Genomic DNA, 57,671 nt, shown 5'->3' with positions numbered 1-57,671 from the left:
GCGGCGGACATATACACACGCGCTGGTATCGCGCTGTCGGCGTATCCCGAGTTCGACAAGAACTTCATCGATCATTTTGCCAAGGCTTTCGATGCGGCGCCGATCGCCAGGCAGATCGCCGATACCTTTCCAATGCCTGTCTCACTCAATTCGTCGGTCTGGCTGAAAGCGACCAGTACAGCGCTGACCGGTATCTTCACCGGCAAGGAAAGTGTAGAGGACGGCCTCAAGAAGCTGCAGACAGTGATGCAGGAGGCCCTCGACGCCGAGGCGTCATTGTGACGGATACGGTCGCGCCCAGGTTGAGATCGGTGGCAAATGGAGCCAAGTCTTCGTGCTTCGCGCTGTCTGAACGACAGCGCGAAGCATTGACGGGCTATCTTTTCATTCTCCCGCTTTTCCTGGGCGCAGCCGTCCTTTTTTTCTATCCGATTTTGCGCAGCTTCGAACTGTCCTTCATGCAGACCGGCGTCTTCAAAGGAGAAACCTTCGTCGGCCTTAAGCACTACCGCCATCTGATGGACGATCCGAAGATGTGGCAGGCGATGGTCAATTCAATGATCTACGCTCTCGTCGGATTGCTTGAGGTTCCGCTGGCGATTTTTTTCGCCTCGCTGCTGAACACGCCTGGACTGCGATTCCTGAGCTTCTACCGTGTGCTGTTCTTTCTTCCGGTTGTCACCATGCCGACAGCCGTTGGTATGGTCTGGCAACTTCTCTACAATGTCGATTACGGACCGATAAATCAGGGCCTGGCGCTGGCGGGCTTTCCACCGGTTTCATGGCTTACGCAGCCGGTGATCGTCATCGTCGCGGTAGCCGCAGTCGGCATCTGGTCCGGTCTCGGCCAGAGCATCATACTCATCCTTTCGGGCTTGCAGACGGTGCCGCCGGATCTGCATGAGGCGGCCGAGATGGATGGTGCGGGGCCGCTGCAACGCTTCTTCCGCATCACCCTGCCGATGATTTCTCCGACCATCTTCCTGGTGGCGGTTCTGAACGTCATCAAATCGCTGCAGGTCTTCGACCTGATCTATATCATGGTGGGACCGAAGAATCCGGTGTTCGACCAGGCGCAGACCATCGTTACCTATTTCTTCGAGGTCGGTTTCGTCGAACATGACCGCGGATATGCCGCCGCAATTGTCATCAGCCTTCTCGCGATGATCATGATGGTGACGGGCCTTCAATTCTACCTTCAGAAGAAGTGGGTGCACTATGGCTAGGGTGCGGTCCTCAGAGAGCGTTCGGGCACACCTTGCCGTTCATGCGGTGCTCATCATCAGCGCACTGGCCATGGTCTTTCCCTTTTTCTGGCAGGTGATGACGACGTTCAAGACGCAAACGGAGGCATTGCAGGTGCCGCCGCAGCTCTTGCCCGCCACGTTCGGCTTCGACGCCTACAGGCAGGTGCTGCAGCGCATTCCCTTCGTCGATATGTTTAACAATTCGGTGCTGTCGGTAGTGACGCGCACGGTGGCGCAACTCATCTTCTGCTCAATGGCAGGTTACGCTTTTGCGCGGCTGCGTTTCCCGTTTCGCGGCACGCTTTTCGTGATGCTGCTGGCGATCATGATGGTGCCGCGCGAAATTTATCTGATACCGCAGACCGAAATCATGAAATCGGTCGGCCTGCTCGACACCGTGACCGCCATGATCGCGCCCGGCCTGTTCAGCGCATTCGGCACTTTCCTGATGCGGCAGTTCTTCCTGACGCTTCCTGAATCGCTTGCTGAGGCAGCGCGGCTGGACGGAGCGAACCGGTTCCAGGTCTTCTACCTGATCATGCTGCCATTGGCGAAACCCGGTCTCATTGCCCTTGCTATCTTTACCGCCCTGTGGACGTGGAACGAATTGCTCTGGCCACTGGTAATCATCTCCACCTCGTCCAACCTTAATCTGTCGGCGGGCATTTCGACGCTGAGCGGCGAATATGTAACCGATTATCCGATGCTGATGGCTGGCTCCCTGATGGCTGAATTGCCTATGATTGTTTTGTTCCTGGTCCTCCAGAAGCGGTTCATCGAGGGCATCGCCACTACCGGCATGAAATAGGAGAGCGTGATGCAGCCGCGCAGGCCAAATATCCTGATCTTCATGACGGATCAGCAGAATGCCAGCACGATTGCAGACGGCTCGGGGTGCCGGGCGCGGACGCCGCATCTGGATCGGTTTCGCGACAGGGCAGTCACTTTTTCAAAGGCCTTTGCGCCTTCACCGCATTGCTGTCCATCACGCGCCAGTTTTTTCACGGGAACCTTGCCGTCCGAGCACGGCGTCTGGAACAACGTTAACGTCGCCAACGCTCTGTCACGCGGTCCGCGTCCCGGAATACCGTTCTGGTCGAGAGCGCTTGCGGAAGCTGGCTACGACATGGGTTTCGCCGGTAAGTGGCACGTCAGCAATTCGACAGGCCCTTCGGCCTTCGGATGGAGCGAGTTGACCACTCCATCTGTTCCGGGTGCAGGCCTCGATCTCGACGCCCAACGCGCTGAAGCGCGCCGGCGCGAGTTGACGAGACTGGCAGAACGCCCCGACAGCGAGGCCACGGTGCGGGTCCGAGGCGAAATCCAGCGCCCCGGTTGGCCGCGATATCTCCACTACGGAATCGACGAGGACCCGTTCGGTGATCGCGACGTGGTTGAGCGTGGGGTCGATTTCATTCGCTCCCGGCTCTCGGAGCAGCCGTGGTGCCTCTACGTCGGAACACTTGGGCCTCACGACCCCTATATGCCGCCGCGTCGCTTTCTTGACCTCTACGATCGCGAGAAAATTTTCCTGCCTGCCAATTTCGATGATCCGATGGCAGACAAGCCAGCGCTTTACCGGCGTACACGTGCCCGTTTCGATCAGCTCTCGCGGGAAGAGCAACGCGATGCGCTGCTCCACTATATGGCCTTCTGCAGCTATGAAGACGAACTGTTCGGAAAGCTCCTTGCCGCATTGGATGACACCGGCCAGACGGAAGATACTATCGTCGTCTTTCTTTCGGACCACGGGGATTATGCGGGCGAGCACGGCTTGTGGGGCAAGGGTCTGCCGTGTTTTCAATCGGCTTATGCGATACCCCTGGTGATTGGCGGCCGGTCCCTGGATGCAACGCTTGCAGGGACCAACTGCGATTGTCCGATCACCCTTGCCGATCTGGGGCCGACTCTGTGCGATCTCGCCGGCAGCGTGAAGGCAGAGCGAATGACCGGTCGATCCTTTGGCCCCTGGCTGGCCGGCCTAGCTCGCTGCCCCGAACCCCAACCTGTCTTTTTTCAGTCAAATGGTAATGAGGTCTACGGGATTCAGCGCATTGTCGTAAGTGGCGCGTGGAAACTCGTCTACAACGCATTCGATTACGATGAACTCTACAATCTTGCCGACGATCCGGGCGAAACGCGCAACCTGATCGCATCGGCTCCCATCCGCAAGGTCGGGGCAGGGCCGCTCGATCATGTTCCGTCAGAGTTTCGCGACATTGTGCGGGATCTTTACCGGCAGATCTGGGATTTTGCGATTGCCCATCAGGACGACATCTTCGATCCCTACATCCTGACCGCGATGGGTACGTTCGGGCCGCAACCCGCAGCACGGTTTGCAATCGCCGGGGAGTCCTGACTTGCCATCCAAGGTGAAGACGGATTGCTGCGCACCCTCTCGGGCGGGACCTGTAATCAGATCCAAGTTGGGGGGTGGCACTTCTGCAGGCCAACTGCGTCACGACGACGTCGCCCTTGCCGGCGGCCTGTTTCTGATGGGAGATTCCTTCGGCGAAGGTTATGCCGCAGATGGCGAAGGTCCGGTCCATGAGGTGGTGATCGATCCGTTTCGCATCGACGCGACTTGCGTGACTGTGACGCAATTCGCCGCTTTCGTCGAGGCGACCGGTTATCGTACCGATGCCGAACGGTACGGCATTTCCGCAGTTTTCGTACATGCGGCTGCCGCGGATCGCGCCGACATCCTCGGGTTCTATGGCGCCGCATGGTGGCTGGCTATTCGGGGAGCCGACTGGCGCCATCCTTGCGGTCCGCACTCCGATGCTGCCGATATGCCTGATCATCCGGTCGTTCAGGTCAGCCACAACGACGCACTGGCTTACTGCATATGGGCCGGGCGTGATCTCCCGACTGAAGCGGAATGGGAATATGCCGCACGTGGCGGCTTGGCTTCGCAGCGCTATCCCTGGGGTGATGAGTTGGTTCCGGGCGGTGTCCACCAGACCAATATTTGGCAAGGCTGCTTTCCGGAGCAGAACACGGCTGAGGACGGTTACCTCGCAACGGCCCCTGCCAAATCCTACGCGCCCAATGACTATGGGCTCTACCAAATGGTCGGCAATGTATGGGAATGGTGTGCCGACTGGTTCGACGCAGGCTATTATTCACGCGCACGCCGCAACAATCCTTGCGGACCGAACGCAGGGGTCGCCCGCGTTATGCGCGGTGGCTCGTATCTTTGCCACGCCTCCTATTGCAATCGATACCGCGTAGCGGCCCGCAGCTCCAACACTCCTGATTCCGCCAGCGGCAATCTGGGCTTTCGAACCGTCGCGCGATCTACACCTGCCACCCAGAAAGAAAATTGACCCATGGGGCTGCAATTGCAAATCGCACTTCTGAGGGAAGGCGTCTGGCATTGGTTGGGTGTCGTGAAGAGTGAGCGATACCGTCCCGAGAGACACTATATGCGAGGACCGGGCCCCGCGACGCTGCGTGGGACGGCGAATGAAGAAGCCGATCCTAAGCACAATACCGAAAAGCGGATTTGATGCGGGCACCGGCTGCCCGATGAGCGGCGGCGGCCCACCTGACGAGAGGGAAGCATGATGGGTAACATCGTTCTCAGCAAAGTGAAGAAGTCGTTCGGCCCGGTGACGGTCATTCCCCAAGTAGACCTCGACATTGCCGACGGCGAGTTCGTCGTCTTCGTCGGTCCGTCCGGCTGCGGCAAGTCAACGCTGCTCAGGCTGATCGCGGGGCTGGAGGACACGACATCGGGCTCGATCATGATCGACGGCCGCGACGTCACGGACGAGGCGCCCGCCAAACGCAAGCTCGCAATGGTGTTCCAGTCCTACGCGCTCTATCCGCACATGACGGTCGCGAAGAATATCGCCTTTCCGCTGAGGATGGCTGGCGAGAGCGCCGACGTCATCGACAAGAAGGTCAAGGACGCGGCGCGCGTGCTTAACCTGACCAACTACCTTGAGCGGCGGCCCGGCCAGCTGTCGGGTGGTCAGCGCCAGCGCGTCGCCATCGGTCGCGCCATCGTGCGCCAACCCACCGCCTTCCTGTTCGACGAACCTCTGTCCAACCTCGACGCGGCGTTGCGCGGCACCATGCGGCTAGAGATTTCCGAACTGCACCAGCAACTCAAGACCACCATGATCTACGTCACCCATGACCAGGTGGAAGCCATGACCATGGCTGACAAGATAGTCGTGCTGAACGCCGGCAACATCGAACAGGTTGGCTCGCCGATGGAACTCTACCAGACGCCGAAGAACCTGTTCGTCGCCGGATTCATCGGCTCGCCGAAGATGAATTTCATCGAGGGTGCCGCAGCGGCCAAGCAGGGTGCCAAGACTGTTGGCATCCGCCCCGAGCATATCGCCATCTCGACCACGGCCGGCGACTGGAGGGGCAAGGTCGGCGTCGCCGAACATCTCGGCTCCGACACCTTTATCCACGTCCAGACCGAGGAGCACGGCACTATCAACGTGCGTGCCGGTGGCGACGTTGTCGTCCGCAACGGTGATAGCGTCTACCTGACGCCCGACGTCAAGCGGCTGCACCGCTTCGGGTCGGACGGAAATTTCATGAGACCCCATGCTGGTTTTCATCTGGCCGATTGATCGTCGGGCCATGAGCAGTCCCTCCACCATTGCGTCGATCAATCGTCCTCCGGGTTCGATCGCTTGACAGATTGTATGTTATCATTAAGAACCATGCGCCAAGGAGGAGATCATGACGACGACACCGATCCTTCAGTTTGGAACAAGCCGATTCCTGCAGGCGCATGTCGACCTTTTTGTTTCTGAAGCGCTTGCACGCGGCGAGGCTTTGGGCACGATCACGCTTGTGCAATCGAGCGGCGACCCTGCTCGGCGCAGCCGCCTGGAGGCGCTGGCAGCGCCCGGTGGCTTTCCGGTGCGCATCGAAGGCCTTGAAGACGGTCGCGCATCAGCGCGCGAGGTCCGCGTGAACTCGGTGGTTCGCGCACTGGCGACGGAGACGGACTGGCCCGAGGTCGCACGCATAGCGGCAGAAGAGGCCGAGATTATCGTGTCGAACACCGGTGACTCCGGCTGGGCGGCGCGTCCCGAAGACGACGCTTTGGATTTCAGGCAGGGAATGTCCTATCCAGCCAAGCTGCGGCAACTCCTTCTGGCTCGGTTCCGGGCCGGTGGCCGTTGCATCGTTGTCATGCCCACCGAACTTGTGGCCCGCAATGGCGATCGTCTGCGCTCAAGGGTTCTTGAGCTCGCAGGAGATGGCGAGTTTGCGGAATGGATCGGCAGCCACGTCGTCTTCGCCAATTCACTTGTCGACCGAATTGTTTCTCAGCCTCTCGAACCGGCCGGCGCGGTTGCCGAGCCCTATGCGTTGTGGGCAATCGAGGAGAAGGAAGGACTGATCTTGCCCTGCCGGCACCCAGCGGTCGAAATCGTTGCCGACCTTGGCCGCATCGAGCGACTGAAGCTCCATATTCTCAACCTCGGCCATAGCTACATGGTTGCGAACTGGCTGAGGCGACATGGGCTGGATGACGCGCTAGTCCGCGACGAGATGGCCGATCCCGCGACCCGCGCCGATCTGGAAGATCTTTATGCTCGGGAAGTGCTTCCCGTTTTTGCTGCAGCGGGACAAGGCGACGAGGCGCGTCACTATGTCGAGACTACGCTCGATCGTTTCGCGAATCCCTTTCTGGCTCATCGGTTGTCTGACATTGCGCAGAACCATGCGGAAAAGGTTCAGCGCAGAATCGCGGCTTTCCTCGATTGGAGCGAGCAACTTGGCGTCGGCGCAATGCAACGCCACCTGCGTGACGTCGTAACGCAGACGGAGATGGCAGCGACATGAAGCGCAATCACGCGGGCCGCACCGAAGTCGCGGTGACGGCGCCCTGTTATCCGGCTCTGCTCATGCGAGCGCGTGAATCCGCAATGACGACAATAGCGTTTGCTTCGACGTAGCCAGGTGATCGCGCGCGGCGGCCAGCGCGCCGGCTTCGTCGCGTCGTGTCAGCGCATCGATGAGCCTGAGGTGTTCGGCGACCGCCGCTTCATTGCGTTCGCGCTCGTCCTTTTTGTCCCACTGATAATGGTAGTGAAAGATCAACGCGATCACCTTTTGGAATTCGGCCACGAAACGGTTGGAAACCACGCTGCCGATCGCGGTATGGAAACGCTCGTCCAGCAGCGAAAAATCGTGGAAGCGCGTGTCGATTTGTCTGGCAAGGTTGCGATGTTCGGCTTCGAGAGCCGAGAGTTCGGACCAGATCGCATTTTCCGCCGGCATCGTGACCAGATGCGACACCGCATTCAGTTCAAGCATAATCCGAAAATCAGACAGTTCGATTGCGAAGTCGCGGGTAAAGCCGACCAGCTCCCAGCCGCCTTTCGGACGCCTGCGCACGAGGCCAAACCGACTGAGCGACGCCAGGAATTCCTGCAGGCTGTAAGCGGGGACTCCAAAGTTTCGCGCCAACTCAGTGACGTTTAGCTGCGTGCCGGGTGCGATGTCGAAACGCAGGATCCAATCGAGGAACTGACGCTCAAGTTCCTCAGCGGACACCGGTGCTGATTCAACCGCAACGCGGTCTTTATCGGACGGACGCCGCAGCAACGTTTTGTCGCGACCCTGCCAGGCGATAATCTTTCGGTCCGCAAGGCGCTCTAGAGCCGTGCGCACAATGGTGCGGCTGACATCGAGATGAGCGGCCAACGGGTGTTCGGCCGGTAGGCGCTCTCCGGGCTCAAGCGTCGCGCAATAATCCAGCATTCGATTGAACGCGTCGCGAAAGCGGTCGTCCGTGCGGGCCAATTCTGCTTGCTCCTGTTACGACGCAAGCAATAGCACGCCGGTCGAATTGTCGACAATCATTAAAAACAATTGACAGGTGAGAACATCCCGCGCATTTCTGCATTTAATAATATTAGACCGTATCGGGAGGAGCGGTTATGGCGGCAGCCGACAGCACCTTTTTGTCCATCAAGGGTCCTGGCTCGATCAATGGGGAAGCCTTTCACAAGCTGTCGGCGCTCGCGACTTTGGCATTGCTTGTCGGCGCCTTCGCCTTCGGCAACTCCGCCTTTCTCTCGGTCAACAATGGACTGACGCTCCTTCTCCAGACCTCCGTCATCGGCCTGCTCGGCATCGGAATGACGATGGTCATCATCACTGGCGGCATCGATCTCAGCGTCGGCTCGGTGTTGGCGCTTTCAGGCACGGTAGCGGGACTGCTCGTCAAGGCCGGCGTCCCGGTGCCGGTCGCGATGACCGTGGCCGTCGGCGTTGGCGCTGTTTGCGGCCTGATCAACGGACTGGTTATCACGAGGATGCGTATTACGCCCTTCGTGGCTACGCTCGGCATGATGATGATCGCCCGCGGCACCGCGCTGCAGTTGACCGGTGCGGCGCCCATTTCGCAATTGGGCGAAGCTTTCGGATGGCTCGGAAACGGCGCGCTCTTCCGCATGGTCGAGAAGATGCCCAACGGCCTTTCCAAGGTGGTATTCCCCGGAATTCCCTATCCCGCGATCCTGCTCCTTATCGTAGCGGTCGGGGCTGCGTACCTTCTGCGCCGGCGCAGGCTCGGCCGTCACATCTACGCCGTTGGCTCCAACGAGGAGGCGGCGCGGCTGTCCGGCGTCAATGTCGAGCGCACCAAGATCGCCGCTTATGTGATGTCCGGGGCGCTGGCTGGTCTTGCAGGCAATGTCTTGATGTCGCGCCTCGTTACCGCCCAGCCCAACGAAGGCGTGATGTACGAGCTTGACGCGATTGCTTCGGCGGTAATTGGCGGCGCCTCGCTCATGGGTGGCGTCGGCGGCGTTTCGGGCACCATGATCGGCGCCTTCATCATCGGTGTGCTGCGCAATGGTCTGAACATGGCCGGCGTGTCGGCCTTCATCCAGCAGATCATCATCGGTTTCGTAGTCATCCTGGCCGTCTTCATCGACCAGCTTCGAAGCCGCCGGTGAGTTACTAAAAGACAATCTTTTTCTTTAAACGGAGGAACTCATGCATTCGAAATTCAAGACACTGCTGGCGATAGGCGTCGTCATGGCGCTACCCGCGACCGCCATGGCTGGAGAGATAGCAGTCATCGTCAAGACGACAAACTCGAACTTCTGGCAGAACGTCAACAAAGGGGCGACAGCCGCCATCAAGGACACGGGCCACACGCTGAGCTTTGACGGCCCGGCAGCGGAGTCTGCCGTTGCCGATGAGGTCAACCTGGTGGATAACGCTGTCAATCGCGGTGTTGCCGGCATCGTGCTTGCGCCCTCTGATCCAGAGGCCTTGATACCGGCGGTCAAGCGCGCCAGCGAAGCGGGTATTCCGGTTGCAATCATCGATTCCTCGCTCGGCGAAGGCGGAAAAGGCACCTATCAGACCTTCCTCGCGACCGACAATTGTACTGCCGGAAAGCTTGCGGCCGACAAGATGATCGAATTGGCTGGAAGCGAGGGCAAGGTCGCAGTCATGTCTTATGTGGCCGGTGTCGGCTCCGAGATTGGCCGTGTCGGCTGCTTTGTCGAGCAGATCAAGGCGAAGTCGAAGATCGAGATTGTTGGTCCCTATTACTCGCAATCGCAGATGGCCACCGCGCTCAACCAGACGACCGACGTGCTGGCCGCCAATCCGGATCTGAAGGGCATATTCGGTGCGAACGAGCCGACCGCCGTCGGCATGGGCCGGGCGCTCAAGCAAGCCGGTAAGGCAGGCCAGGTCGTTGCGATCGGCTTCGACGGCAACGAAGACCTGCAAGCCTTCGTCAAGGACGGAACATTGAGCGGCACTCTCGTCCAGGGCTCGTTCCAGATGGGTGAACTCGGGGTCAAGGCTGTGGCAGACCTGATCGCCGGTAAAACCGTTGCGCCCCAGATCGATACCGGCGTGGTGCTCGTGACCAAAGACAATATCGAGGCACCTGAAGCCAAGAACGTTCTTTACTGATCTTCCCAAGCGCGCGGCGACCCAAAGTCGCCGCGTTTCTTTCCGACAGCCGGGGCCTTGACTACGCTATGACGCCACTTGTGGAGATGATTGATATAGAGCGGCACTTCGGCGGTGTTCACGCAGTCGACGGTGTATCGATTGACCTCTATCCGGGCGAGGTTGTCGGGGTGCTCGGACACAACGGGGCTGGCAAATCATGTCTGATGCGCATCCTGTCGGGCGCAATGGAGCCAAGCGCGGGCAAGATTCGCATCCGCGGCGAGGACGCCAGGCTCGATTCGCCGCACCAGGCGCGCGAACTCGGCATTGAAACTATCTACCAGACGCTGGCGCTGGCTGATCACCTCGACGCGCCGGCAAATCTTTTTCTCGGGCGCGAGCTCAGGACCCGGTGGGGCAATCTCGACGACAGGCGAATGCTCGAAGAGGCGCGAAAGGTTCTGTCGCGGCTGAACCCGAATTTTCGCAATCTCGGCGATCCGGTGTCGCGATTGTCTGGCGGGCAGCGCCAGGTAATTGCGATTGCGCGGGCCATCTATTTCGATGTGAAAGTGCTGATCATGGACGAACCGACAGCAGCGCTCGGTCCGGCGGAAACGGCGATGGTCGGTGAACTCATCAAACAACTCAGGCAGGAAGGCATCGGGATCTTTCTGGTCAGCCACGATCTTCACGATGTATTCGATCTGTGCGACCGGGTGGTCATTATGAACCGGGGACACAAGGTCGGGTCGCATCGCATTGAGGAGGTGACCAAGGATGACGTGCTCAGCCTGATCATCAAGGGCGCATTGCCGGACGATTGGAGACCGCGCAACGCCGGAGCCGTGCAATGACTGTAAAAGCATCCTTCACAGCCCTGAGCAGGAACTCGATGCTTGCCGGGACCTGTGTTGAACCGGGTCGCTTCGAATTGCGTGAACAGCCTGTTCCCCAATCCGCCCCAGAGGGCTGGGCGCTGGTCGATATATGCGCGGTCGGCCTCTGCGGCACCGACTACCATATTTTCGAGGGTAAGCACCCTTATCTGGAATATCCCCGAATTATCGGGCACGAACTCGCCGGAAGGCTGGTGGCCGCTGCTGGCGATCTCGAAGCCGGCGAACTTGTCGTTGTCAATCCTTACATCTCCTGTGGATTCTGCCGCGCCTGTCTGCGGGGTAAACCGAACTGTTGCACCCGTATCCAGGTGCTCGGCGTGCACCGGGATGGTGGGCTCTGCTCCCGCATCGCGGTCCCGCTCGGCAATCTTTATGCCGCCGAAGGGCTGACCGAAATTCAGGCGGCCATGGTCGAGTTCCTCGCCATTGGCGCACATGCCGTGGCACGTTCGGAGATTTCGGCTAAAGACCGGGTTTTGGTCACAGGCGCCGGTCCCATAGGGCTCGGGACGGCGCTGTTCGCACGGCTCGCAGGAGCCGACGTCCATCTGCTTGATCTCAGCGTCAGGAGATTGAGCATCGCGCAGTCGAAGTTCGGATTCGACAGGACCCATTCCGACGCAGGGGTGATCCTGCAAGGAGATCTGGCCGACGGCTTCGACCTTGTTTTCGATGCCACCGGCAATGCAAAGGCGATCGAGGCCGGCTTTCCGTTGCTCGCTCACGGTTCAACCTATGTGCTGGTCAGCGTGGTGAAGGACCGGATCAGCTTCGAGGATGCCGAGTTCCACAAGCGTGAAACCCGGATCGTGGGCAGCAGGAACGCACTCAAGGCTGACTTCGAGCACGTCATGGCTGCGATCCGGGCGAGACAGATCGATACGGATGCGCTCCTATCGGCCGAATTGGCGCTTGCAGATCTGCCAACGCGATTCGCTGAACTGGCGTCGGACCGCGAGCAACTTGTGAAGGCCATCGTGAGGCCATGACCCCGGCGCGAATGCTTCGGCTCCATCCAGACGATGATGTCGGGATCGCATTGACCGACATTGCTCGCGGCGAGCAAGGCGCCATCGAACAGATTCCGCGCGGCCATAAAATCGCCCTGCATGACATTCCGTCAGGCGCATTCGTGCGCAAATACGGGCAGATCATCGGCTCGGCGACGAGCGATATTTCGGCCGGGGCGCATGTACACGTGCAGAACCTGGGCATGGCTCATGAACATGGCGGCAACGCTGACACCAAAAAAATGCCGGTCATCGAGCAGTCGCCCGTCCAGGACACTTTTCTTGGATATCCGCGCGCCGACGGGCGGGCCGGGACGAGAAATTTTATAGGCATCCTCACGACGGTGAACTGCTCAGGATCGGTCGCGCATTTCATTGCTGAGGATGCAGAAAAGCGCGGGCTGCTGGATGGTCTGCCAAATGTCGACGGCATTGTTCCGATCGCGCACGGCACCGGCTGCGGGATGGCAGCGCGTGGCGAGGGCTTTGAAATATTGATGCGTACGCTTGCAGGCTACGCACAGCATCCAAATTTCGGCGCCATCCTGTTGGTGGGGCTGGGGTGTGAGGTAATGCAATTGCCGATGTTGCAGGCATCACCGCAGCTAAGGGACCCGAGACGTTTCCGTTTCCTGACGATCCAGAACCTGGGCGGTGCGCGGGCTACGGTGGACGCGGCGCGCTCCATCCTGGTCGAGTTTGCCGAGCACGCTAACGCTGTTTCGCGTCAACCCGTACCTGCCTCGAAACTGGTGATCGGACTGCAATGCGGCGGATCGGATGGACTGTCGGGCATCACGGCGAACCCTGCGCTCGGCGTTGCCTCCGACCTGATCGTGGCGCAAGGCGGCACCTCAATATTGTCGGAAACGTCCGAGATTTATGGTGCAGAACATCTGCTTACCTGCCGCTCGGAGCCGCGAGTCGCCTCCGCGCTGATGGAGCGCATCCGCTGGTGGGAGGATTATACGGCTCGTAACGGCGGCGAAATGGACAACAATCCCAGCCCTGGCAACAAGCGCGGTGGGCTGACGACAATACTTGAAAAATCCCTCGGTGCCGTGGCCAAGGGCGGTTCGGCGCCGCTGTCTGGTGTCTATCGGTACGCCGAGCCGATCCGCCAACCCGGTTTCGTATTCATGGACAGTCCGGGATACGATCCATGCTCCGTCACGGGGCAAGTGGCATCGGGCGCGAACTTGATCGTCTTTACCACCGGGCGGGGTTCGGTGTCCGGGTATCGACCCGTGCCATGCATCAAGGTGTCCACCAACAATGATCTATGGTCACGCATGTCCGAGGATATGGATATCAATTGCGGGGACATTGTCGATGGTGTGCCTGTGATCGACAAGGGGAACGAGATTTATCGCATGATGCTCGATGTCGCGTCCGGACATCTAACCAAGAGCGAGGCTCAGGGATTCGGGCGCGTCGAGTTCGTGCCGTGGCAGATCGGCGCAACGATGTGACCGCAAAAAGGGGACATATCTTTAAGATTCCCCCGCCCATGATCCTGTCTTGGTTGTAAAGTCGCGGATCGGCCCAACGACCAATACAGGACCGATGCCCATTTTGAGATTGCGTCGGCGGAGCCAATCCGCATGAGTGTGGTCGCACATCGCCGGGAGGGAGCAAAAACGATGTCGGATGAGTTTATCCTTCTGGCGCGTGCAATCATGGGCGCTCCATTCGTCATATGGGGAGCGATGAAGCTGCGTGGCGGCGACGCAGCGCTGGTTCCAGTGCTGAGTGCGCTAGGTATGCCGGACGCCAAGGCATTGGCTTATCTTGTCGGCCTTTGCGAGTTCGTAGGCGGGGTTTGCGTCATCCTTGGCTATCCGCTGGCGACGGTTTGCATTCTGCTCGGGCTTTGGTGCGTGGTCACCGCGTTGGTCGCCCACAGAAACGATGTCAACCAGATGCTGGCGCATATCACTATGTGCGGCGGATTCTTTGCGCTGGCAGCGCTGGGGCCTGGTTCAATCGCCCTGTTCGGTGGCCAGCCGAGCGGAATCTGGGCGCTGTTGCCTTAAGAAGCGAACTCGCTGGCCGAAAACTGTTTGGCCAGGCTGGTCAACTCGCCAACCGCAGGTAGATCATCGGCAACACATCCGGCAACCGGTTAATTGACCGAACCTGCACGGAACCGCGACGCCCGAAAATCCGTTGAGCGTAGGATTCTGCATCCGAATCAAGCGTGACACCGAAGACGTCGATACCGTCGCGGTTGAGTTCGTGGACAGCCGCGCGTGCATCCTCAACCAGATACTTCCTGTCATCGACGTCTATGTCCGACGGCTCTCCATCAGTCACAACCAGCAGCAGACGCCGATAGGAGCTGCGCCGCTTCAGATCATGCCCGGCATGGCGAATGACCGCGCCAAGCCGCGTGGATAGCGCACTCTCGAGGCCGGCTAGCCTGCCCAGCGCATACTCGTCGAAAGAGCGTTCGAAATCCTTGATCCTCAGGTAGCGCACATCCTCCCTCGTATCCGAACAGAACGCCGCGATGGCGAATGGATCACCCACCTCCGTCATGGCTCTGGCGAGCAGCGCCGTCGCCAATTTCTCGGTGTCGAGCACCGATACATCGGTCGCGCGAACGCGATCCCTTGTCGAATAGGAGGTGTCCAGGAGAACAAGCACCGACATGTCGCGGGCGCGCCGCTCATAGCGACCGTAGATGCGCGTATCCGGCGGTTCGCCCGCGCGCCAGGCAACCATCGCAGCGATGCAAGCATCGATATCAAGAAACTCACCCTCGGGCTGATGGCGAATGCGTTCCTGTCGGCTGACGCGCGACGCGCGGATCATCGCAGCAATCTTATCGACCAGATCAGACCTCGACTGGGCAAGCGCGCTTGCCGAAGCGCCTGCGGAATGTCGTGCAGGAAATTCGCGAACCGTGCACCAGTCCGGGCGCAACTGTCCCGTTACATAGTCATATTCAGGGTAGCGGGCGACAAAGATCCCTTCGTCACTGGAAGCTTCGTGCACGCTGCCGGCCTGCTTTTCGGCGCCAGCCCCTTCCTCGCGTCGACCATCTTCGGCGTCCTGCTGCTCCAGTCGCGCGCCCTCGACCATTGCTTCGATTTCAATTGCCTGCTCGCTCTGGTCGCCAAAATCCCAGATCGCCAGATTGTCGTCGCGGTATGCCGGTTGCACGACATATGTCTTTGCATCGAACTGAAGCCGCATCTGGCCGATGTCGTTTCCGAGCAAACCGCCAATGCGCCGGCTCAACTGCTGGTCGCCGATATTCGCAGCGACGGCTTCTTCAAAAAGTGTGCGGCCTTTTTCGACGAAGCCATGAGTATCTTCGTAGGATGGATCGAGAAGTGCGCGAGACAGCCTTGCCATAAGCGAAATGGCGATGGGCGTGCCTTCCGGTCGCGCGGAATGGAATCGTTTCCACAAATCGAAGAGGCCCGGCATTTCGCCAATCGCCAGACGTTCAACGCGCGCATCCTCGATCAGGGAAACAATGGCCAGCTGAAGCGGCTTCAATCCGGTTGCTGGAAACCTTGTCCGCGTGAAGCGGTGATGCGCGCCGATATGCGCGAGGGAGGCGCGAAACAGCAGTTTCTGGTCTTCGTCAGAGAAACCGGTAAATGACGATGGCAGGCGTATGCCGCCGCCACCGAACCCAGCGCGCCGTTTCATTATTTCCGGCGCGTCGATCGGCGTCTGGGCGATGGGCGGTGCTATATTCCAAAGCGCTGCGAGATAGGGCTTGAGCGCGGGTAGCAATCCGGGAAATGACGCCGCGTCCGCACGCTGTTCCAGCAATTTCCTGGCTTCGGCGCTCACGAGCGAAAAGAAAGCGCGCCGACGCTCGCGGTCGTCTCGGCTTATGGCAAGGCCCATACGGGTGAAGGCAACCATCCCTTCGAACCCCAGTGTCTTCCACAGCTGTTCATGGTGTGTCAGCCAGTGCGCGATGGATTCGGGCGCACGTTTGGCAACGTCTTCCACCAGATCGAGCCAAAGGCGCAACTGCGCCGGATCGTCTGCGTTGCGCGCAAGCTGCAGCGCTGCGTCCACCAGCAACTGCGCCGACCGGCGGCCGCCGCGTATCGCGACCGTGGAGATGGTTGAACCCAGACGTACCGCTAACGCCGGACCGGCATGTTCAGCCAGTATGGGTCCTGCGCGACGGTAAGCCTGCGCAACGCCAACTCCATACCCGGCATGGTCTATGCGCTCATGTGCAACACGCCAGCGCTCCTGCCAATCGGTTGGAAACGCACCAGTTTCCATTTTTTCCGCGACAATCATCGTTCAGGTCAAATGCAGGCTGCGATAGCGCCAGTGAGTGCATCGCGCAGATCGGGATCGTCGGTTATGGGAACCACCATGGCAACCTGACATGCTTCGGCAATCGGAATGCCGCCTGCTATCAGAAGACCGGCATTGATCAGCATGCGGGTCGACGCGCCTTCGTCCAGCCCCTGTCCCTTGAGGTTACGGGATCGTTTCGCGATGCACACAAGCGTATCGGCGGCGCGCCGGTCAACACCAGCCTCGCGCATCACGATCTCTGCTTCGATTTCGGGTGAGGGATAGGAAAACCCAATAGCTCCAAAGCGTTGCTTGGTGGATTCCTTCAAATCTTTGAGCACGCTTTGGTAGCCGGGATTGTATGAAATAACGATCTGGAAATCGGGGTGCGCCTGCACGACTTCGTTCTTCTTTTCCAGCGGCAGCATGCGCCTGTCATCGGTGAGCGAATGGATCACGACAGTTGTATCCTGCCGGGCCTCAACGATTTCGTCGAGATAGCAGATCGCGCCGTGACGCACGGCGAGTGTCAGCGGGCCATCGTGCCAAACGGTCCCACCCGCGTCGAGCAGATACCGACCTACCAGATCGGAAGCAGTCATGTCCTCGTGGCACGATATGGTGATCAGCGGCCTGTTCAACTTCCACGCCATGTGCTCGACGAAGCGCGTCTTTCCACAACCGGTCGGCCCCTTGAGCATCACCGGCATGCGTGTTCTGTATGCGGCTTCGTAAAGCTCGACCTCATTGCCGATTGCGCGAAAATAGGGCTCACGCCCGACTTTGAATCCGGCGAGCGGATTTCCCGCATCGGCTCTTGCTCGAGTCTGCGTCATGATATGCCTGCCTGAATTTCGAGATCACGGGCATCCCGAAAGGTGCCTACCTTTCGGGATGCGCTTTTGTTGTGTCAGCGATGCGTCGCCTTGTTGGGAATGCCATCGATTGGACATTCATCCGTGCCGACCGTGCTGCGGGTCAGTGCCTCGACCATCTCCCGCGTGCCGTCCGGGTCGTTCACCCATCTTGCGTAGAAATTATAAGGGCAGGAAGCCACGCCCTGATTTCCCTCGCCAGAGTTGATCATGCCGGTGTAGCCGCGGTGCAGCAACTTGAAGAGATGGTTCTGTGACTGACCGTTCTTGCGCGCGTCGCGGATCGCGGAAACGGAAAGCTGCGCATACTGGATGCCATTTTCCTCCGTACCGCATTCGCCAAGCGTGCGCCCGTCGAAGCCGATGATCGCCGAGTGGCCAAAATAGGAATAGACCCCGTCGAAACCGGCGGCATTGGAAACCGCGACATAGACATTGTTTGCCCAGGCCATCGATTTCGAAATCTGCACCTGCTGCTCCTTGGCCGGATACATGTAGCCCTGGCAGCGGATGATGAGTTCCGCACCACGCATCGCGCAGTCGCGCCAGATCTCCGGGTAGTTGCCGTCATCGCAGATTATGAGGCTGATCTTCAGCCCTTTCGGCCCTTCGGAAACATAGGTGCAGTCGCCGGGATACCAGCCTTCGATCGGCACCCAGGGCATGATCTTGCGATATTTTTGCACGATCTCACCCTTGTTATTCATCAGGATGAGGGTGTTGTAAGGCGCCTTGTTGGGATGTTCCTCGTGCCTTTCGCCGGTCAGCGAGAAGACGCCCCATACATTGGCTTTCTTGCAGGCTTCAGCGAAAATTTTGGTTTCCTCGCCGGGGATTTGTGAAGCCGTTTCGTACATCTCCTTGGAATCGTACATGATCCCATGGGTGGAATATTCCGGGAAGATAACGAGATCCATACCCGGCAAGCCGATCTTCATGCCTTCGATCATCGAGGCGATATTCCGGGCATTGTCCAGAACCTCCGCCTTGGTATGCAGTCGCGGCATTTTGTAGTTTACGACTGCAACGCCGACCGTATCTTTGCTGCTGGTAATATCGCCGTGGTACATTTCGTCCTCCTTCTAAAGCAGTGTCCTAAACGACAAGGTGTTGGTGGATGAGATCATCGCTAAGCGCCTTGATGTCGTCCGACACCGCTACGCTGCCGCGATTGAGGATCGCGAAGCGGCTCGATGCCCGCCTCGCGAATTTGATGTTCTGCTCCACCAGGATGATGGAAAGCTTGTTCTTGCGATTAAGGTCGATAAGCACGTCCTCGATCTGCTCGACGATGTTGGGCTGAATTCCCTCGGTGGGCTCATCGAGCAGGAGAATTTTGGGTTCGGACAACAGCGCTCGCGCGATTGCAAGCTGCTGCTGCTGACCACCCGACAGATTGCCGCCCCGCCTGCCGAGGAATTCCTTCAGGATCGGGAACAGTTCGAATATGTGATCGGGAATGCTGCTGGCCGGACGCTCGGCGGCGAAAGTGCCCAGCGTCAGGTTTTCCCTTACGGTAAAGTTCGGCAGTATGCCCCGGCCTTGCGGCACATAGCCCACCCCGGCCTTCGCCCGCTTGTGTGTAGGCAGAACATTTATCTCCCCACCATCGAGCCGTATCGACCCGGTGCAGCGGGACATCAGGCCAAGGATGGTTCTCAGTAGCGTCGTTTTCCCAACGCCGTTGCGCCCTAGCACCGAGAGAAACTCACCGTTTCCCACGGTTAGATCGACTGACTGCAGAGCGCGACTGGTACCGTAGAAGCCGTTGACATTAGCAAGCTCAAGCATGGCCAATTCCTCCAGATCCGAGATAGGCTTCACGCACACGCGGATCGTGAGACACCTCCTCTGTCGATCCCTGCGCCAACAACTTGCCCTGGTGCATGACGGAAATCGTTTCCGCGATGTCACGGACAAAGCCCATATCGTGCTCGACCACGATCAGCGTGTGCTTGCCGCGCAACCGATTGAACAGCATCGCCGTCTTGGTCGTTTCATGCGCAGTCATGCCCGCGGTTGGCTCGTCCATCAGGATAAGCGCCGGGTTCTGCGCGAGAATGAGTGCAATTTCGAGCCATTGCGTCTGGCCGTGAGAGAGATGTGCCGCCAGTGTTTCCATCTCGTCCTGCAGGCCCACGAGGACAGCGATTTCCTCCAGCCACTCCCGGTCCGTGCTTAAGCCGAACTGGAAGAGGTTGTGCAGAACGCCGGGATTGCGCGAGCGGCCAATGCAAAGGTTTTCGCGTACAGAAAGCTGGCGGAAAACACTCGGAACCTGAAATTTTCTACCGATGCCTGTGCGCGCAATCTGGAACTCGTTGAGCATATGGATCGGCGCGCCCTTGAACGATATTTCGCCCGACGTTATTTTCGACTTTCCGCAGATGAGATCGAGCGTGGTCGTCTTGCCCGCACCGTTCGGCCCGATGAGGCAGCGCAGCTCGCCTGCGCCTACATCGAGGTCGAGATGATCGACCGCGACAAATCCGTGAAACGAAACCGTTGCTTCCCTGAGCGATAGCAAACCTTCATGCGCCGTTGTCATGCTGCACCTCCTAGCTGGGCGGTGCCCTTCGCGTGCTCTTCATCCGCTTGTTCGGTGGGGGTTTTGGCCGCTGGCATGAACCTGCGAACAATCGTTTCGAATGCTCCTGCAAGGCCATTGGGCAGGAACAGGACGATCAAGACGAACAGACCTCCCATAACCAGCGTCCAGGTGTCGAGGAAGGTTTCAGATTCGGACAACGCGCCCTGAACGCCTGTTACCAGCAGCGCGCCGAGCATCGCGCCAAGCAGGCTCTGGCGTCCGCCAACTGCAACCCAGATGACAATGGAAAGGCTGAGAGGAACGCCAAGAAAGGTTGGCGAAGCGAACTCCATCACAATGGTGTAGAGCATCCCCGCAAGACCCGCGATGGCGGCGGAAAACGCGAAAACGAATGTCTTGTAGACCGCAACATCGTAACCGAAGAAGCGCACACGCTCTTCCTGATCGCGCACGGCCTGCAGGATAAGACCCGTTTTGCTGCGGGTCACAGCCAGCGATAGAAACAACGCGAATGTCAGGCATATCGCGACAAGGTAATAGGTCGTTGCGGAATATGCGTCGAACTCGAAACCGAACAGTTGAAACTGCGCGAGATCGGTTATGCCGTTGAAGCCGCCTGTGTAGCTCTGCTGGTCGATTATGATGAGATTAACGACCACCATCGCCGCCAGCGTTATGATCGCCGCGTAGACGCCGGTGACGCGTCCCCCAAACATAAACCAGCCGAGCAGCCCGGCAAAAAGCGCGGGCACCAGTATGCCTGCGGCTAGCGCGAAGGGTGTCGAGTAAAACGGCTCCCATATCCATGGAAGCTCGGTGACGTTGTTCCAGACCATGAAGTCCGGCAAGCCGTCGCTGCCGGTATGGATCGGCACAGTCTTCAGCTTGAGGTACATGGCCATGCAATAGGAGCCGAGGCCGAAGGTCGTGGCCTGCCCCAGGTTGAGAATGCCCGCATAGCCCCATGAAAGCGCCAGCGCGATCGCCAGAATGCCGAACACGAGATAGCGCGAATATTTGTTGAGCAGAAAGGCGTCGTCGATCACCATCGGCACAAGCAGAATGGCGAGGCAGACCACGCCGTAGAGAAGAATTTGAAGGGAGACTTTACCGGACACCGGAAACGACCTCTCTTTGACTTGGATCACGCACGCACCCGCTGGGCGAACAGGCCCTGCGGACGGAAGCGGATGATGATGACAATGGCGAGCAGCACGAGAGCCTTGGCGATCGTGTCGTTGCTATAGTAGGCGAGCAGGCCGGAGATTTCGCCAAGCAGGCCGGAACTCACGAGTGTTCCGAGCAAGCTCTGAACACCGCCAAGGACGACAACCATAAAAGCATCGACCACATAGGTCGTGCCCATTTCCGGCGACACGCTTTTCAGTGGCGAGATCAAGGCGCCTGCCAGTCCGGCAATGCCCGCCCCATAGGCGAAGGTTAAGCGATAAGCGCGCGCCGAATTAATACCGAAACAGGAAGCGATGCTTCGGTTCTGCGTAATGGCTCGCAGCTTCAGGCCGAACGATGTGTAGCTGTAGATGAACCAGGTTAGCGCAAAGAGTGCCAGCGCCACGCCCAAGACGAAGAGGCGATAGGCGGAGTCCGTTGCGCCCAGGATATTGACGCTTCGCGAAAGCGAGGGCGGCATCTGCACATAGCGCAGTTCACCGCCAGCGGTCAGACGAACGATCTGTTGAATCATTACGCCCAGACCCCAAGTGGCCAGAATTGTGTCCAGGGGGCGGTCGTATAGATGGCGAATAACAAGCACCTCAATCAGCCAACCCAGAATGGCGATGAGGATGAAGATGGGCACCAGGCTTGCCAGCAGCCCCCAACCAAACTGCGTCTGCAGCATCCAGGCGCAGTAAGCTCCGAGCATGACGAACTCGCCATGCGCGAGATTTATCACGCCGGTCACGCCATAGATGACGGCGAGGCCGAGCGCCACGAGGAGCAGAATTGAAGACAGGCTGAGCCCTGTCAGAATCTGTGAAACGACGAAATCCATTGAACGGTCACCGCAAGCTGAGCCGGTGACCGGGCATGGCCACCGGCGTTCTCTTTGTGAGTGATTAGATCTGCTTGAGACCTTCTTCAGTGCACTTCTGGTCGGGGTATGCGCTGTATGGATTTGGCTCGACCCAATCCGCAGACTGCTTCAGGATTTTGAACTGACCGTCTGACTGCGCTTGGCCAACCTTGGGACGCAGCCAGCAATGGAGATTTGAAGGTTCGACCTTCACCAGTCCCTGCGGCGCCTTGTATTGCTCGCCTTTCACGGCATCGCGTATGGCCAGCGGCCCTATATCGCTTGCCGCGAGCTTGGCGACCGCTTGCGAGAACAGGTACACCTGGAAGTAGGAAGATTCGGACACGAAGTGGGTGACCTTGTCGCTTCCCCACCGCGCTTTGTACGCTTCCACGAACTTCTTGTTTTCCGGCGAGTCGTAGACCATGAAATAGGGTGCGGACGTAAAGTGTCCCGCAGCCGCATCGCCGCCCATCGCCGCGACTTCGTTCTCCGATGTGGTGAGGCTGGCCATCGGCATGGTGGCCGGATCGAGGCCAGCGGCGCGATACTGGCGGTGCAGCGCGACCACTGAGTCACCTACCACCGTGGAGAAGATTACGTTTGGCTTTTCCGAGCGGAACTTGTTGATGACCGACGAGAATTCAGAATGGCCGAGCGGCACATATTCTTCGGCGATGACTTCCGCACCAAGACCGGCCAGGAGCTTCTTGACGTAGTTGTTTTCTTCCTTCGGATAGATGTAGTTCGATCCGATAAGATACCAGCGCTTGCCGAACTTCTCGACCAGCCAGGGCACGAAATCGTCCTGCTGCTGGTTTGGCACAGCACCCGTGTAGATCACGTTCTTGGAGCATTCGCGGCCTTCATAAAGCGTTGGATACCAGAAAAGGTTCTCCTGCTTTTCGAAGACGGGCAGCACGGCCTTGCGGCTGGCCGAAGTGTAGGAACCGAAGACGGACACGCACTTGTCGCTGAGCACCAGCTTGCGCGCCTTTTCGGCGAAGGTTGCGGGATCGGATGCAGGATCTTCGATGACCGGCACGATCTTCATGCCATTGACGCCACCGGCAGCATTGATCTCCTCGATGGCCATGATCGTCGCCTTGTTAAGCGACTCTTCGATGATGGCAGTCGTTCCCGTCAGCGAGAAAAGTACCCCAACCTTGATTTCGCCGCCCTGTGCGTAGGCCAGCGAGGAATTTTTCGACCAGATATGCGGAAACCCGACCAGCGTGAAGGCACCTGCTGCTGCGCCGGCTTTGAGAAATGTACGCCTGTTATTGTTCACCCTCTGTCTCCCATCAAAAAAATAAAGGCCCCGAACCGTCCGCCGGTAAGAGCGGATCGTGTCGGGGCCTCTTTGCCTCTGGAATCTGTTTAGCGGCGACTTAGCCGCAAATGCATTCTGAAAACGGGTAAAACAAAAAACCCCGCGTTCCGCTTCCACGGATCCGCAGGGTTGCTCTACCCATTATATTCGCGGCGCCTTTGCCGCGATCAGTAACCAAGTGTTAACTTAGAAGCTCATGCGAGTCAATGACTGCGGATGCAACCGCACCGATGGTGACTCGCTTTTCCATCGCTTGCTTGCGCAGGAAATTATACGCTTCCTCCTCGCTGAGGTTCTTTAGTCGGATAAGCAACACTTTCGCGCGCTCAACCAGGCGTGTCGTCCGCAGGTTCTCGTCCAGCTTTTCGATGCGGCTGCGCAGCCGCCTTTCATATTGGAAATGCTCACGCGCCAGCATCAGAACCGACTGGATCATTCGTGACGTTGCCGGGTAATGTAACAGTCCATGCGCGGCGCAATTGTGTATCAGTTTCAGGTTCAACGGCTCTTTGCCGTCATCGACAACTATCAGCGCCGAGGACGGCTCTCCGGGAACCCACGGAATGCGCTGCGGTAGATCTTTTGAGAGCGCGCAGAAGATGGCATCGAACTGGAGCGGTATCTGCGCAGGGACTGGCCACAAATGCTTCACATTGGCCCGCATTCGCTGAAGTTCGCGGATCAGGAACTCTCCATTATCATCGCGCTCCACAATGACCGCGATGTTCATTTCACCCGCGCGCTCCGTCTGCCGTGGGGACCGTTCGCTGCCGGTTGCGCGCGGCTCCGGGAGCTGAGGAGAGCCCATCCAGCGATCATGTCCGTAGTCCAGCCTCACCGGTCGTTTCCCTTGCTGCTATTCAACTTCAGGCACACTCCGCCAGCTCGAAGCGCCTGCCGTAACTGATCAGATACGGATCGGACGTGACATTGGTCTGGGACTGAAAGACGATATCGAACTGTCCTCGCCTGTTTGCGCGCCCTATGCGCGTCCAGACGTCTGCATGTCCCCAGACTGGATTGATAGAAACGCACCCCTGTGGCGCCTCGAATTCCGCACCCATCACCGAATTCCGCAAATGCCTAGTGTCGAGCGAGTTGGTCTGTTCGAGCGTGCGCGCAAACAGATTGACCTGAAAATATGAGGCCTCGAGGCACATGTTCGTCGGCTCATCGTCGCCATAGCGCTTGTGATAGTAGCTGACGAAATCGTTATTCCGCTCAGTCTCGATGCCCTGAAAATAGGAGGCGGCGGTAAAATGACCTTCCCCTACATCATGCCCCATCGCACGTATTTCTGCTTCGGTGGTGGTGAGGCTGGCGATTGGCACGACCTTCGGGTTGAGCCCCAGGTCGTGATAGGCCTGATATAGAAAGGTGGTGGATTCTCCGACCACTGTGGAGAAGATCACGTCAGGCTGCGCACGCTTGATGTCTCGCAAAAGCGGCATGAATTCGCTGCGATCCGCTTCAAGACGCAGATAGCGCTCGCCCACCACCGTCCCGCCATTGTTGCGCACGAGTTCGCGCATGACGCGGTTGGATTCACGCGGATAGATGTAATCCGACCCGATGAAGAAGAAGCGCTTGCCGAACTGCTCCATGAGCACGCGACAAAGCTGCACTGAATTCTGGTTCGGCGTTGCGCCGGTGTAAATGACATTGGGCGAAAACTCGAAGCCCTCATAAAGCGTCGGATACCATAAAAGTCCGTCAAGCCGCTCCACCACCGGAAGCACCGCTTTTCGGCTCGACGAAGTGTAGCACCCGAAGATTGTGCTCACGCCGTCCTCAACCATGAGACGCTTGGCATACTGCCCGTATGATCGGACATCGGATCCGGGGTCGTAGATCACCGGCTCGATGGGGCAGCCATTAATGCCGCCATTGTCGTTGATCTGATCGATCGCGATCAGCGTACCGCGCAACTGCGTTTCCTCGATAACCGACATGAAGCCGGTGCGGGAAAACAAGACGCCGACACGCCAGGGCTCTGACGTTCGACTGTTACCTCCACTCACTCCCATTAATCCGTTCCTTCTCGCGCCCTCAACGCTTCTGGTATGCGAGTGGCCGGCGTTTTTCTGGTTTTGCCGACACCCTTTCGAATTTGCTTTTGTTGCATGACAAAAAAAAGCCTCCGGCACCGGTCACTAACCGGTCGCAGGAGGCTCCGCTGCCGTCAATTTTCTGTGGCACACATTGCCACTGCCTGCCCCAACAAGCTCCTTAAGGTATGACTCCTCATTCCGAATTGTCAATTGTCGTAGGTTGCGTGACGTTCATGGGCGCCAAGCGCCTGCGGTCGCACGGAGCTGCCAGCGAATCCTAGTTGACTGTGTCTGGCAAGGATTTCTCGCGTTTAGCTATAAAATCGTGCAGCGCCTCGGCTACGCCATCATCAAGTTTCGGCTCCTCATAATCCCGCAACATGGTGCGGGCTTTTTCGCGTCCGCGCGTGTCGTGATCCTTCGCACCTTCGGCATTCCACTGCTCGAAGGAATTGAAGTCCATGATCGTCGGCATGAAAAATGCGGACTCGAAATGCTCAAGCGTGTGCTGCGTTCCGAGGAAGTGACCGGCAGGACCGACCTCCCTGACTGCGGCCATAGCTTCCTTGAAATCATCGAAAGGAACGCCGCCTGCATATTTGTACCAGCCGACGAGTTGTTCGCAGTCGGTGGCGAACTTCGAATAGCCGCAACTCAATCCCGCCTCCAACCAGCCAGCGGAATGCCAGATGTAGTTGGCACCAGACAGTATTGCTGCATGCATGAGCATATTGGCTTCATAACCCGCTTGTGCGTCATTGAGTTTCGATCCGACGTGGAAGCCGGAGGTGCGCCAGGGCAGCCGGTATTTGCGCGCCAGAGCACCCATCAAATACATCATTTGCGCGGCTTCCGGCGTACCGCCCATCGGCGCGCCGGTCTTCATGTCGACAGTCACCATGAACTGCCCGTAGATCTGTGGCGAGCCGGGCCGGATCAACTGGGTGAAGGCCACGCCAGCCAAAGCCTCGGCATTGACCTGCGCCACGGCACCAACGGACGAAGCAGAGGTCGATGCGCCGCAAAGCGCAAAAGGCGCGAGGATGAGCGGCTGATTGTGGCGCGCATAAACCTTCATCGCGTCCAGCATCGTTGCGTCCCAGACCAGCGGCGAGTTGCAGTTGGTGATGGACACCAGAACCGGATTGTCGCGCACAAATTCTTCGCCGAAGACAATGCCGGCCATCGCCATCGTGTCTTCTGCGCGATCCTTCGAGGTGACAATGCCCATGAAGGGTTTGTCGGAATGCTTCAGCGCAGAATGGATGATGTGCAGGTGTCGCTTGGGCACCGGAATTTCCATCGGCTCGCAAATGATCGAGCTGGATGAGTGAAGGGCAGGAGCCATATAGGCGAGCTTGTGAAAATTCTGGAGATCCTCCAGCGAGCCATAGCGCCGGTTGTTTTCGAGGTCGCGCACATAGGGCGCGCCATACATCGGCACAAAGATGCTGTTCTTGCCGCCGACCTTGACTGTCCGCTCCGGATTGCGCGCATTGAGCGTGAATTCGGACGGGGTTTTGCAAACGAGTTCCATCAACAGGCCACGGTCTATTCGTACGCGGGTTCCGGTCACATCCGCGCCCGCCTGTTTCCACATGGCGATGGCCTCGTCGTCGCGAAATTCGCAACCCACTTCCTCTAATATGCTCAGCGATGCCTCGTGAATGAGTTCGACGGCCTCATCAGGCACAATTTCGTAGGCCGGGATTTTCCGCACCAGAGTGGGAAATGAAGGAACGGCCGCGCTGCGCATAATCCGGCGACCCACACGACCTCCACCGCGACGGTGTGTTGCCAAGGGTTGAGTGTTCTCGTTGGTATCCGCAATGCTCATGATCTGGCACTCCGCTGATTTGAGAAATTCGTCTGACGTCCCGCCGCTGCGGTGATCGCCTGAATGGTGGCTAGCGCCTCGGCATCGACCGAGGTTGTTTCTTCGTCGTGCAAGAGACGATTGGCAGAACGCAGGCCCGGTATATGGACCCCAAGACTGGCCAACCGTTGCGCTTGCGCCGCTGCGCGCGCAGCGAAACCTGGCGGAGGCGCAAGCACGATTATCGTCAGGCCAATTGCGGGCGACTGGTCTGACGAGCGAAAATCGCCTGCATCCAGCGACCAGTTTGCTCCCGACAAGCCCGCGGCCAGCAACTCGACCATCAGCGCAATGTTGGCGCCGCGCGCGCCGCCGAAAGGCAGCAATGCGCCGGCCACAGCAGCCGCAGCGTCAGTCGTTGGCGCGCCGGAGGCGTCTATCGCCCAGCCTTCTGGAATCGCTTCTCCCGCTGCAGCCGCCTTGATGAGTTTTACGAAGGCTGTGGCGCTGGACGCCTGGTCGATAACGATCTGTCCCCCTAGCGGTCCGCCGGGAGCAGCGAAAGCGAGCGGATTGGTGCAATAGACGCGCTGGCCTCCGCTGGCGACAGCCATGAGCGGCGGCCCGTTGGTGGCGGCAAGCGCAACGAAACCCTCTGCCGCCAGACGCCTTACGTAGTATCCCAACTCGCCAGCAGTATAGCTGTTGGATTGGGTAAATAGCGCCAACCCCGTCTTGCGCGTCTGCTCGACCAACGACGAAAAGACGAGGTCGAATCCTGCTTGCGCAATGCCCTTTTTCGCATCCACGGAGATTATTGCCGGAAGCGGGCGCGTGACCTGCGGCGTTACCCGCCCATCGATGCGCCCGCCCTTGAAAGCTTCGAGATAATCGACGAAATGCGGTAGCCCCATCGCTGGCGGACCGAGTAAGTGAGCCGAAAGCGTGGCCTCCACAAGGCTGGCAGCGTTGCCATCGTTACAACCAACCGCATGGCAGGCTGTCGTAAGTATCGAGCGCAATTGCTCCATCGGCAGCTTTGTTTGGCTGGTGGCGGTCATATCGCGAGCGCCGCTTTGCGGCCCTCATAGAAAGCGTAGGGAGCCTGACGCGGCGCGGCGCCATCGCCAATTTCGACAAAGGAAGCGCCCCGGCTTTCAAGGTCGCGCGCCAGCCAGTTCATCGCGCGGTTCGTGGTTGCCATCACCAGCGTATCGGCTGCGATGAATTCTCGCGAAGCTGTGTTGTGATCGACTATTGTGGCGCCGTCGCCATGCCATTCCAGTACGCTGACCTCCGTGCGCCAATGCGCGCCGAGTTCCTTGAGCTTGCGGCGAAGCGGGCCATCTGCGGCGGTGCGCTGCAACTCTTTCCCGATCAGCGGATCCGGCGAAAGCACGGTTACGTCGCATCCTTCCGCCGCAAGTTTCCAAGCGGTGCCGCATCCCCGCCAGCCACCGGCCTCATCAAGCACCAGCACGCGCTGCCCCGGCTGTGCTTGCCGCGCCATGATGGCTTCAACCGAGTAGACGTTTCCCTTTTCGATTCCGGGGAGGGCAGGGATGTCCGGCAGAGCCTTTTGAAAACCCGCTTCATCCGGCAGCGAACCAGTGGCGAGTATAACTTGGTCGACGCCGAAAGATGGAATGTCGTCGGCCTCGACATAGGTTCCCAGCCGTACCTCGACCTGAAGCTTTTGCAACTGACGTTCGTACCATTCTATGAGGTCGAGAATTTGCGCGCGGCGTGGCTGTTGGCCAGCGAGCAGGAAGTTGCCGCCAAGTCGGGCGGATGCTTCCGCAAGAATGACGCGGTGACCGCGCTCCGCCGCAACGCGCGCCGCTTCCAGACCGGCAGGACCACCGCCAACGACGAGCACGCATTTTGGCTCCTGAGCGGGCGTGAAACGATCACCACCCCATTCGAACTCGCGCCCGGCAGAGGGGTTGATGAGGCAGCTGATCCAGTAGTCGCGGGAGCGGCGACCCCAGCACATCTGATTGCACGAGATGCAGCCGCGAATATCGTCTGGCCGATCCTGCGCGGCCTTTGCGGCAAGATGCGGATCGGCAATCTGCCCGCGCACAATTGAAACCATATCGGCAGCGCCTTCGCTAAGTACGCTTTCAGCGTTTGCCGGCGTGCGAATGTGGCTCTCGGCGGTTACCAGCGCATGTTTGACGACACCCCTGATCGTGGATGCGAGATCGGCGCCGAGCTTTTCGGAGTAAAGGAATGTCGGCATGATTTTGTAGAAATCGACATAGCTGCCGGTGCCGCAAGTCACATAGTCCATCAGGCGCGCGTCATCGTGCAGCTGAATGATTTCCGCCAGTTCATCGCGCGTCAGAGCGACCGGATGATCCGGCTCATCGCTGATTGCCAGACCGATAATGAAATCCGTGCCGCATATTTCGCGAGTGCGAGTGAGTATCTCCCGCGACAAGCGGGTGCGGTTTTCAAGCGAGCCGCCCCAATCGTCTTCACGTCGATTGCACCACGGCGTCCAGAATTGATCGACCATGCCGATATAGGCAGCCCAAACTTCTACACCATCGAAGCCGGCCTCCTTGGCGCGGCGCGCCGCCTGGACGAAGCCGTCTATGGTTTCCCATATCTGGGCCTCACTCATTTCATGAGAGCCGTCGCTGTCGTGATAGCTAGGCAGTCCCGAAGGCGACCAATGCGCATGGTAGGAATTGTCGGAATCGCCGTGCGCGCCGATGTGGTAAAGCTGCTGGATCGCAACTGCACCATGCGCGTGGATGGCATCGGTCACTTTACGGAAGTGCGGAATGATGGCGTCGTCTGACGGGCGGAAGTTGCCGCGCGTTAAAACCGCCGCCTGATGCACAGGCACAGGCTCGACGACGATCATTCCGGCGCCACCCATAGCGCGCTCGGCGTAATAGCCGATATGGCGCGGACCGGGGAAACCGTTCTCCGCCATGTTGGCCGTATGCGCGCCGAAGACGATGCGGTTGCGGAGCACTTTGTGCCCAAGCTTTACCGGCTCGAAAAGGCGAGGGAACAATCTGGACATGTGTCGCCTCCGGCTCGTTCAGGCGGCTAAGCCCGGAACTTGGCTGGTGCGCGGTCCCGAAAGACCGCGCACATGTTGGCGCTATCGGTTTCGGATCAAGCCTCCTCCAGCCAGACCTTCTGCAAGTCGAGCTGGAATGTCTGGTGAATACCGAAATCCTTCACCTTCTTGGACATGTGGCAAACAAGCGATTGCCAATAAGGCTGAATGATCACGCCCGAATCCTGCAGGATTGTTTCCAGATCCTTCATGACGACGCGGCGTTTGTCCGGCTCGCTGATGGCCAGCGCTTCTTTCAGCTTGGCGTCGAAATTCGGGTCCGAATATCCTGACTCGTTCCATGCCTCACCGGTGCGGTAACCCAGCGCCAGCACCTGCACGCCGAGCGGCCGCATGTACCAGATCGTCATGGAATAGGGATATTTCGTCCAGTCGTTCCAGAAGGTCGAGCCGGGCAGGACAGTACGTTTCACCTTGATGCCTGCCTCTCGCAATTGCCCTGCAATGGCGTCGCCGGTGTTCTTCTGCCAAGCGTCCTCGATGGTGATCAGTTCGTGTTCGAAGTCACCCGCGCCAGCTTCTGCGATGAGCTTTTTCGCGCCCTCGATATCGCGGACTTTTTTCGGCAGTTCGGCATATTCGGGATGGATTGGAGCGACGTGATGGTTCTCGCCAACCGTGCCGAGGCCATCATAGCCAAGCTGCAAAACGACGTTGTTGTCGACCGCCATTTGCAGCGCGTTGCGCACGCGCTTGTCGTCATAAGGTTTGTTGGCGACATTGGTGCGCGCCACCAGTGTCGTGGCTGTAGCCACTTCAGAGCGCACGAGATCCAGCTTGTCCAATATATCGACGTAGTCGGATGGCGTTTCCTGATTTACGTCAATTTCGCCGGATTCGAAGGCGCTGACGATTGCCGACGGGTCGGTGCCATAGTCGATGAACTCGACACCATCCAACAGTGCCTCACCGCCCCACCACTTGCCGTTTTCGCGGCGCTTTACGACCACTCGCGAGCCGACATCGTATGAAACAAGTTCAAACGCGCCGGTTCCAATGGGGTTCTTCACCAGATCGCCACCGGTCGAATCGAAGCTCGGATGCACAATCAGGCCAGGATAATCCGTAAAATTCGCAATGATCGAAATGTCGGAATCGTTCAGCTTCAGCTTGATCGTATGATCGTCCACTTTGCTGATCGCGCCTTCCTTGGCCTTGCCGGTTGCCTCGTCGATCAGAGAGCTGACACGCGCAGCCATAGAATTGCCTGCTGCCTTCTTGTCGGCCCAGCGGTTCAGATTGAAGATCACGTCATCTGCTTTGAATTCGTCGCCATTATTCCACGTCACGCCCTGGCGCACCTTCAGCAGATATTCAGTGGCGTTTTCGTTGACTTCCCAGCTTTCCAGCAAAACGGGTTCGAAGGTGAATTCACGGGTGTAACGAACGAGCGGTTCAAGGAATGTTCGAGCGGCGTTACCCAGTTCGACCCAATCATAAGTACGGGGGTCCTTCTGCGCTTTGACCGACATGGCAATGTGAAGCACGCCGCCTTTCTTCGGCTCTTCCGCTCTTGCCTCGATGGGGACGGACAGCCCGATCATGCCGTAGGCGATTGCCGTTGACGCACCGAGCGATGAGGCGATGGCGAGAAATTCGCGTCGGTCCATTCGTCCGGCTTTGGTTTCTTGCGCCATGCGCTCAACGACGCGCGGCACGCGACTGCCATTGTTCTTGAAGAATGCCATGTGTCTTTCCTCCCTGTCTTTCCGACTTTTGAGGTGGGTTGACTGTCAGCCTGTTCGGGTCTGTTCCTCGTATTCATGGCGGGCAAAGAAACGCGCCAACTCTCGCGGCTCTGGTGCTTGCCCTGTAAATATCTCGACGTAACTGGGAATTCGCTTCATGCGCACGGCGACGTCCTCGCGTGTCTGCATGGTGATGTAGCCAATCTGGATGAGATAGGTGGTGCGCGCCCGCACGTCGGCCACGACAGCATCATATCCAAAGCGAACAAAAAGCTGGGTCAGCGCCTCCAGCCGGAGCTGGTCGGCCATCTGAACATCGACAAGCACGTCTGATGATTGCAACGCCCAGCTTCGAATGGCGAACTCCAGTTGCGAGTCGAACAACTCGGTGTCGAGCCAGCAATCGAAAACGTTCAGCATGGCCTCTGCGATGCTGTCCGCATAAGCTTCTGAACGCTTCACGATGGCGCCGGTATTCTTATCTTTCCAACGCGTGACGAGAGCGGAAAGCAGTGCCTCGCGATCCTGAAAAAACCAATAGAAACTTGTGCGCGAAAGGTTGAGCCGCTTGGCCAGCGGCAGGATGCGCACGCCATCCACCCCGGTATCAATCAGAGCGTCATACGCAGCTTGAAGCCACGCATCCGGTGATCCCCGCCAGCCAGTTTCATTGGTCTTCTGGTCCATTGCCGAAGCGTAACAGTTTCTTTTCCTCGCGCAACAAAAATGTTCATGGATGTCGTGTTAGTAAACTTTCACGTCGTTTAACTTGACATAGGTGTACATTAATAAAATAGTGTGGGTGGCAGACCTTTTTTGGAGCCCGGCAGTGTCAAGCGACCCTCTCCTTCAGCCCTACCAACTCAAGCATTTGAAGTTGCGAAATCGCATCATCGTTACATCCCATGAGCCGGCCTATCCTGATGACGGCATGCCGAAAGAGCGCTACCGGGCCTACCATGTCGAGCGCGCGAAAGGTGGGGTAGCGCTGACGATGACTGCTGGTTCTGCTGCAGTTGCAAGAGACAGCCCGCCTGCGTTCAACAACATCCTCGCATACAAGGACGAGGTGGTGCCGTGGATCAAGGAACTGACCGACGCTGTGCATGAGCATGGTGCGGCAGTGATGATCCAGCTTACACATCTCGGCCGCCGCACACGATGGGACAAGGGCGACTGGTTGCCTGTAATCGCGCCTTCGCACAGGCGGGAACCTGCACATCGCGCGTTTCCCAAAAAGGCAGAGGACTGGGACATCACGCGCGTGATCGCAGACTTTGCCGATGCGGCAGAGCGCATGAAGGCGGGCGGCATGGATGGCATCGAGCTGGAGTGCTACGGGCATCTGATCGACCAGTTCTGGTCGCCTGCGACGAACACGCTTGATGGCGACTATGGTGGTTCACTGGACAATCGCATGCACTTCGCGTTCGACGTGTTACGAGCGATCCGGGATCGTGTCGGGCCGGACTTTATCGTCGGTGTGCGATACTCTGCCGACGAGTGCATGGACGATGGTTATGGCAAGACAGAAGGCTTCGAAATAACCAGGCGCCTGAAAAATAGTGGCCTGATCGACTTCCTCAACGTCATCCGAGGCCACATCGATACTGATGCCGCGCTAACCGATGTTATCCCCATTCAGGGCATGGCCAACTCGCCCCATCTCGACTTTGCGGGCGAAATTCGCGCCTTGACCGACTTTCCAACTTTCCACGCAGCCAAGATTCCTGATGTGGCGACGGCGCGGCATGCCATCGCTTCCGGCAAGGTGGACATGGTGGGGATGACGCGCGCGCACATGACCGATCCCCATATCGTCAGAAAAATCATCGAACGGCGCGAGGACGACATACGCCCCTGCGTCGGCGCGAACTACTGTCTCGACCGCATCTATCAGGGAGGCGCGGCCTATTGCATCCACAACCCTTCGACCGGACGCGAGACGACCATGCCGCATGCGATCGACAAGGCGGAGAAGCGCAAGAAAATCGTGATTGTCGGAGCGGGCCCCGCCGGTCTTGAAGCCGCGCGTGTAGCGGGCGAGCGCGGCCATGAAGTTGTCGTGCATGAAGCGGCCAGCGTAGCAGGTGGCCAGATCCGGCTTACCGCTCAAAGCCCCCGCCGCCGCGAGATGATAAGCATCATCGATTGGCGTCTTGCGCAGTGCGAACGTCTAGGTGTGGCCATCCATTACAACAGCTGGGCTGAAGCCAGCACTATCAAGGCCGAGAACGCCGATGTCGTAATCATCGCAACCGGTGGAATGCCGGACACCGAAGTGTTGAAATCCGGCAATGATCTGGTCGTATCGACCTGGGATATAATTTCGGGAGACGTGAAGCCGGGCACCAATGTGCTGGTCTACGACGACGCAGGCGACCCTGCTGCATTGCAGGCAGCGGAGTTCATTGCGGGTACGGGTGCGAGGGTCGAGATAATGACACCGGACCGGACATTTTCGCCTGAGGTGATGGGCATGAACCTCGTGCCATACATGCGCTCTTTGCAAAAGCTGGACACGACTTTCACCGTTACGTTCAGACTGGAATCCGTTGAGAAAAGTGGCAACCAATTGCTGGCACATATTGGCAGCGATTATGGCGGCGTCGCCAAGCAGCGCAGCTTCGACCAGATCGTGATCAATCACGGAACCATACCGCTTGACGATCTCTACTTCGAGCTGAAGCCGGATTCGAGCAATCTTGGCGAGGCCGATTACACTGACCTGATCGATGGCAAACCGCAGGTTCTGGAACGCAATCCGCACGGAGCATTCCAGCTTTTCAGAATCGGCGACGCCGTGTCTTCACGAAACACACATGCTGCGATTTATGACGCGCTGCGGCTTGTCAGAAATCTGTAAGCTATCGGTATCGGTCGCAAAAAGACGCCCTAAGTCAGCACCGACCGCAACGCGCCCTGCACTTTGAGTAGGGCAGGCAGGAAGATTGAGAGGAGATCGTCCACTGAGACGGCCGTTGTCGACACGCCTGTGTTCAAAGCGCCGACGACGCGACCCCTCGCCGAATAGATTGGCACGGCTATCGAGCGCAGGCCGGTTTCCACTTCCTGATCAATCAATGCGTAGCCATCGGCGCGCGCGGCTTCTATTCGGCCAAAGATTTCCTCGGGGTCGGTCAGGCTAAAGGACGTGCGCGGCGCGAGGTTCGAGCGCATCACGATGGCGCGCGCTTCCTTCTCCGGCAATGCCGCCAGAAGCACCCGGCCGAGCGAGGTGCAGTGAGCCGGCAGCCGCGAACCAGGCATCAGCCCTATCGACATTACCTTTCGTTGCGCTGCGCGAGCCAGATAAACAATCTCCGTCTCGTCGAGGATGGCGACGGATGTCGATTGCCCTAATTTCTCTGACAATTGTTCGAGCCACGGCTGCACGACCTGTGCCAACGGCAGCGCAGCCAAAGCTCCGACGCCCAGCCTCAGCACGCGCGGCGTGAGCGTGAAGAATTTGCCGTCATGATGGGCGTAACCGAACTGGTGGAGGGTGAGCAGGCACCGGCGCGCGGTGGCGCGATCCAATCCGGTAGCTTCGGACACTTGCGAAATGCTCAAGCGTGGACGCTCCGACCCGAAGGCTTCGAGCACGTGCAAGCCTTTCGCCAGCGAGGATATTATATCCGTTTTGTTCATGCTGCGCACGAGAATGTACACATAGTGAACAAATGTCAACGATGCGAACAGCGCGCTACATCTGCTGAGTGAGTGAATGTATCTGATGGCCGTAGTGCGGGAGAGCGCCATGGACAAACGAATTGCCACGCTTGCGGAGGCAGTTGCCGATATTCAAGATGGCGCGTCGATCATGATTGGCGGCTTCGGCGGCTCGGGAACGCCCATCGAACTGATTCACGCGCTGATAGATCGCTTTGTCGCTACAGGCAGCCCGAAATGTCTCACTGTCATAAACAACAATGCCGGTAACGGCCATGTCGGCCTCGCCGCGATGATAAAGCAGGGCATGGTGGCGACGATGGTCTGCTCCTTTCCTCGCTCATCCGATCCGAAAATGTTCACCGAGAAATACATGGCGGGCGAGATCGAGCTGCAACTGGTGCCGCAGGGCACGCTGGCTGAGCGTATTCGCGCAGGCGGCGCAGGCATCCCGGCCTTTTACACCCCTTCCTCGTTCGGAACCGATCTGGCCAAGGGCAGACCCGTCATGGAATTCGAGGGCCGTTCATATGTCATGGAGCGCTGGCTGAAGGCCGATTTTGCGCTGATCAAGGCGGAACTGGGCGACAGCCACGGTAACCTGACCTATCACATGGCGGCTCGCAACTTCTCGCCGCTCATGGCGATGGCAGGGCACAGGACGGTCGTGCAGGTGAGCCGTATCGTCGCGCCGGGTGAAATCGACCCTGAAACCGTCATCACGCCGGGCATCTTTGTCAATGCGGTGGTGGAGGTCGCCAATCCTGCCCAGGAAGAAGAACTGAACCGCACTGGAGTGCGCTATCCATGACGGAGAAGCTATCCAACGCGCAGATTGCTTGGCGCGCGGCGCAGGACATCGCCGACGGCGCTTATGTCAATCTCGGCATTGGCTTTCCCGAAATGGTGGCCACGTTCCAGCCGCCGGGGCGACAGGCCATCTTCCATACGGAGAACGGCGTGCTCGGCTTTGGCGAGGCGCCACCACAAGGCGAGGAAGATTGGGACCTCATAAACGCCGGTAAGAAGGCGATTACGCTGAAGCCCGGCGCATCGTTTTTCGACCATGCCGACAGTTTTGCAATGGTGCGTGGCGGGCATCTGGATGTCGCCATTCTCGGTGCTTATCAGGTGGCGGAAAACGGCGACCTTGCCAACTGGTCAACCGGGCCGAAAGGTGTTCCGGCGGTGGGCGGCGCGATGGACCTTGTGCACGGCGCGAAGCGTGTGGCGGTTATTACCGAACATGTGACAAAGGACGGCACGCCCAAGCTTCTGGAGCGGTGTTCGCTGCCTTTGACCGGCGTTGGCTGTGTCACACGCATTTACACGTCACTTGCGGTGGTCGATGTGGAAGGCGGCCATTTTGTATTGCGCGAGAAGCTGCCATCCATATCCCTTGAAGCGCTTCAGGCCATGACTGGCGCGAAGTTGCATTTCGACGGCCCTGTAACCGACCTCATTGTTGCGGAAGTATAAACATGACCGACGCGTTCATTTGCGATTATATCCGTACGCCCATTGGCCGCTTCGGTGGCGCGCTCTCTTCCATTCGCCCCGACGATCTGGGCGCGATCCCGCTCAGGGCGCTTATGGAGCGCAACACAGGGGTGGATTGGGCTGCGGTAGATGACGTCATTTTCGGCTGCGCAAATCAGGCCGGTGAGGACAACCGCAATGTGGCGCGCATGTCGCTATTGCTTGCGGGGCTGCCACTCGATGTTCCCGGAGCGACGATCAACCGGCTGTGCGGCTCCGGCATGGATGCCGTCATCACTGCGGCGCGGGCAATCGGCGCTGGGCAGGCGGAGTTGATCATCGCCGGCGGTGTGGAAAGCATGTCGCGCGCGCCATTTGTTTTGCCGAAGGCGGACACTGCTTTTTCCCGCAATGCGGAGATTTACGACACCACGATCGGCTGGCGCTTCGTTAATCCCGTCATGCACCGACTCTACGGAACGGACTCCATGCCGCAGACGGGGCAAACCGTGGCCGACGATTTTGGCGTGAGCCGCGAGGACCAGGATCGCATGGCGCTTGCCTCGCAGGCAAAGGCTGCGGCTGCGCAGCAGAGCGGCCGGCTGGCTGAAGAAATTGCACCGGTGGCGGTGCCGCAACGCAAGTGTGAGCCGGTGCTTGTCACGCGTGACGAACACCCGCGCGAGACGTCTATGGAAGCGTTGGGCAAGCTCAAGCCGCTGTTCGCGAATGGGTCGGTGACGGCAGGTAACGCCTCCGGTGTGAATGACGGAGCCGCGGCGCTGATCGTCGCATCGGAAGCGGCCGCAAAACGCTATGGCCTCACGCCCATTGCGCGCGTGCTTGGCGGCGCGACCGCTGGGGTGCCGCCGCGCATCATGGGCATCGGTCCTGCGCCAGCCTCCAAGAAACTTATGGCCCGGCTTGGGCTAGGGCAGGAGCAGTTTGACGTGATCGAGCTTAACGAGGCGTTTGCATCGCAAGGGCTCGCGACGCTGCGCGATTTGGGCATTGCTGACGACGACCCACGTGTGAACCGCAACGGCGGCGCGATTGCACTCGGACATCCTCTCGGCATGTCCGGAGCACGCATCACCGGCACGGCTGCGCTGGAATTGCAAAAGATCGGCGGCAAATATGCCCTTTCGACCATGTGTATCGGGGTAGGGCAGGGCATCGCAGTGGCGCTCGAGCGAGTCTAGATTGAGCGAGTCATCAGCGCGTGGGTAGTTTTGCCGCAATGCCCCAAGCGCGAGGCAAATCAGGATGCCGGCACCATAGAAGTGAAGGCGGTGCTAATCGGCGCAGTCGGGACAGCTCTCAACTGACCCCGGTATCACGCGTGCTGCGTTATGCCGGTTAATTTCCTTGAGCTTGGCGGTGCTGTTGATTGTCAGTCCCCAGCCGAGCGCGATCACCGGCCAGAACACATTTTTTGAGGCGATTATCAAAATGAAGCTCAGAATATTTACATAGGCGGAAAGGCGGAAAGTTGGTGACACCTCCGCGTGCTCCAGCAACGAAAGCGAGCTTTTCACGCAGATGAGTGTGAGAAGGACATAGAGAGAAAAGCCGATTATTCCAAAGCTTACCCAGGCAGATAGTGCGTTATGGGCGTAAGCGCCCGCACTAACCGGCCATTCCCATTCGAAATGGCCTGCGAAAACACCGCTAATAGGGTGCGCAGCAATCTGGTCCAGCGCGAGTTGCATGAAATCTTGACGCGCAATCCATGATGTTGAGTTTGCAAAATCCAGCAATTGCATCTGTCTTGAATTTTCAATGTCGGACCACCTGTCACTGATTATGAAATACAGGGGGATCAAAGCGACAGAAGTTGAGAAGATTGCTTTGGGCTTGCGGAGAATGCTGATACCTTCAACGATGCCTGTCGCCGCGAGGAAACCGACAAACTCGGAGCGAGCGCCATTTACGAATAAGAGCGCTGCGCACACAACCATCCAGAAGAGCCGCCAGCGCCGCCCGCGAAGGTTCGAGAGCAGGAGAAGCCCGGTCAGGAGTGCCGCATTCGCGAAGCCCTGATAGCTAGGGATGCTTTCCGTATCGAAGACACTGCGCAGATTGACCATGCGGGTTTCCGCATCCACGAAATAGGCCGAAACCGCGATCATCGCCGCAATGGATATTCCCGCTATCCTGAAAGTTTGTTTGCGGCTGGGGTCAACAAATAGCCCCACGAAAAACAAGGCGACCCAGAACAGGATCATTTGGATTATCTGAGTGTAGGCCTCCGCCGGATATTTATCCGTTTCGTACCAATGCCATAATGTCCAGAGCGCGCACCAAAGCAAAAGCGTGATGAATAATGCCGACTTGCCGGACGCTGCGCTCATCCGTCTCATGACGGGGATCGGGAATATCAGCACGTAGATCGCTACGGTCGCAATCGCGACGCTGCCGAAATATGAAGAGGTGTTCCAGATGCCGGCGGCGGATCCGAGGTAAACGAAATAGAAAAATGGAAACAGGAAAAGGTACGCGATGTTGGCGCCGAACATTCGCTTCAGCCACGATCTGGAAAGATAAGTGGCTGTGTATTGATTATATGCTAAATTAGCAATATATAAAACATATAGTGAACTGCGGCATGCGTAGAATTATCGAGCGCGAGGGTGCTGTGTCGGTCAGGCAAATATGTCGTTATTGAAGTTTGGTGCTCTTTCTTTCGAGCGCATTTCGCAACTCCACGAACATTTCGAGTAAACGCTGAGGGCCGGGGTGCTGGCCCGCGTAATCGCCGAGACGATGAATTTCCGCACTCGCGGCGCGAACGAGATTCGTGCCTGCCGGCTGCGCGAGCAGCCATGACAGGAAGACATCTTCTGGAATTGCAGTAGCGGTCATCATCATCATCCCCGACGGTGCTGGGGACGGAGCATTGGCGGACGCAAGCTGATTCCGGGTGATGGCCCGACAACGCAAGCGCACCTCCGGGACACCCCGCCCGTGGACGTTTCATTTCGTCAGGGCAGGTCTCCTGGCTCGCGGGTCGTTGCTTCCGCCGGCCTTCCCAACACGCGAGCGTGCCAGTGGCGTATTCGACGTAAACTCACCGCTTACAGTTGCGGGGGCAGCGCCGGCTTCCCGTGAACGGTACCGGCTTCCCTCTTAGCTCCCGAGCCCAAAGGACTCAGAAGAACCATGACGACTACATCTTGGGATTTGTGATGCTAGGTTGTCAATTGGTGGTTTTCAAATTCCTGGAGTCTGGGCCCCACCGATCAGAATTGAGCTGCAAAACGGATGTTGAAGCGGTTTTCCGTTTCATCATTTGATGATGTGCCGTGTGCGAATTCCAGCATCAAATCCGATGCGTTCTGGCTCGCTTTCTGGCCGAGGCCAAAATGGACGCCAGCGCCGAACGAGGTTGCATGAGTGTTCGCCTCTTCAAGCGCAGTGGGGTTTTCAAGCTTGGCAAGGCCCGCGGCGGCAAAGACATAAGGCACGACGGTCGCGCCGAAATTCGGTGCGATTTCGTAAGGAGAGCGCGTAAGCGGAAAGGCCAGATCGCCGCGCGCGACCAGCGCACTGTCGCCTTGTATCGCGCCGCTTTCATAGGCTGACAGCCAGTTGAAACCGCCCAGTCCCATCTGCTCGGACGACACGAGCGGATCGCCGAACGATGTTTGTGCCTTACCGGCGAGCGATAGCCGGACAGCATCAGATGCGAAGGACTGATTGTAGTGCAACTCGACCTCGAACTTGGTGAAATCGGGCTCTGCACCTTCGCGCGAAAGCGGCAATGCTGCAGTTGCGTGACGCGCGCCCAAAGCATCAAGACCCAAGGACAGCGTGGCGGAACCTGACAGGAAACCGCCGAATGAAAAATAGGTGTCGGCGTTTTGGGTGAACCGCAAGGCGCGCACCCGATCCTCACTGAAATCCAGGTGGTCGCCTGTGCCGACGTCCAATTGCTGCTTTTCGTTGGTGGCGTCGAAGCTCAACACAGTGCTGGTGTTGAAGTTGCGGCTGCGCACCCAGCTATAGCCGAGCCGCGCTGACAGCTTGCTGTAGTGATCGAGCGAGGAGAGGGCTAGCTCGGTCTTTGGGTGGGTGCGGCTGTCGACGCCTTCGAGATTTAGCCACAAGCCATCGATGCCCAACGGCAAAATGACGCCGCCGGCAATCTGACGGTTGCGCGGCTTGCTCTCGAAAATGCTGTCGTCGAAACCGGGATAGCCTGACAGGCGAAGATAGGTGACTTCACCGAGCCCGAGAACGTTGTTGAGATTTGCGCCGATATTCGCCGACCAATCGCCAAGCTCATCACTGAGCCCATTATCTACGCCGGTGGTGAACGTGACGGGATTATACTTGCCGTCAACTGCGATCACGGTAGAGCCGGGTGTTTCACCCGCTTTAAGGGTCGAGCGCAACATCAATCCAGGAACGTCACCGGCCAATAGCATTTTCCGTTCAAGCTCTGCTTTCGTGACGCCGGGCTTGTTGACCAATGGCGAGAGAATGGCCTCGACGCGTTTGCGAGCACGCTCAGGCAATGCGCTTGCGTCGATCTTTTCAACCTGTCCGTTCGTGACGACGAGCTTCAGGCTCTCACCGTCCCGCACGGTTTGCGGGGGCAGGGAGACGCGCACAAGAATGTAGCCCGCGCGCGCATAAGCGGTTTCCAAATCGCGAGCGGCGGCGAACAGATCAGCGCCGGAAACCTGCCTGCTCGTGAGGCGTTGCTCAATCGCCTTGGTTTCTGCCTGAAGAGCGGGAAGCCCGCCGGAAACCGCGAGGCCGGACAGTTTGACCTTCAGCGCTTCCGCGCCTTTTGGCGTGGCAAGGCCGGTACCTTCGGATACGACTATGCCTCCCTGACCCTGTTGAATCGTCGGCGGCGCGTAGCTTGGCGGCACGATCTGGCTCGCTGTCTGCGCGAACGCCGGATGAGCGGAGGTGAGCGCAATGTAGACAGTTGAAAGCGCAAGAAGGCGATGCTTCTTGTGGAAAGCTGACATGGCTAATTCTCCTACAGGTCGCCGCCGGAACAGGCTGAAGCACTTCCACCCGTGAAGCACGGGAAGCCGGAAAGCCATGCATCTTCGATTGTCAGCACAATGGGCTCAGAACCCATGAGCGTTGGCGTATAAATTAGAATCCGGTGCCACGATATGCGCGGAAGCGAGGGTGGCAGCAAACCGCCGAGCAGGAAGCTGGCAGGTAACTCTTCGATGCGAACCGGCCAAGGGTTTGCGTTTGCCCGGATAGTCAATGCACCGTCGACAAAGGTCAGGTCATAATTTTCGGCGGTGAGCCCCGACGCGCTTATGATGTAGTTGCCAGGGTTGAGCGCGCCTTGCGAACTGCCGGCATAAGCCAGCGCTCCCAACAGGACACTTTCCGTCTCATCGTTGACAAAGCCGCTATATGCAACACCGTTGCCACCGGAATAGGCGATGCCATCGCCATCTTTGATGGCGTCATTGGCGATGACAGTCAGCGCAGCTTTTTGAATGGTCCCGATTTCGTTGGAGAGGGATGGCCCGCTGAGTACGTAATTGTCTGCGGCCGTGCCGGAAAGTGTGAGGCCGTCAACAGAAACGTTGATGCTGGCCCCGGCATTGGCGCTGCCATAGGTGCCGCTTCTCGCAGCTATATAGACATTTTCGGAGCCGACGATTCCTGCGAGCTGGAAGTTTTCGGAAGTCAGACTCGCATCGGTGTTGCCGTCATAGATTTTGGTGACTGGACCGACGAGTGTGGCATTCAGCGTGGCTTGTTCGATGGTTCCGATATTCGCGGCAAGGGTCGTGGTGTCGAGGACATAATTGTCTGCGGCGGTGCCGGACAATGCGAGATCAGAGATGGATACGCCGATATTGCTGCCTGCATTCGCGGAGGAAAACGTCCCGGTGACCGGACCGAGATAGACATTGTCCGAGCCGATGATGCCGGTGAGTTGGAAGTTTTCGGCCTCCAAACTTGCGTCGGTATTTCCGTCATAGGTTTTCGTGACCGCGCCGATGAGCGACGCATTGAGAGTGGCCTGCTCGATGACCCCGATCGTATCTGACAGCGTCGTGGTGCTGAGCTGATAATTGTTTGAATTGAGGCCGGACAGGCCTAGACCATCGACGGAAACGGAAATGCCGGTGCCAGCACTGGCGGTGCCATAGGTACCAGTCATCGAGTCGACATAGACATTGTCCGAGCCAACGATGCCCGTAAGATGGAAGTTCGCGGTTCCGAGACTCGCGGTGCTGTTGCCGTCGTAAACTTTTGTCACGTCCCCGGTAAGCGCAACATCGAGGGAGGCTCGCTGGATGGTGCCGATATAGTCGGACAGCGATACTCCGTTGAGCACGTAGTTTTCGGCAGCAGTGCCGGACAATTCCAGGCCGCCTACCGATACAAGAATGTTTTCGCCGGCGTTGATTATTCCATACGTGCCGGTGGTCGCATCGAGATAGACATTGTCCGAGCCGATGATGCCGGTGAGTTGGAAGTTTTCGGCTTCGAGACTGGCTTGATCGTTGCCGTCAAACGTCTTCGTGACCGAACCTGTGAGCGTGGCGGTCAGCTCTGCTTGCAGGATAACCCCGATAGTTTCCGAGAGCGTCGTGGTATCGAGTACATAATTGTTCGCGGCGGTGCCCGACAAGGTGAGATCTACAACGGACACGCCAATGCCGTTGACGGCATTTGCGTTTGCATAGCTGCCGGTGGTCGCGCCGATATAGACGTTGTCCGAACCTATTTTCCCGGTGAGTTGGAAGTTCTCCGCATCCAGACTTGCGTCGGTGTTGCCGTCGTAGGTTTTGGAAACGGTTCCGGTAAGCGCAGCCGTCAGTGTCGCCTTCCCAACGCTAAGGCTCTGCTGACCGAAATAGAACACTCGATAGTTGATACCACTCGCGCTGACGGCTGTATCGTTTCGTGCCGCCAGATCGATTGCATGAGTTCCGGCTGTCAACGATGAATCGACAGGGATGACGGCGCTGGCAAAGGTGATGTCGCCGCCGGTGGGATCGAATACATAGAGGTCAGGCCCGTAAAATGTCTCGAGGGAGGCGATCGTTGCCCCGCTGTCACCATAGGTTGACGTGGTGTCGACAACGCTCGCCCAGACAATCGGGGTCAACGCATAAAGTTCAGGATAATGGTCTTCGCTTGGTGGCGCCCAGGTCGTTTCAAAGTTCCAGCCTGCCGTGCGTGCCGTTTGCAGGAAGTTTGTTGTGTCCTGAAAATCTGCTTCGAATAGATCGGTTGAGGTGGTGAGGGTGCCACCGCCGCTGGCGACGCCGGGGAGCGAGTTTGAGAGCCAATAAGAGCCTGAGATATCGCCGGTGTTGCTGCCAACCAACTGCCCTATATTGTTGCCGGTGCCGGATATCTGGCCGGTTGCGTAAGTACGGGTGATTGTGCCGCTGTTGTTTTCGCCGACAAGACCGCCCATCATGTCGCCATCGTTCAGTATGTTGCCAGTTGCGTAGGCGTCGCTGATGGTGCCTGAACTGGTTCCGACGAGACCGCCAATGACTGAGCCTCCCGCTCCAACGGTTATGGTTCCAGACGCATAAGCGACAGAAATTGTCCCATTGTTGGAGCCGACGAGCCCGCCCACAGCTAAACTGCCGGCGACATTGGTGGTTGCGTAGACGTTTTTGATAGTGCCGTAGTTCACCCCGGCAAGACTGCCCGTCGCAAAATCATTGCCGATTACGTCGCCGCCGACGAGCCCAACATTGCTGATATTCGAACTTTCTGCCGTGAAGCCGAAAAGCCCGGTGTGTATGCCTGATATACTCGACTGGTCGATGTAGAGGTTCGAAATCGTGTGACCCGCGCCATCGAAAGTGCCAATGAACTGGTTCGGTTCGGATCCTACAGACGCGAATCCGCGATCAATATTCCACATCTGCGCGGCAACCATCGTGTCCGCGAGGTCGATATCGTTCGCAAGCGCGTATGATGCCCCTAGGTTCAACGACATCAACTGAAGCTGATGGCCATTTGCGATCGTGGTGGACCACTCCGACATAAGGAAGGGGCGGAGCGAATCGTCGAGCATGTACCAGGTGGCCGCAAAGTCGAAGCCGCTATAAGTCTGTGCTTTGAATGCGTCGGCGGTGCTCATCGATATGGCGTCGGGTGAGGTGGGGTCAGAGCCGATACCAATCGAAACGCCGGACGTGCCGGTATCCCAGTAGGCATTGCTTATGGCGCCTACGCTGCGCCCGGCGATGCCGCCGTAGACGCAACTGAGAGACAGGCATCCAGCTCCGTCAACTTCGCCAGTTGCGTAGGAGTTCTCGATGGTGCCGTAGTAGTTGTCGCCAACCAGGCCGCCAAGGAGATAATCGTTTGCGTCGGACGAGGTGCCGCTGGCTATCGAGACCTTGCCCGTCGCATAGGAATTTCTGATCTCACCTTCATTGCTGTTGCCGGCTAGTCCGCCAACATTCTCGGCAACATCCTGCATATCGACACTTGTGACCGAGCCTGTCGCGTAGGAGCGAGTTATTGTGCTGTGTGTTGAATAGTCGTCGTTGCTCAGGGAGCCGACAAGGCCACCGACGTTCGCCGCGCCAGTTACAGAACCGCTGGCATAGGAATCTTTGATTGCGGAGCCTCGCATCATGCCGACCAGGCCGCCAGCAATGCCCGTTCCGGTTACGTTTCCGGTTGCGTAGACAAAATTTTGCGAACCGCCATTCGATTTGCCTATCAGGCCGCCAACTTCGCTCTGGCCGGTGACGTCTGCCCTTGAATAGGCATGGAGAATTACGCTTCCTTCATTGTTGCCTATGAGAGCCCCAGTATCTGACGAACCGGTGATGCTGCCGCTGGTGATGCCGATGTCGCGAATGACTGCGCCGAAGGCTGACCCGATAAAGCCGACATTGTCTTCCGCGCTATTGATCGTCAAATTGGAGATCGTGTTGCCGAGGCCCGCGAGTGTGCCTGAGAACCTGTCCTGAGAATTGTTTGCGATGACAGATGTCTCATAGAGTTCGTCGGACAAATCCAGATCTTGTGCGAGCGCATATGAGAGCGTGGCATCATTGCTGATGCTATCCAACCCATCCGCGTCGTGGACCAAGACATAGGTTACGCCGCCAATATTGAGCGTGGCGTTCGCGCCCGACAGGGTGATCGAAGACGCGTTGCCGAATGTGTAGTCTTTGCCGTTGCCGGTCTGGATGACGAGACCAGCATTCGTGCCAGTAGTAATAACATCTGCGTTGAAGTTGATGTTGCCATCGGCCTGCAGGGTGAGCGTCGTGTCGTCGGACCACCAAATCGGAGCTGCTACGGTGATGTCGCCGTCCTGCCCGCCGGACGTGCCGGTGCTCACCGTGACGTTTGCGAAAGAAGGCGCATCCAGCAATGTGCTGACGTTGAGAATGCTGTCGTCGCCGTTCGCGCTGAAGCCCGAGAGATTGTTGTTGGTGCCAAGCGAAATGGTGAGGTTGTAAGGATCCAGCAGCAGATTGCCGAACGATCCGTTCTCGGCAGAAAGATCAGCCTTGCCGGTGTAGGAAAGCACTGCCTTGCCAGAGACTTCGGCATCGCCGCCATTGCCTTCACCCGCGCCGCGCGAAGAGATGTTGCCGTCGAACGTGGTGAGATAATCAGACCAGATGACCACTTTGCCGCCGGAGCCATTGTCCGTCGCGTCGGCGTTGATCGTCGTGTTGTTGTCGACGGAGGTTGTGTCCGCGCGCTGTGTGCCGGCGGAACCCTGCCAGTCGCCGCCCACTTTAACCGTGCCGCCGCCTGCCGCGCCGGATACGTCGATCTTTGCGCCCTGCAACGCGACGTCCTTGCCGGTGATCGTTACAGTGCCGCCCTTGGCAGACGCCGCTTTCGCACGAACCTTGCCGGAGACTTTGACCGCGCCGCCATCTCCGCCACCAATGACAATTGCACCGCTGCGGCCAGAGATCGTATTCGCTTCGACGACGCCGGACAGGTTGACTGCATTACGCGCAGCTTCGCGTGCCGTGGCGGCAGATATGACGACCGTGCCGCCTTCGGCGGATATTTCGCCACTGTTCGTGATGAGCGCGCCGTTCCCTTCAGCGCCATCCTTCGTGGGAAGCGCGACTTGCAGGAAGCCGTCGCCGGAGAGGTCGAGCGTTGCGCGCTCGCCTGAGCCAAGCCCGGCCTTGCCGAGCGGAACTGCGATCAGTCCGCTATTCTGAACAGTGCCGCCTAAAAGTGCGGCATAGCCACCGCGTCCGACCGTGACTACGCCCGCGTTCGACACGTTTGCGGATGCGCCATTGCCCTTGAAGGAAAGGGTGCCGGCCAGAAAATCCTTGTCGGTGATGTCGAGCGTAGATGCGACGAAGCCGCTGCCGACTTTAACCGTGCCAGTCTGGGTGATCGCGATGCCATTTGGGTTGATGAGGTAGACCTGACCATTGCCGGTGATCTGCCCCGCGACGGTGGAGGGGGTGCTTCCGGTAACGCGATTCAGGATTGCGGAGCCGCTGCCGGGCTGCACGAAATCGACCTTTTTGCCCGCGCCGACGTTGAAGCCGTTCCAGTTCACAATGGCTTTGTCTGTAGCCTGTCGCACCGTCATGGTGTTGCCGGTGGTTCCAATCACCACACTGCCAGCCGTGGCATTGCCGCCTGTCGGCAGAACGTCCTGAGCCAGAACGGGCTGGATGGTCAGCGAGGTTGAGGCCAGCAAGCTGAGCCAGATCGACCGAACCAGATTTGTGCTGCGGGAGGAGGGGACAAAATGGGAAAAGCAGATCTTCATTGTGGGGCCAGAACTCCGATCACTTGAATTTCCTCGCGTGTCGACATGACCCGCGCTCCGCGCAAAATCTCTGCACGCCATCAGACGGAACGGAATAAATCCGCCTCCGCTTAATTAGTATCATTAATATTAGGAGATTAACATATGACTTGACCCGGTCAAGTCGCCCACAGCCCAAATGTGGGGATGGTTACGAATTCCTGACCATAGCGAATTGCCAGTCGGGGAGCCGCGAGGCTGCCGTCGGTGTTCGGTGCTATTGGACGAGGTGGACCGGCGGTTTTCCGCCGGTCGCAGGATATGTTGTTTAGCGCGTCTCGCCTGCGGCTGTGAGCATCGCCATGTCATCTGATGACAGCGAAAGGGCGGCGGCTTTTGCGAAGCTCGCAACGTGAGCCGGACTGGTGGCGCTGGCGATGGGTGCGGTTACGCCCTCGCGTGCCATGAGCCAAGCGAGCGCGACTTCGGCAGGGTTTGCAGAATGGCGGGCGGAAACGTCGTCCAGCGCGGCAAGGATAGCCTTGCCCTTGTTGTCCAGATATTTGGCCATTCCGCCGCCGCGCGCGGATTTGCCGAAATCCGCCGAGGAACGGTATTTGCCGGAGAGGAAGCCAGAGGCGAGGCTGAAATAGGTGATCACGCCGAGTTTTTTAGCGATGCAGAGATCGCGCAACGGACCTTCGTAAGAGGAGCGGTTGTAAAGATTGTATTCCGGCTGGAGGACTTGGTAGGCGGGCAGGTCGTTGCTCTTGGCTGCCTCGAACGACGCGGCCAGTTGCGCGGCGTCGACGTTTGAAACGCCGATTGCCTTGACCTTGCCCGCCTTCATAAGCTTGTCGAATGCGCCGAGCGTTTCGGCATAGCTGGTGCCCGCAGGGTCCGGCCAATGCGCGAAATAGAGGTCGATGACGTCGATCTGCAGGCGCTTGAGCGAGCGCTCTACGGCTTGAATGATGTACGGCTCAGTCAGGCCGCCGGAATGTGGCCCGCCATCGACCGAGCCAACCTTGGTGAAAATCTTGACCTTGTCGCGCCGGCCGGGTCGCGAGGCCAGCCAGTTTCCGATGATCGTCTCGGATTCGCCGCCCTTGTTTCCGGGCGCCCAAGCGGAATAGCAGTCCGCAGTGTCGACTGCGTCGAAGCCGTGGTCGACGAACGCGTCGAGCACTTTGAAGCTCGTTTGTTCATCGATGGTCCATCCAAAGACGTTGCCGCCGAAAACCAGCGGTGCGATGGAAAGACCTGTTTGTCCGAGCGAACGACTCCGCATGCTTCATCTCCTTATGACGCCGATGGGCTATCATACCCATCTGGTCATAGGCGCGCAGTTTAACAATAGGACTTCAGGGCTATTTGCGTCTGCTGGCCAGTAGCGCCTTCGCCTCCTGAACGCCCAGAGCGGCGGGACGCTCGCATGTCGTGACCATATTGACGAATTTGCCGGTTTCGCCGGAGCGCAGGATGCCCGTCATCACATCGACCGTGTGCAGCGCGACTTCCTGCGAGCAGCGATGCGGACGACCGGCCAGGATCGCCAGCGCCATATCCGCCAGACCGGCTGTACGATAATTCGCCATTGCGCCTTCGCTGTGCTGCTGGTTCGGCACACCGAATGGATGCTCCCACTTCGCGACCCTGGTGACAGGCTTGCCCTGCTTTGTGTAACGCACCTCGCCGCCGAAGAAGTTCGGGTCCGGGATGAAAAGCGAACCTTCTTCGCCATAGAGTTCGATGGGCGAATGACCGTGCGCCCAGACATCCCAGCTTGCATTCAGTGTGACCGCTGCGCCGTTCTCGAACTCCAGCAGCGCGAGGATGGTGGTCGGTGTTTCGACTTTCAGCTTTTCGCCCTTGCGCGGCTTTGACGAAATGGTTCGCTCCTTGGCCGGGATTGTGGTCAAAGCCGCGACCCGCTTTACCGGACCGATAAGATTTATGAGGTCGGCGATGTAATACGGGCCGAGGTCGAGGACGGGACCGCCGCCGGGCAGGAAGAAGAAGTCCGGATTCGGATGCCAGTGTTCCATGCCGTGATTCATTATGTGCAGCGTGCCGGAGGTGATTTTCCCGAGCTTGCCGCTGTCGATGAGATGGCGCGCCAACTGGTGCGAGCCGCCCAGAAATGTGTCCGGCGCGGAGCCGACGCGCAGACCTTTTTTCGCGGCACGCTTTTGCAGGTCCTGCCCATCCTTGACCGACAGGACGAATGGCTTTTCCGAATAGACGTGCTTGCCTGCGTCGATGATTTGCTTGGACACTTCATAGTGCGCCGCGGGGACGGTCAGGTTTACGACGATGTCGATGTCTTTCGCCTTGAGCAGATCGGCAATGGTTTCAGCACGCACGCCATATTGCTTGGCGCGCGCCTTTGCTGCGTCCATGTTGATGTCTGCGCCCGCACGAACCTCTATGCCCTTGAACATGGGCGAGAGGCCGAAATAGGTGGCCGAAATATTGCCGCAGCCGATAATGCCGATGCCGAGTGTCTTAGCCATTTTCAATGTTCCTCAGAACTTGCTGACAGCGGCGATGGAACGTTTGGCGAAGCGCGACGCATCGGAAGGATTGTCGTGTTCCATGATGAAATACTTGGCCTTGCTCTTCGACCGGAGCAGCTTGTAGATGCCCTTCCAATCGACCGCGCCATGTCCGACATCGGACCAACCGTCCTGATCCAGATTCTGACCGGCGGGCGCAATGTCCTTGACGTGCACCGCCACGATGCGCGGTCCATACGCAGCGATCCACGCAGCGGGATCCGTACCGCCGCGAATGATCCATGCAACGTCCATTTCCCAGCCGATATCGGGAAAGGCGTCAAGGATGCGGCGCATGGGCGATGACCCATCCGGCAGAAGATGGAACTCGAAATCATGGTTGTGCCAGGCAAGGCCATAACCTGCTTCCTTGGCCCGCTTGGCGATCTTGGCGAGGCGCGCGCCGAACTGGTCCCAGCCCTTGGCTGCGGTGGGACGTGCTTCGGCTACGAGATAGGGGCAAACGATGACCTTGACGCCCAAGGTCTTGGCGATGGCATCGGCCTTGGCAAAATCCTTCTCCAGCATTTCGACCGGGAAATGGGCGGTCGGCATGGTGAGGCCGTTCTTCTTCAGCTCGTCGCGGAACGCCTTGGGATCCTCGTAGACGGCGCCGAAGCCTTCGACACGCTTGTAGCCAGCTTTTGCAAGACCCTTGAGCACATCAGGCCATGGCGTGTGATTGCGGGAGGAATATAGCTGATAGGACCAGTCCATCGTCGTTTCCTGTAGTTGGCTAAATGCGGTTGTCGTCTGCGTCGAATATTGAGGCTCGTGCGGGATCAAAGCCGATCCGCGTCACATCGCCGGTTCGTAGATGATTTTCGGCTTCGACACGGAAGGCGAAATTGTTGCCGCCGAGCTTGGACCAGACAAGCGTATCCGAACCCATCGGCTCCATGATTTCGACCTTCACGTTCTGGCTGAAGGGCTGTGCGCTGGCAGCGGTGCCGACAGCAATATGCTCGGGGCGGATGCCGAACACGACGGGTGCGTCGGGTGAAACCGATTGCTCGAATGTGTAGCGCTCAAGCGGCACCGATACGTCGCCGACCTGGAAGGTGGAGGCGTCCGCGCCGATATTGCCATTGAGGAAATTCATGCCGGGCGAGCCGAGAAAGCCCGCGACAAAACGATTGACGGGGCGGTTGTAGATGGTTTGCGGAGCGTCGAGTTGCTGAATGACGCCGCCGCGCATGACGGCGATGCGATCCGCCAACGTCATGGCCTCGATCTGGTCGTGGGTGACGTAGATCATGGTGTTTTGCAGGCGCTGGTGCAGCCGCTTGATCTCGACGCGGAGTTCTGAACGCAGCTTGGCGTCGAGATTGCTCAGCGGCTCATCGAACAGGAACACATCGACATCGCGGACAAGCGCGCGCCCGATGGCGACACGTTGCCGCTGCCCGCCGGAAAGTGCTGCTGGTTTGCGCTGCAAAAGCGGTTCGATTTGCAGCATCTGCGATGCGCGGCTGATGCGCTCTGCGATTTCCGCCTTCGGGGTGCCTGCGACGCGCAGACCGAAGGATAGATTTTTCTCGACGGTCATTTGCGGATAGAGCGCATAGGACTGGAAGACCATGCCGATGTCGCGGTCTTTCGGCTCCAGCCAGGTAACGTTCTTGCTCTTGATGAATATCTGCCCGTCAGTGATGTCCAGCAATCCGGCGATGCAGTTCAGCAGGGTAGACTTGCCGCAGCCCGAGGGCCCGAGCAGGACTAGAAACTCGCCGTCGGCAACGTCGAGGTTGAGCGTTTTCAGAACTTCGAGATTGCCGTAATTCAGGCGAAGCTCGCGAACCGAAACGCTGGTGCCGTTGGATATTGTCATGCGCCTATCCCTTCACCGCACCAGCGGCGATGCCGCGCACGAATAGCTTGCCCGAAGCGAAGTAGATGATGAGCGGAACCAGCCCCGTGAGGATCGTGGCGGCCATGTTGACGTTGTATTCCTTCACGCCCTGCACGGAGTTGACGATGTTGTTGAGCTGCACTGTCATTGGGTAGGTGTCGGGGCGGGTGTAGACGACACCGAACAGGAAATCGTTCCAGATGCCCGTAACTTGCAGGATGACCGCAACCACGAAGATAGGCAGCGACATGGGCAGCATGATGCGGAGGAAAATCTGCCAGAAGCCCGCGCCATCAACGCGTGCGGCCTTGAACAATTCCTGCGGCAAAGCCGAGAAATAATTGCGGAACAGCAATGTGAGGATCGGCATACCGAAGATGCAATGCACGATGATGAGGCCGAATAGACTTCCGTAAAGGCCGATGTCGCGCAGGATGATGACAATCGGATAGATCATTATCTGATAGGGGATGAAAGCTCCGACAATCAGGATCGTAAAGAAGATATTCGCGCCTTTGAACTTCCAGTTGGCGAGCGCGTAGCCGTTTACGGACGCTATTGCGATGGAGGCGATGACGGACGGAACGGTGATGATCACCGAGTTCCAGAAACCTCGCGAAAGCCCGTCGCAATTCAGCCCGGTGCATGCTGTTGCCCAAGCCTTCACCCACGGCTCGAAAGTGATTTCCATCGGCGGGGAAAAGATGTTGCCCATGCGGATTTCGGGCATGCCTTTGAGCGAGGTCACGACCATCACGTAAAGCGGAATCAGGTAATAGAATGCGACGACGAAAAGCGTGCCGTAAATGATGATGTTGCGCGACGAAAGCACGGGGCGCGGACGCGAGCCGCGCGGGCCGGAAGGATCAAGCATGCTTGCGCCCTCCGAATTCGAGATAGGCCCACGGAATGACGATGATGATGACCGACAGCAGCATCATGGTAGAGGCGGCAAAGCCTTGTCCCAAATTCTGCGCGTGGAACATGTAGTCGTAGACATATTTCGCAGGCACTTCCGAGGAGATGCCCGGCCCGCCGCTCGTTTGCGCGACGACGAGATCGTAGACCTTGACGATGGAGGCGGCGATGATCACCAGTGTTGTGATGAAGACCGGGCGCATCATGGGGATGATGATCTGGACATAGGTGCGCCATGTCGGGATGCCGTCAACCCGCGCGGCTTTCCAGATGTCTTCATCAATGCCGCGCAAACCTGCCAGCATCAGACACATAACTAGGCCGGTGCCCTGCCAAAGTGCCGCGATGAGGATGCCGTAGATTACGATCCGCTGGTCGTAGAGGGGGTCGAATGTGAAGCTTGTCCAGCCAAGCGAACGCACCACCGCTTGCACGCCGAAATCAGGATTGAGCAGCCATTGCCAGACAAGGCCGGTGACGATGAAGGACAGAGCGAAGGGGTAAAGGAAGATGGTTCTGAACGTATCTTCGAAACGGATTTTCTGGTCCATCAATGCGGCGAGCACAAAGCCGATGAGGAGCGAAAAGATCAACATCAACACGCCATAGATGGCGAGATTTTCGACGGCGACGTTCCAGCGCGGCGCGGCCCAAAGCCGTTCATACTGATTGAAGCCGACAAAGTTCAAACGCGGCAGCAGACGCGAGTTCGTGAAGGAATAGAACACGGTCCAGGCTGTGCCGCCGACGAAGATGACCAATGCGGTCAGCATCATCGGGATCGAAGCGATCTTGGCACTGAGGTTTCGCGTGAGTTGCGAAGGGCGCTTTCCGGCACTCGACATTTTGCAGCCTCGTTGTGATAGGCAGGCCGGCGCGGGGCCGGCCTGAGTTATCGCAGAGCGCTGATTAATCAGCCGAAGCGATGATCTCGGCGAAGCGCTTTTGCGCGTCTTCGACCGAGAGGTTCGGATTGGAGAAGAACTCTGACATGAGGTCTTCCTTCTGCTTTTGCGAATCCTGCGAAAGCAGCTGATCGGTCCACGGGATGACATTGCCCTTGGCGAGAATGTCGAGGCCCTTCTTCATGCAGTCGTTTGCGGCGTTGAGGTCAACGTCGCCACGAACGGGCAGCGAACCCTTCTTGAGGTTGAACGCGACCTGTGTCTTGGGATCGAGCAGGGTTGTGGCGAGCACTTCCTGCGCTGCGGTCTTTGCCGCATCCTTCTGTACGGGGAAGTAGAAGGCGTCGCCGCCGGTCGCGATCATTTCCGTTACACCAAGGCCGGGCAGGCAGGTATAATCCTTGCCTGCGACCTTGCCGGCGATCTGAAACTCGCCCTGCGCCCAGTCGCCCATGATCTGGCCACCGGCCTTATCGGTGATGACGAGATTGGTCGCCTGATTCCAGTCTTGAACATTGGAGTTTTTCGCCATCTTGCGGGCGTCGTCTGCTGCCTTGAAAATCTTGGCCATTTCCGGCCCGGCGGCTACTTCGGCGTCCTTGTCCTGATAGACTTTCAGGAACAGGTCTTTGCCGCCAAGCGCCGCGAGCATGACGTCGAACGCCCCGGAGGACTGCCAGGCCTGACCGCCGAGCGCGAGCGGAATGATGCCCTTTTCTTCGAGCTTGGGTGCTGCGGCTACAAACTCATCCCAGTTTTTCGGGACGGGAACGCCAGCGGTTTCGAATGCCTTGTTGGAGAGCCAGAGCCACTGCCATGAATGGATGTTGACCGGCACGCAGTAGATTTTGCCGTCTATGGTGCAGCTATCGAGCAGGCTCTTCGGCCGAACGATCTCCGTCCATTTTTCCTTGGCGGCGAGATCGGTGAAGTCACGCATCAAACCCGCTTGCACAAGCTCTTCGGCCTGACGTCCGTGATTGAATTGAGTTGCGCCCATCGGGTCGCCGCCGGTGATGCGGCTGATCATGATCGGCCTGGCCGTGCCGCCGGAACCGGCGATGGCGCCATCGACCCATTTGTTGCCGGTGGCGTCGAACGCCTTGGCGAGTTCCTTGACCGCCGCCGCTTCGCCGCCGGAGGTCCACCAGTGAGTGACTTCGAGATCAGTCGCGCTGGCGACACCAGCATAACCGCATGTGGTTGCGGCTGCGAAGGCAGCCACCAGAATTCGATAACGCATTAGCTCCTCCCAGAAATCTGTAACGTTACAGATAAACACTAGTCGATGTTTGAGCGCTCCGCAACCCTTGGTCGAAAATGAGGATCTCGGCCTGTGAATCAATGGAATGGCTGCGAATTGAGCATTTTGATATTACTTACCTTTTCGGCGGCTATTGCATTGCACAAGCGGAGATTGGTGCGTTGCAAAAATATCTGTAACGTTTCAGATTTTATTGTCTTGCGCTGGTTTTGGGCGTATCAGCGGGCGTTGGCGCAATCAGCGCTAGGGGCTTTGAGGAATGGAATCCGACCAGCAGGAAGGCAGGAGCTTACCCTCTGAAGGGGAGCGCCCGACGCTCAAAACGATTGCCTTTATGACGGGGCTGGGCGTGACGACCGTGTCTCGTGCGCTTAAGGATGCGCCGGAAATCGGTCCTGAAACGCGCAAGCGGGTGCAGCTCGTTGCGCGGCAGGTGGGCTATCGTCCCAACCGTGCCGGTGTACGCCTTCGCACGGGCAAGACGAATGTCATCAGCCTTATCCTCGACACACAGGAATCCATAGGCGGCTTTGTTTCGGACATCGTCTACGGCGTTTCCGAACACCTCGCGCAGACGCCCTACCATCTCATCTTGACGCCATATTCGCGCGACAATGACCCGATGGAGCCAATTCGCTATGTGGTGGAGACTGGCTCGGCGGACGGCATCATCATTTCGCGAACACAGCCGAACGATCCGCGTGTGCGCTATCTGGCGGAGCGCGGTTTTCCGTTCGCGACGCACGGGCGGACGCTGGTGAAGCCAGCGCACGCGTTCCATGATTTCGACAATTACACATTCGGCCAGATTGCTGTGCAGCGGTTGGTGCGGCGAGGCCGCAAACGGCTTGCGTTGCTGGGGCCGAGCGCGTCACTTCTTTATGCGCAGCATACGCGCGACGGCTTTAGCGATGCGCTGGCAAGCGAGGGCGTCTCGGAGGTTCCGTTTCCGCACGTGACGACTGACGACACGATGGAGGCGATACGCGAGGCGACGCTGGAGATGATGCGGCGCAAGCAGCCGCCAGACGGCATCGTGTCTAGCGCGGGTGGTGCGGCCTTCTCAATCGTGGCGGGGATTGAGGAAGCGGGGCTGCAGCTGGGGCGCGACATTGACATCGTATCCAAGCAGTCGTTCCGCTTGCTACCCATTTTCAGGCCGCAAATTCTGGTCGTCAACGAGGACTTCCGGCTTGCGGGGCGTAATCTCGCGCGCGCCGTTATAGGCGCAATCGGCGGCGCTGCCCTCAACACGCTCCAGACAATAGAAGTGCCGGAAGCAGTTGGGGAAGTGCCGGAAGCGGTGGACGAGACACGCTAATCCGACCACGCCGCGAATGGGTCGCAAAAAAGCAAGCGAAACTGCGCTTCGGACGATAGGTCTTTGCGCATGACGGCTGAAGTTGGCCGGTTCCCAGTTTGAAAGAGACAACGATGATTCTCGACCACTATGTTCTGACCGTCTCATGCCCATCCGTGCGCGGGATCGTCGCGGCCATCTCAAGCTATCTGGCCGAGAAGGGATGCTACATCGTTGATTCCTCACAGTTTGACGATCTTGGCACGAAGAAATTCTTCATGCGCGTTTCCTTCACCTCGCAAGAGGGGGTGTTGGCGGACGATATTTTCGAAGGCTTTAAGCCAATTGGTGAGCGGTACGAAATGGATTATGAGTTTTCCAGCAGCCGCGACCGCACGAAGGTGCTGCTGATGGTGTCGCGTTTCGGCCATTGCCTTAACGATCTGCTTTATCGCTGGAAGATCGGCGCACTGCCGATTGATATTGTCGGCGTGATTTCCAACCATTTCGACTATCAGAAAGTCGTCGTGAATCACGACATTCCGTTCCATCGCATTGTGGTGACGAAAGAGAACAAGGCGAAAGCGGAAGCGCAACTCATGGATGTCGTGGAAGACACGGGCGCGCAACTTATCGTGCTGGCGCGCTATATGCAGGTGTTGTCCGATGATCTTTGCCGGAAGATGTCGGGCAAGATCATCAATATCCACCACTCGTTCCTGCCGAGCTTCAAGGGTGCAAACCCTTACAAGCAAGCCTATGAGCGCGGCGTGAAGCTGATTGGCGCGACGGCGCATTATGTGACCGCCGATCTGGACGAAGGGCCGATCATCGAGCAGGACATCGCGCGAATTACACATGCGCAGAGCGCCGAGGATTATGTTTCGATTGGCCGCGATGTGGAAAGCCAGGTGCTGGCGCGCGCCATCCATGCGCATATCCATCATCGCACCTTTATCAATGGCAACAGAACAGTGGTGTTTCCGGCGAGCCCCGGTAGCTATGTTTCGGAGCGGATGGGTTGACCGGAGGCTGTCAGGAATAATTGCTTTCGGGCATCTGGCTCGCTTGCCGGGAATCGAACGCTGGAGGATTATCGAATGCTAAGAGGGCTTTTCGATGATCCTGATCGGTCAATATGATTCTCCATTTGTGCGGCGTGTCGGTATTGCGCTGACGCTCTACGGCTTGGAGT

At 58.3% G+C, this 57,671-nt stretch carries 48 protein-coding genes and 1 riboswitch (2 of these 49 only partly in view); of the genes, 20 read left to right on the top strand and 28 right to left on the bottom strand.

The features are described from left to right. From DY251_RS14315 to DY251_RS14280, 7 genes are all read left to right on the top strand, one after another. A protein-coding gene (locus DY251_RS14315; RefSeq protein WP_158553259.1) for an ABC transporter substrate-binding protein crosses the window boundary here: on the top strand, positions 1-282 show its 3' end. 984 nt of this gene lie to the left of the window's left edge; the window shows 282 of its 1,266 coding nt (coding positions 985-1,266); the start codon falls outside the window, past its left edge; it ends in the stop codon at positions 280-282. 29 nt (positions 283-311) lie between these two features. Continuing rightward, the gene (locus DY251_RS14310; protein WP_199498833.1) at positions 312-1,226 is read left to right on the top strand and encodes a carbohydrate ABC transporter permease; all 915 of its coding nucleotides are present in this window, start codon (positions 312-314) and stop codon (positions 1,224-1,226) included. Continuing rightward, positions 1,219-2,055 (top strand): carbohydrate ABC transporter permease, encoded by an 837-nt coding sequence (locus DY251_RS14305; protein WP_116624585.1) that lies wholly within the window; start codon positions 1,219-1,221, stop codon positions 2,053-2,055. The genes DY251_RS14310 and DY251_RS14305 overlap by 8 nt, the downstream gene beginning before the upstream one ends. 9 nt (positions 2,056-2,064) lie before the next feature. Next, entirely contained in the window at positions 2,065-3,606 is a 1,542-nt protein-coding gene (locus DY251_RS14300; RefSeq protein ID WP_116624584.1) for a sulfatase family protein, read from the top strand. Positions 3,607-3,673: 67 nt separating this feature from the next. Beyond that, positions 3,674-4,576, top strand: coding sequence for a formylglycine-generating enzyme family protein (locus DY251_RS14295; protein WP_245415967.1), 903 nt, complete (start codon positions 3,674-3,676; stop codon positions 4,574-4,576). Positions 4,577-4,816: 240 nt separating this feature from the next. After that, complete coding sequence (locus DY251_RS14285; protein ID WP_116624613.1) at positions 4,817-5,845, top strand: ABC transporter ATP-binding protein; 1,029 nt, start codon at positions 4,817-4,819, stop codon at positions 5,843-5,845. A 112-nt stretch (positions 5,846-5,957) separates the two neighbouring features. Further along, positions 5,958-7,073 (top strand): mannitol dehydrogenase family protein, encoded by a 1,116-nt coding sequence (locus DY251_RS14280; protein WP_116624581.1) that lies wholly within the window; start codon positions 5,958-5,960, stop codon positions 7,071-7,073. A 60-nt stretch (positions 7,074-7,133) separates the two neighbouring features. Here DY251_RS14280 and DY251_RS14275 read toward each other — a convergent pair whose 3' ends face one another. Next, the gene (locus DY251_RS14275; protein ID WP_116624580.1) at positions 7,134-8,036 is read right to left on the bottom strand and encodes a GntR family transcriptional regulator; all 903 of its coding nucleotides are present in this window, start codon (positions 8,034-8,036) and stop codon (positions 7,134-7,136) included. Positions 8,037-8,173: 137 nt separating this feature from the next. Between DY251_RS14275 and DY251_RS14270 the strand changes: the two genes are divergently transcribed. From DY251_RS14270 to DY251_RS14245, 6 genes are all read left to right on the top strand, one after another. Further along, positions 8,174-9,196, top strand: a complete 1,023-nt coding sequence (locus DY251_RS14270) for an ABC transporter permease (RefSeq protein WP_116624579.1) — start codon at positions 8,174-8,176, stop codon at positions 9,194-9,196. A gap of 40 nt (positions 9,197-9,236) precedes the next feature. Next, positions 9,237-10,175, top strand: a complete 939-nt coding sequence (locus tag DY251_RS14265) for an ABC transporter substrate-binding protein (RefSeq protein WP_116624578.1) — start codon at positions 9,237-9,239, stop codon at positions 10,173-10,175. A gap of 68 nt (positions 10,176-10,243) precedes the next feature. Continuing rightward, entirely contained in the window at positions 10,244-11,014 is a 771-nt protein-coding gene (locus tag DY251_RS14260) for an ATP-binding cassette domain-containing protein (RefSeq protein WP_116624577.1), read from the top strand. A 38-nt stretch (positions 11,015-11,052) separates the two neighbouring features. Then, complete coding sequence (locus DY251_RS14255; protein WP_170971343.1) at positions 11,053-12,048, top strand: zinc-binding alcohol dehydrogenase family protein; 996 nt, start codon at positions 11,053-11,055, stop codon at positions 12,046-12,048. Further along, the gene (locus DY251_RS14250) at positions 12,045-13,541 is read left to right on the top strand and encodes a UxaA family hydrolase (protein WP_116624575.1); all 1,497 of its coding nucleotides are present in this window, start codon (positions 12,045-12,047) and stop codon (positions 13,539-13,541) included. The genes DY251_RS14255 and DY251_RS14250 overlap by 4 nt, the downstream gene beginning before the upstream one ends. A 171-nt stretch (positions 13,542-13,712) precedes the next feature. Then, positions 13,713-14,105, top strand: a complete 393-nt coding sequence (locus DY251_RS14245) for a DoxX family protein (RefSeq protein ID WP_116624612.1) — start codon at positions 13,713-13,715, stop codon at positions 14,103-14,105. Positions 14,106-14,145: 40 nt separating this feature from the next. On the opposite strand, the gene DY251_RS14240 is transcribed toward DY251_RS14245, so the two are convergent. The 15 genes from DY251_RS14240 to DY251_RS14170 form a co-directional block, all read right to left on the bottom strand. Continuing rightward, entirely contained in the window at positions 14,146-16,332 is a 2,187-nt protein-coding gene (locus DY251_RS14240) for a nitric oxide reductase activation protein NorD (protein ID WP_158553258.1), read from the bottom strand. A gap of 26 nt (positions 16,333-16,358) precedes the next feature. Beyond that, on the bottom strand, positions 16,359-17,189 hold the full coding sequence (locus DY251_RS14235) for a CbbQ/NirQ/NorQ/GpvN family protein (protein ID WP_116624573.1): 831 nt from the start codon (positions 17,187-17,189) through the stop codon (positions 16,359-16,361). Between the two features lie 74 nt (positions 17,190-17,263). Beyond that, positions 17,264-18,298, bottom strand: coding sequence for an aliphatic amidase (locus DY251_RS14230; protein WP_116624572.1), 1,035 nt, complete (start codon positions 18,296-18,298; stop codon positions 17,264-17,266). Between the two features lie 25 nt (positions 18,299-18,323). After that, positions 18,324-19,019, bottom strand: a complete 696-nt coding sequence (gene urtE, locus DY251_RS14225) for an urea ABC transporter ATP-binding subunit UrtE (protein ID WP_116624571.1) — start codon at positions 19,017-19,019, stop codon at positions 18,324-18,326. Then, positions 19,012-19,776 (bottom strand): urea ABC transporter ATP-binding protein UrtD, encoded by a 765-nt coding sequence (gene urtD / locus DY251_RS14220; protein ID WP_116624570.1) that lies wholly within the window; start codon positions 19,774-19,776, stop codon positions 19,012-19,014. Before urtD ends, urtE begins: the two co-directional genes overlap by 8 nt. Further along, on the bottom strand, positions 19,773-20,927 hold the full coding sequence (gene urtC / locus DY251_RS14215; protein ID WP_245415966.1) for an urea ABC transporter permease subunit UrtC: 1,155 nt from the start codon (positions 20,925-20,927) through the stop codon (positions 19,773-19,775). The genes urtD and urtC overlap by 4 nt, the downstream gene beginning before the upstream one ends. Continuing rightward, complete coding sequence (gene urtB, locus DY251_RS14210) at positions 20,924-21,793, bottom strand: urea ABC transporter permease subunit UrtB (protein ID WP_116624568.1); 870 nt, start codon at positions 21,791-21,793, stop codon at positions 20,924-20,926. Before urtB ends, urtC begins: the two co-directional genes overlap by 4 nt. Positions 21,794-21,857: 64 nt before the next feature. Continuing rightward, positions 21,858-23,105, bottom strand: a complete 1,248-nt coding sequence (locus DY251_RS14205) for a transporter substrate-binding protein (protein ID WP_116624567.1) — start codon at positions 23,103-23,105, stop codon at positions 21,858-21,860. Positions 23,106-23,328: 223 nt separating this feature from the next. Beyond that, complete coding sequence (locus tag DY251_RS14200; RefSeq protein ID WP_158553257.1) at positions 23,329-23,877, bottom strand: ANTAR domain-containing response regulator; 549 nt, start codon at positions 23,875-23,877, stop codon at positions 23,329-23,331. Between the two features lie 136 nt (positions 23,878-24,013). Next, positions 24,014-25,174: a transporter substrate-binding domain-containing protein gene (locus DY251_RS14195; RefSeq protein WP_116624565.1), complete on the bottom strand. Its 1,161-nt coding sequence runs from the start codon at positions 25,172-25,174 to the stop codon at positions 24,014-24,016. Positions 25,175-25,475: 301 nt separating this feature from the next. Beyond that, positions 25,476-27,035, bottom strand: a complete 1,560-nt coding sequence (locus tag DY251_RS14190; RefSeq protein ID WP_116624564.1) for a trimethylamine methyltransferase family protein — start codon at positions 27,033-27,035, stop codon at positions 25,476-25,478. Next, positions 27,032-28,075 carry an Ldh family oxidoreductase gene (locus DY251_RS14185; RefSeq protein ID WP_116624563.1) on the bottom strand — a complete coding sequence of 348 codons (1,044 nt, stop codon included), beginning with the start codon at positions 28,073-28,075 and terminating at the stop codon, positions 27,032-27,034. The genes DY251_RS14190 and DY251_RS14185 overlap by 4 nt, the downstream gene beginning before the upstream one ends. Continuing rightward, entirely contained in the window at positions 28,072-30,057 is a 1,986-nt protein-coding gene (locus tag DY251_RS14180; RefSeq protein WP_116624562.1) for an oxidoreductase, read from the bottom strand. Before DY251_RS14180 ends, DY251_RS14185 begins: the two co-directional genes overlap by 4 nt. Before the next feature lie 95 nt (positions 30,058-30,152). Further along, the gene (locus DY251_RS14175; protein ID WP_116624561.1) at positions 30,153-31,805 is read right to left on the bottom strand and encodes an ABC transporter substrate-binding protein; all 1,653 of its coding nucleotides are present in this window, start codon (positions 31,803-31,805) and stop codon (positions 30,153-30,155) included. Positions 31,806-31,850: 45 nt separating this feature from the next. Beyond that, positions 31,851-32,492 carry a TetR/AcrR family transcriptional regulator gene (locus DY251_RS14170; protein ID WP_116624560.1) on the bottom strand — a complete coding sequence of 214 codons (642 nt, stop codon included), beginning with the start codon at positions 32,490-32,492 and terminating at the stop codon, positions 31,851-31,853. 142 nt (positions 32,493-32,634) lie between these two features. On the opposite strand from DY251_RS14170, the gene DY251_RS14165 reads away from it, so the two are divergent. Beyond that, entirely contained in the window at positions 32,635-34,671 is a 2,037-nt protein-coding gene (locus DY251_RS14165; protein ID WP_116624559.1) for an NADH:flavin oxidoreductase, read from the top strand. Positions 34,672-34,700: 29 nt separating this feature from the next. Here the strand turns inward: DY251_RS14165 and DY251_RS14160 are convergent, their stop codons facing one another. Next, positions 34,701-35,456, bottom strand: a complete 756-nt coding sequence (locus DY251_RS14160; protein ID WP_116624611.1) for an IclR family transcriptional regulator domain-containing protein — start codon at positions 35,454-35,456, stop codon at positions 34,701-34,703. 109 nt (positions 35,457-35,565) lie between these two features. On the opposite strand from DY251_RS14160, the gene DY251_RS14155 reads away from it, so the two are divergent. The 3 genes from DY251_RS14155 to pcaF are packed head-to-tail and all read left to right on the top strand — an operon-like array spanning position 35,566 to position 38,158. Next, on the top strand, positions 35,566-36,288 hold the full coding sequence (locus tag DY251_RS14155; protein WP_116624610.1) for a 3-oxoacid CoA-transferase subunit A: 723 nt from the start codon (positions 35,566-35,568) through the stop codon (positions 36,286-36,288). Further along, positions 36,285-36,956: a CoA transferase subunit B gene (locus tag DY251_RS14150; RefSeq protein ID WP_116624558.1), complete on the top strand. Its 672-nt coding sequence runs from the start codon at positions 36,285-36,287 to the stop codon at positions 36,954-36,956. The genes DY251_RS14155 and DY251_RS14150 overlap by 4 nt, the downstream gene beginning before the upstream one ends. 2 nt (positions 36,957-36,958) lie before the next feature. Continuing rightward, the gene (pcaF, locus tag DY251_RS14145) at positions 36,959-38,158 is read left to right on the top strand and encodes a 3-oxoadipyl-CoA thiolase (protein ID WP_116624557.1); all 1,200 of its coding nucleotides are present in this window, start codon (positions 36,959-36,961) and stop codon (positions 38,156-38,158) included. 93 nt (positions 38,159-38,251) lie between these two features. Here pcaF and DY251_RS14140 read toward each other — a convergent pair whose 3' ends face one another. From DY251_RS14140 to DY251_RS14090, 11 genes are all read right to left on the bottom strand, one after another. Further along, positions 38,252-39,475 (bottom strand): O-antigen ligase family protein, encoded by a 1,224-nt coding sequence (locus DY251_RS14140; protein ID WP_116624556.1) that lies wholly within the window; start codon positions 39,473-39,475, stop codon positions 38,252-38,254. A 142-nt stretch (positions 39,476-39,617) separates the two neighbouring features. After that, complete coding sequence (locus tag DY251_RS14135; RefSeq protein WP_137113524.1) at positions 39,618-39,821, bottom strand: hypothetical protein; 204 nt, start codon at positions 39,819-39,821, stop codon at positions 39,618-39,620. A 106-nt stretch (positions 39,822-39,927) separates the two neighbouring features. Next, positions 39,928-40,136, bottom strand: a riboswitch (cobalamin riboswitch). Positions 40,137-40,198: 62 nt separating this feature from the next. Further along, positions 40,199-41,941, bottom strand: a complete 1,743-nt coding sequence (locus tag DY251_RS14130; RefSeq protein ID WP_116624554.1) for a ShlB/FhaC/HecB family hemolysin secretion/activation protein — start codon at positions 41,939-41,941, stop codon at positions 40,199-40,201. A gap of 11 nt (positions 41,942-41,952) precedes the next feature. After that, positions 41,953-47,700, bottom strand: coding sequence for a YDG domain-containing protein (locus DY251_RS14125; RefSeq protein ID WP_158553256.1), 5,748 nt, complete (start codon positions 47,698-47,700; stop codon positions 41,953-41,955). A 307-nt stretch (positions 47,701-48,007) separates the two neighbouring features. Next, positions 48,008-48,970 carry an aldo/keto reductase gene (locus DY251_RS14120; protein WP_116624552.1) on the bottom strand — a complete coding sequence of 321 codons (963 nt, stop codon included), beginning with the start codon at positions 48,968-48,970 and terminating at the stop codon, positions 48,008-48,010. A 79-nt stretch (positions 48,971-49,049) separates the two neighbouring features. Beyond that, positions 49,050-50,195: a Gfo/Idh/MocA family protein gene (locus DY251_RS14115; RefSeq protein WP_116624551.1), complete on the bottom strand. Its 1,146-nt coding sequence runs from the start codon at positions 50,193-50,195 to the stop codon at positions 49,050-49,052. Between the two features lie 12 nt (positions 50,196-50,207). Continuing rightward, complete coding sequence (locus tag DY251_RS14110; protein ID WP_116624550.1) at positions 50,208-50,954, bottom strand: sugar phosphate isomerase/epimerase family protein; 747 nt, start codon at positions 50,952-50,954, stop codon at positions 50,208-50,210. Positions 50,955-50,973: 19 nt separating this feature from the next. Next, a complete protein-coding gene (locus DY251_RS14105; protein ID WP_116624549.1) occupies positions 50,974-52,068 on the bottom strand; it encodes an ABC transporter ATP-binding protein in 1,095 nt (364 codons plus the stop codon). Positions 52,069-52,072: 4 nt separating this feature from the next. Beyond that, positions 52,073-52,963 carry a carbohydrate ABC transporter permease gene (locus tag DY251_RS14100; protein ID WP_116624548.1) on the bottom strand — a complete coding sequence of 297 codons (891 nt, stop codon included), beginning with the start codon at positions 52,961-52,963 and terminating at the stop codon, positions 52,073-52,075. Next, entirely contained in the window at positions 52,956-53,852 is an 897-nt protein-coding gene (locus tag DY251_RS14095) for a carbohydrate ABC transporter permease (RefSeq protein ID WP_116624547.1), read from the bottom strand. Before DY251_RS14095 ends, DY251_RS14100 begins: the two co-directional genes overlap by 8 nt. 64 nt (positions 53,853-53,916) lie before the next feature. Next, entirely contained in the window at positions 53,917-55,155 is a 1,239-nt protein-coding gene (locus DY251_RS14090; protein WP_116624546.1) for an ABC transporter substrate-binding protein, read from the bottom strand. Between the two features lie 280 nt (positions 55,156-55,435). Here DY251_RS14090 and DY251_RS14085 point away from each other — a divergent pair, with 280 nt between their 5' ends. From DY251_RS14085 to DY251_RS14075, 3 genes are all read left to right on the top strand, one after another. After that, positions 55,436-56,497 (top strand): LacI family transcriptional regulator, encoded by a 1,062-nt coding sequence (locus DY251_RS14085; RefSeq protein ID WP_116624545.1) that lies wholly within the window; start codon positions 55,436-55,438, stop codon positions 56,495-56,497. Positions 56,498-56,610: 113 nt separating this feature from the next. Further along, entirely contained in the window at positions 56,611-57,501 is an 891-nt protein-coding gene (purU, locus tag DY251_RS14080; protein WP_116624544.1) for a formyltetrahydrofolate deformylase, read from the top strand. A gap of 94 nt (positions 57,502-57,595) precedes the next feature. Further along, on the top strand, positions 57,596-57,671 hold the start of the coding sequence (locus tag DY251_RS14075) for a glutathione S-transferase family protein (RefSeq protein ID WP_116624543.1). It continues 551 nt past the right edge of the window; only the first 76 of its 627 coding nucleotides appear in the window; it begins with the start codon at positions 57,596-57,598; the stop codon falls past the right edge of the window.

Source organism: Mesorhizobium denitrificans, from assembly GCF_003403035.1.
Classification (GTDB): Bacteria; Pseudomonadota; Alphaproteobacteria; order Rhizobiales; family Rhizobiaceae; genus Mesorhizobium_G; species Mesorhizobium_G denitrificans.
This window is presented reverse-complemented; position numbering and strand designations above follow the sequence as displayed.

Bases quoted from the DNA above. Each gene is read 5' to 3' on its own strand.
- DY251_RS14305 (WP_116624585.1), top strand. From the start codon at position 1,219: ATGGCTAGGGTGCGGTCCTCAGAGAGCGTTCGGGCACACCTTGCCGTT.
- DY251_RS14300 (WP_116624584.1), top strand. From the start codon at position 2,065: ATGCAGCCGCGCAGGCCAAATATCCTGATCTTCATGACGGATCAGCAG.
- DY251_RS14285 (WP_116624613.1), top strand. From the start codon at position 4,817: ATGGGTAACATCGTTCTCAGCAAAGTGAAGAAGTCGTTCGGCCCGGTG.
- DY251_RS14280 (WP_116624581.1), top strand. From the start codon at position 5,958: ATGACGACGACACCGATCCTTCAGTTTGGAACAAGCCGATTCCTGCAG.
- DY251_RS14270 (WP_116624579.1), top strand. From the start codon at position 8,174: ATGGCGGCAGCCGACAGCACCTTTTTGTCCATCAAGGGTCCTGGCTCG.
- DY251_RS14265 (WP_116624578.1), top strand. From the start codon at position 9,237: ATGCATTCGAAATTCAAGACACTGCTGGCGATAGGCGTCGTCATGGCG.
- DY251_RS14260 (WP_116624577.1), top strand. From the start codon at position 10,244: ATGACGCCACTTGTGGAGATGATTGATATAGAGCGGCACTTCGGCGGT.
- DY251_RS14255 (WP_170971343.1), top strand. From the start codon at position 11,053: ATGCTTGCCGGGACCTGTGTTGAACCGGGTCGCTTCGAATTGCGTGAA.
- DY251_RS14250 (WP_116624575.1), top strand. From the start codon at position 12,045: ATGACCCCGGCGCGAATGCTTCGGCTCCATCCAGACGATGATGTCGGG.
- DY251_RS14245 (WP_116624612.1), top strand. From the start codon at position 13,713: ATGTCGGATGAGTTTATCCTTCTGGCGCGTGCAATCATGGGCGCTCCA.
- DY251_RS14240 (WP_158553258.1), bottom strand. From the start codon at position 16,332: ATGGAAACTGGTGCGTTTCCAACCGATTGGCAGGAGCGCTGGCGTGTT.
- DY251_RS14235 (WP_116624573.1), bottom strand. From the start codon at position 17,189: ATGACGCAGACTCGAGCAAGAGCCGATGCGGGAAATCCGCTCGCCGGA.
- DY251_RS14230 (WP_116624572.1), bottom strand. From the start codon at position 18,298: ATGTACCACGGCGATATTACCAGCAGCAAAGATACGGTCGGCGTTGCA.
- urtE (WP_116624571.1), bottom strand. From the start codon at position 19,019: ATGCTTGAGCTTGCTAATGTCAACGGCTTCTACGGTACCAGTCGCGCT.
- urtD (WP_116624570.1), bottom strand. From the start codon at position 19,776: ATGACAACGGCGCATGAAGGTTTGCTATCGCTCAGGGAAGCAACGGTT.
- urtB (WP_116624568.1), bottom strand. From the start codon at position 21,793: ATGGATTTCGTCGTTTCACAGATTCTGACAGGGCTCAGCCTGTCTTCA.
- DY251_RS14200 (WP_158553257.1), bottom strand. From the start codon at position 23,877: ATGAACATCGCGGTCATTGTGGAGCGCGATGATAATGGAGAGTTCCTG.
- DY251_RS14195 (WP_116624565.1), bottom strand. From the start codon at position 25,174: ATGGGAGTGAGTGGAGGTAACAGTCGAACGTCAGAGCCCTGGCGTGTC.
- DY251_RS14190 (WP_116624564.1), bottom strand. From the start codon at position 27,035: ATGAGCATTGCGGATACCAACGAGAACACTCAACCCTTGGCAACACAC.
- DY251_RS14185 (WP_116624563.1), bottom strand. From the start codon at position 28,075: ATGACCGCCACCAGCCAAACAAAGCTGCCGATGGAGCAATTGCGCTCG.
- DY251_RS14180 (WP_116624562.1), bottom strand. From the start codon at position 30,057: ATGTCCAGATTGTTCCCTCGCCTTTTCGAGCCGGTAAAGCTTGGGCAC.
- DY251_RS14175 (WP_116624561.1), bottom strand. From the start codon at position 31,805: ATGGCATTCTTCAAGAACAATGGCAGTCGCGTGCCGCGCGTCGTTGAG.
- DY251_RS14170 (WP_116624560.1), bottom strand. From the start codon at position 32,492: ATGGACCAGAAGACCAATGAAACTGGCTGGCGGGGATCACCGGATGCG.
- DY251_RS14160 (WP_116624611.1), bottom strand. From the start codon at position 35,456: ATGAACAAAACGGATATAATATCCTCGCTGGCGAAAGGCTTGCACGTG.
- DY251_RS14155 (WP_116624610.1), top strand. From the start codon at position 35,566: ATGGACAAACGAATTGCCACGCTTGCGGAGGCAGTTGCCGATATTCAA.
- DY251_RS14150 (WP_116624558.1), top strand. From the start codon at position 36,285: ATGACGGAGAAGCTATCCAACGCGCAGATTGCTTGGCGCGCGGCGCAG.
- pcaF (WP_116624557.1), top strand. From the start codon at position 36,959: ATGACCGACGCGTTCATTTGCGATTATATCCGTACGCCCATTGGCCGC.
- DY251_RS14140 (WP_116624556.1), bottom strand. From the start codon at position 39,475: ATGTTCGGCGCCAACATCGCGTACCTTTTCCTGTTTCCATTTTTCTAT.
- DY251_RS14135 (WP_137113524.1), bottom strand. From the start codon at position 39,821: ATGACCGCTACTGCAATTCCAGAAGATGTCTTCCTGTCATGGCTGCTC.
- DY251_RS14130 (WP_116624554.1), bottom strand. From the start codon at position 41,941: ATGTCAGCTTTCCACAAGAAGCATCGCCTTCTTGCGCTTTCAACTGTC.
- DY251_RS14125 (WP_158553256.1), bottom strand. From the start codon at position 47,700: ATGAAGATCTGCTTTTCCCATTTTGTCCCCTCCTCCCGCAGCACAAAT.
- DY251_RS14120 (WP_116624552.1), bottom strand. From the start codon at position 48,970: ATGCGGAGTCGTTCGCTCGGACAAACAGGTCTTTCCATCGCACCGCTG.
- DY251_RS14115 (WP_116624551.1), bottom strand. From the start codon at position 50,195: ATGGCTAAGACACTCGGCATCGGCATTATCGGCTGCGGCAATATTTCG.
- DY251_RS14110 (WP_116624550.1), bottom strand. From the start codon at position 50,954: ATGGACTGGTCCTATCAGCTATATTCCTCCCGCAATCACACGCCATGG.
- DY251_RS14105 (WP_116624549.1), bottom strand. From the start codon at position 52,068: ATGACAATATCCAACGGCACCAGCGTTTCGGTTCGCGAGCTTCGCCTG.
- DY251_RS14100 (WP_116624548.1), bottom strand. From the start codon at position 52,963: ATGCTTGATCCTTCCGGCCCGCGCGGCTCGCGTCCGCGCCCCGTGCTT.
- DY251_RS14095 (WP_116624547.1), bottom strand. From the start codon at position 53,852: ATGTCGAGTGCCGGAAAGCGCCCTTCGCAACTCACGCGAAACCTCAGT.
- DY251_RS14090 (WP_116624546.1), bottom strand. From the start codon at position 55,155: ATGCGTTATCGAATTCTGGTGGCTGCCTTCGCAGCCGCAACCACATGC.
- DY251_RS14085 (WP_116624545.1), top strand. From the start codon at position 55,436: ATGGAATCCGACCAGCAGGAAGGCAGGAGCTTACCCTCTGAAGGGGAG.
- purU (WP_116624544.1), top strand. From the start codon at position 56,611: ATGATTCTCGACCACTATGTTCTGACCGTCTCATGCCCATCCGTGCGC.